We start from the raw sequence: 55,437 nt of genomic DNA on the forward strand, positions 1-55,437 counted from the left end.
CCACGCCAAGATCGCCGACAAGAAGGGCAACAAGTCGACGATCTCGATCTACAACGCGTACTACGGCAAGTGAGCCACTGACGGACGGCCGTTCGGGAGCACCGCTCCCGGACGGCCGTCCCGTTCGTCGGCGCGTCCCTCAGCCGTCCCCCAGCAGTCCCCCAGCAGTCCCTCAGCCGGCCGTCCCCGCCCAGGTGGCGTCCGCGCCCCAGCTCGCCAGCAGGCGCAGCGCCTCCGCCGAGGGGGAGCCGGGCTCGGCGTGGTAGACGACCATGGACTGCTCGGCGTCGTCGGCGAGCTTGAAGGACTGGTACTGCAGGGCCAGTTCGCCGACCAGTGGATGGCGCAGGTGCTTGACGCCGTGGCTCTTCTCCTTGACGTCGTGCGTGGCCCACAGGCGGCGGAAGTCCTCGCTCTTCACCGACAGCTCCCCGACCAGCGCCGACAGCCTCGGATCGTCCGGGTAGCAGCCGGCCTCCATGCGCAGGGCGCAGACCACGTCGATCGCCTTCTGCTCCCAGTCGATGTAGAGGTCGCGGTAGTCCGGCTCGAGGAAGACCATGCGCGCCCAGTTCCGCTCCGGTGCCGGCAGCGCGGACCAGTCGCCGAAGACCGCGGCCGCCATCCGGTTCCACGCCAGCAGCTCCGCGCGCCGCCCCACCACGTAGGCCGGCACCCCGTCCATCGCGTCCAGCAGCTGCCGCAGCCCGGCACGCACCTGTTGGGTCCGCGCCGTCTGCTTCTTCTTGTGCTTGGGCTTCGCCAGATGCGTCAGATGCGCGTGCTCGGCGTCGGTCAGCCGGAGCGCCCGGGCGATGGAGTCCAGGACCTCCGCCGAGACATTGCGCCCGTTGCCCTGTTCCAGGCGGGTGTAGTACGCCACCGACACCCCGGCCAGCTGCGCCAGCTCCTCGCGGCGCAGCCCGGGGACCCTGCGCCGGTGTCCGTAGTGCGGCAGCCCGACGTCCTCCGGCCGCAGCCGGGCGCGACGGGTGCGCAGGAACTCGCTGAGCTCGGCACGGCGGTCCAGCCCAGCGCCGGCGTCCGTACCGGCGCCCTGGGGAAGACCGGGCTGTTCGTCCATATGTCCAGTATCCCCGGTCCTACGCACAGCAGCCTGACCGCGTCAGTGGTAGGAACCGCGAACGTAGGCAGGGGCGTGACCTGGGTGAATGCCAGGCGGTGGGGCACGCTGGAAGGGTGCCCGGACACAAGGCAGCCGGGCGCGGACAACCGCTGAAGAAACCCGGAGAACCCGGCATGACCACTGTTGCTGCATACGCCGCACCCGCCGCCAAGGCTCCGCTGGAGCGGACCACCATCGAGCGTCGTCAGGTCGGCGAGTTCGATGTGCTGATCGACATCAAGTTCGCCGGTATCTGCCACTCCGACATCCACCAGGCCCGGGAGGGCTGGGGCGAGGCGATCTTCCCGATGGTCCCCGGCCACGAGATCGCCGGCGTCGTCTCCGAGGTCGGCCCCGGCGTCACCAGGTACGCCGTGGGCGACCGCGTGGGCGTCGGCTGCATGGTCGACTCCTGCCGCGAGTGCGACAACTGCAAGGCGGGCCTGGAGCAGTACTGCGACCGCGGCCCGACCTGGACGTACAACGCCGTCGGCAGGGACGGCGAGCCGACCTACGGCGGCTACTCCCAGAAGATCGTGGTCGACGAGAACTTCGTCGTCCGCATCCCCGACGGCCTCTCCCTGGACGTGGCGGCCCCGCTGCTGTGCGCCGGTATCACCACGTACTCGCCGCTCAAGCACTGGAACGCCGGCCCCGGCAAGAAGGTCGCCGTCGTGGGCCTCGGTGGCCTCGGCCACATGGGCGTCAAGATCGCGCACGCCCTGGGCGCGGAGGTCACCGTCCTGTCGCAGTCCCTGCGCAAGAAGGACGACGGCCTGAAGCTGGGCGCAGACCACTACCACGCCACCAGCGACCCGGCGACCTTCGAGAACCTCAAGGGCACCTTCGACGTCATCCTCAACACCGTCTCGGCCCCGCTCGACTTCGGCGCCTACCTCTCCCTGCTGCGCACCGGCGGCGCGATGGTCAACGTCGGCCTGCCCGAGGAACCGGTCCACGTCGCCCTCACCTCGCTGTTCGGCAACCTCCGCAACCTGACCACCTCCAACATCGGCGGCATCCCCGAGACCCAGGAGATGCTCGACTTCTGCGCCGAGCACGGCCTCGGCGCCGAGATCGAACTGATCGGCGCCGCCGAGATCAACGACGCGTACGAGAGGGTGGTGGCGAGCGACGTCCGCTACCGCTTCGTGATCGACGCGGCGACGATCTGAACCACGCCAGCGCCCCGCGACGGGCCACCGGACCGTTCCGTGTCCGGTGGCCCGTCGCGGGGCGCCCACCCTCCGCACTGTTTTCAGGGACTCTTCGCCCCTGGCCCACTTCACCGCTGGATGGCCACCGTTCTGCGCACGGAAAGGGACCGTGAAGTCCCTGTGGGAGTGAGCAGGCAATCACCGTTCGCACTCCTGTGACAGTTCTGACGCTCCATCCGATGTGTGACTTGTGGGGAAGGTGAGAACAGTGAGGCTGCTGTTGCACGTGATGCGAAGCATCCGTGCGGGCCTGTGACGACCTTCACCACGATGTGTCAGAAAGCGGGAGTTCCTTGCGCAAGGGCGCGTGAGGACCGCAGGCAGGCCATGTGCCCTTGGAGGTTTCGAGTGCGACCGTTCACCCTCAACTACGCCCTCCCCAAAGCGTTTCCGGCCGCGGTGACGCCGTACCACTTCGACGAGTCGCGTCAGCTGAACGTGCTTGACGACGGCCGCCCGGCCGTCAGCGACCCCGACCTGCTGCTGGCGGTCGGCACCACCACCTCCACCGCCGGTTCCCAGACGCACTTCGACGACTGACGCCCCGTAACCGAATGACCGTGCTGATCCTCACGTCCGAGGAGGACGTGACCGCCGACCTGGTGGTGGCCAAGTTGCACGAGATGGGGACACCCGTCATGCGGCTGGACCCCGCCGACGTGCCGGACAAGGTCGTGTTGTCCGCCCACTACGCCCACGGCGACTTCGACGGACACCTCTGCCTGAACGGCCATGTGCTCGGCATGGGAGGTCTGCGCTCCGTCTGGGTGCGCAGGCCCGGCGAACCTGCGGCGCATGCGGCACACCCCTCGCCGTGGCTGACCGCCGAGACCCGTCAGGCGCTGTTCGGAATGCTGTTCTCCGCCTCCACACGATGGATGAACCACCCACGCAACGCCGACCGGGCCCGCCTGAAACCATGGCAGTTGAAGATCGCTCACCTCAGCGGCTTCGCCGTACCGCCGACCGTCTTCACCACGGCCCCACGCCTGGCACGGCAGTTCGCCGAGGAGCACCGGGCCGTGGTGGTGAAGTCCGCTTCGGGACCGCCGCCCGGTGACCCCGCGCTGACCCTGCCCACCACCCTGATCGGGCCCGGCACGGACTTCTCCGCCGTCGCGGCCGGCCCGGCGCTGCTGCAGCGCTGCATACCCAAGCGCGCCGACATCCGTCTGACCTGCGTCGGCACCCGGCTGTTCGCCGCGCGGAAGACGGCCGAGCCCGGCCAGATCGACGGGCGCTACGGCGACACCGGGCACACCTGGGAGGCGGTCCCCGTGCCCGAACGCGTCGGCAGGTCGGTGCATGAGTACGTCACCCTCGCCGGGCTGGCGTACGCCGCCTTCGACTTCGCCGAGGACGAGGAGGGCATCTGGTGGTTCCTGGAGTGCAATCAGGGCGGCCAGTTCGGCTTCGTCGAACTGGAGACCGGACAGCCGGTCTCGGAGACGGTCGCGCTGTGGCTGTCACATCGCGGGGCGGCGCGCCGTGCACCCGAGACCCGCGGTGCTGCCCGTGGTGCGGGCCCTGCCGCAGAGCAGGCATGACCGCGGCTTGACGACCCATGTCAAGCCGCGCTCATGGACCTTTCCGGCCCGTCTGCTCCGGCCCGGTGCGAGGCTGGTGCTGCGACCGGAAGGGTTCACCGGCTCGCGGCGTCCGGTACCTCGCCGCGTTGTCGCATCACCCGGGTACGTCCGGTACGCGGGCGATGCTCCGCCCTGCGATGCACCGCACCGGACGCCGCGGGCTTTCCGGCAAACCTCTCCGGCCACGGCACTAGGTGTACTCGGTCATGGGGTTGGTGACAGTCGGCTGATCGGTGGCTGGCCGCCGAGCGCGGTGTGTCGGCGGCCAGTGTTGTAGAAGTGGAGCCAGGGCGCGAGTGCTCGCGCGCGTTGGGCATTGCTGGTGGCCGGGCACATGACCGGCCCGCCTTCCGGGCCGGACCGGTGACGCGTCGCCTGCCGCGAGCGGAACCGGTCGTGGCCCCCTTACCCTTGACCTGGGGCCCAGGCCACGACCTCGCCGGGGTGATGGAGATGCTCGACCTTTCCTCCGCGCTGTCCGATGTCCCGCCCCTGAGGGGCAGCGCGTCATGGCCCCATCACGAATACGTCAAGGGCTGGGGCGTCTTCGGACTGCCCTTCGACTCCGGTCACGTCCTCGCCCTGCGCGTCTTCCCGGAGAACTGCTTCAGCCCCTACCGCACGCTGTGGCACCGCGACCCGGGCGGCAGCTGGTCGATTCACGTCGACGGGCCACGGCTGGACACCGCATGCCCCAGGTACTACGGCGCTGCCTGCGACCACACCGGGCATGCCCGGATCGGGCTCACCTGGACGGGCCCCGCCACCTTGCGGGTGACGATGGACTCCCCCTCCCTGGACTGGACCCTCACCGCCCACGCGACACGGCTCCTCGGTCTCCTCAACGGCATCAGTGCGGCGCTGCCGCTCGCCACCTGGCGCCCTCGGCTCCTGGTGCACGCTCGCGAGCGCCTGGCCCGTGCGCTGGGAATGGGGGACCTCCAGCTGTCCGGCACGATGCCGAGCGGTCACACCGGAACGCTCATGCCGCAGCGGATGTACTTCGTCGACGACTCACACGCCACACTCGACGGCGCCGACCTCGGGCGCCCGGTCCGGCTGACGGAGAACCCGCGCATCGGTGACGTGCCCCTGCCGGCCCGCGGTGTTCTGGCCATCGGCCAGGCGGCATGGGAGATCCTCGACCCGGCGGAATACCGACGCACCCGTGCCGAGACCGCGCGCGATCTCGCCGTACCGGGAGAAGGCGGTCCGTGACCACCGCCAGGACCGCTCCGGCCGGCCCCGGATTCCCTCACCAGGTCGTTGCCGTTGCCGGGCTGCGACACGAAGCCGATCCCGACAAGTCCGCCGGGCCGCACGACCGCCCGGCAGCGACAGGTCACTGGTGTGGCCGCGCCAGTTCGGACAGGCTGCGGTGCATGGACTGGATGCCCCTGCTTTCCACACTGGCCGGTGCCGTCATCGGCATCGCCGCCACCTTGATCGCCGATCGCAACCGGTGGCGCCGCGAGGAGACCCGGCACGCGCTGGAAGTGCGACGCGAGGTGTACACGGAGTTCGTCTCCGCGCTCAAAGCGGCGGGTGAGGAGATACGGGCCGTCGCACTGGGGGATCACCTGTCCGACTCGGCGCGGGACGCGGCCGTGCGGGAAGCCTTCCGCAGCACCGGCCTGTACACGGCGAGCGAACGCCTCTGGCTCATGGGCCCGCAGCAGGTCGTGACCGCCGGGAATGAGGCGTTTCACAGCCTGCGCCGGCTGCGTGATGCCTACGCCCGGGGGGTGGCCGTCGGCTCCGCCGAGGACGCGCCCCTGATCGCGCAGCGCCGCACGGCCATGGCCCGGATGCGCGGCCTCATGCGTGAGGACCTGGGCATGGAGCCCCTCGGGATCGAATGACCGCCGAATGACGGTCCGGCCCGGCGGCGCGCATCCCCGGTCGCGCCTCAGCTCCCCGGCTGCCGGCCCCTCACCGCAGCTTCCTGATCACGGTAGTACGAGCGCCAGATCAACCGGTGCACCCGCGTCCAGCGCGGGATGGACCGTACGCCGGGGATGAAGGGGACCAGCACCAGACCCAGGCTGAGCAGAGCCATCAGGCCCCAGATCAGGGCGTCAGCGTTGCCGGACGACTTGAAGGGTTCGATCTGGTACCAGAACGTGTAGAGCCACAGCCACGCCTGGCCCGGGTAGTTCCCGGTCTCGTTCATCATTCCCCACTGGTCGCCGCCCAGGTGTTCGGCGCGGGCCATGGACTCCAGATGGGACCCGTCGGAGAGGAAGAGCAGAGGGCGGGTGTAGTCGGTCTGGTAGAACTTGCCGCCCGCCTGCAACTCCCCGTCCAGAGCACCCGATCTGGCCAGGTCGAGAAGGCGCGCAGTGAGGACCGGCACCGGGCCGTAATCGCCCTTGGCGACCTTGGCGGGGTCGCCGCCGGGGGACTTGGCCAGCGCGTCGGAGTAGGCCTTGGTCCACGCCTGCTGCCGGGAGACCGGAGCAGCGGCCCAGGTGGTGAGGGCCGCCCTGACGTCAGGCGGTTCCGGTGCATCGGCCAGAGGGCGGAGTACGAAGTCGTTGGCGGTGTCCACCGGGATGCGGACCCCGGCGGCGCTCTGCAGTCCCACCGGGCCGAGCTTCTGCGCCGCGTCGGGCGTGTGGTTGTACGGGGGTCCGTACCCGGCCGTTCCACTGGTGCCGCCCAGCTCGGCCACGGCTGTCGCGGTGAAATCCGCGCCGGCCGCCCGGGACCAGGAGGCCAAGGTCACCGGCTTGACGTCGGGCGAGGAGAAGACGGCGGCCAGAGCGGCGGTGAGAAGCGCGACCGCCACCAGGGCGATCGTGAACTCCTTGACCAGGTCGTACGGCCGGGTGGGGAAGGCGGCCGGGTCCGGTACCGAGGACCTGCGGGATCGCCGGCCCGTCACGGCGCGTCCCCCGGCACGTCCCCCGGCGCGGGCGACGCCGTGCCGCTGCCCGTGGGATCGGTCGCCCCGATGGGCGGCACGATTCCGCGACACCGGACCAGCAGGATGTGCCAGGCGGTCAGCAGCCCGAGGACGAACGGAAGCAGCACGATGTGCCACATCAGCATCTGCCCGAAGTCCAGCACGTTGAAGAACGCGCCGATACCGACCGAGTTGAGCCCGTCCTTGGCCTGGCCCGCGATCCACTGCGAGTCGAAGTTCTGCTGGACCAGGTAGCCGGTGAAGGCGGTGCCGATCGCGGTGAGGAAACAGACCGCGCCGGTGGCCCAGGTCAGTGCCCGCCGGCCGCGCCAGGCGGCCATGAAGAACTTGCCCCACAGGTGGATGACCATGAAGAACATGAGCAGCTCGACGCTCCACAGGTGCAGGCCGTTCACATACTTCCCCGTGGCCGAGACGTGCCACCAGGCGGGGCCCTTCAGCGCGAGCAGCCCACCGGTGACGAGCACCACGATCAGCGAGGCCACGGTGAGTACGCCGAAGACATAGATCCATGAGGCCATGTACGCCGGCTGGGTGTCCGGCAGCAGTTTGTCCGGGGGCAGGGACGCGACCGCCCGCCGACGCACCGCTCCGGTCCAGCCGCCCGCGGCGGACACGTCCGTGTACGGCCCTACGGCCGCGCCGCCCGCACCCGGATCACTCATCTGCGGCCTCCGGGGAACGGCAGCAGCAGGGCGGCGACGAAGACGATCACCATCAGGCCGATGACCACGAGGTTCGCGACGGACAACTGGATGACGCCCCAGTGCACATAGCGCCCGGTCCCGTTCAGATCGACGGGCGCGGCAAGCGCAGCCCCGCGCGGCAGCTGGAGTCCCGTGATTGTCATGATCTGTCTGCCCATCCCTCGCCGTACCGCTGATGACAAGCGAAGCGCCTTGCCGGGCTCTGGGCATCCGGGCTCGCCCGGACCATGGGCCGAAAGGCCTAACAGGAACATGCTTCAGTGCGGGACCCGGGGACTTCGGCCGCACTCCGGGCGGCTGAGGACCTCGCTGTCGTGCGACCCACGGGTGACGCCGGACGTTCCGTCCGGCCCGCTGGTCACGGACGGAGGCGGCCCAGCAGTTCGTCACCGGCTGGGTACTGCTGCTCCTGGGGGAAGCGCGCGGGCTGCGGCGTCAAGATCGCCGCGTTTGACGAGCCTGTGAATCTCGTGGGCGAGCGGAGTCACGTCACCGATGGACACGGTCCACTCGTCCGCATAACGCGATGCGGCCTCGTCGCAGAGCCCGAGTTGCAGGGAGCGGTACGGCAGGGGCTGCAGGTTCAGGTCGCGTTCCGGATCCCACTGGACACGGGCCGGCGCGCGCCTCGGTCCACGCTGCCAGGTGCTTCGATCGGGGCGCAGCCCACGTACGTGGCTCGACTGGCAGGCGTGGCGCAGCGCCCATTCGATCATTCCCGTGCAAGCCCTTGGCGATCGGCAAACCTGTTCGGTCGACTATTCGGTCGGCCGACGCACACCGGTGGGAACGGGATCGCTTCTGACTTCGGCTTCGGCGGGCCGGTCGGCCACCCGCAGTGGACATACAGTGCCGACGCGCGCGGCCAGGTCGGCCCGCAACGTGGTCAGTTCGGCGATACGGGTGTCGATGACCTGAATCTTCTCCTCGAAGAGCGTGGACAGCGCTTCCGCGGTGTCCGGCGCTTCGCGCAGTTTCTCGCCGGTCCGTGCGATCTCCGCCAGGGAGAATCCGAGTGCCTGCGCAGTGCGGATGTATTGCAGCCAGGCCACCGTCTCGGGCGGGAAGTCGCGATACCCGTTGTGCAGACGCCGACCTGCGACAAGCCCGACCTTCTCGTAGAAGCGGATCGTGTCTCTGGTCATGCCTGCCTGCGCGGCAAGCTCACCGATGCGCATGCCCCTCCGTCGGATGCCGGGCTTGACCTTGGAGCGTACTCCACTGTTTAGCGTGAGGCGTCGCTGCCACGAGACCAGCAGGAGCCTCACCGTGAGACGTCTTCGCACTCCCGCGCATCCCGCCTACCTTCGGGTCGTACGCGCGAGCGCTTGGTACGACCTGGCCGTCACAGCCGGATTCGCAACTCCATGGACCTACGCCCTGATACACGACGCGCTGTCGTCGTGCGGCAACGCACTCGGGCTCGGCGATCTGCCCGAACTCGACCCGTGGCAGATCCTGTTCGCCAATCTGATGGGCTCGGTGGTAGTCGTCTGGGCCGTTCTGCGCATCGTCAGGCCGCTGCCGGAGCACGGGCTGTTCGACGGCATCGCGCGTGCCCTGTTCGCGACGTGGCAGGCGTACGCACTGGTACACGGTGTGTCGCGGCTCCTGTGGGTGTTCCTTGGCGTCGAGGTGGCGTTCGGCGTCCTCCAGCTTGTGCCGTGGAGATGGGGCCGAAACGCAGACCCCGTAGGCAACGACGCAGGCCCGACCGATGGACGCCTGCTCGGCACAGCAAGCCGGTGACGTGCGAGCACGCCCACCCGTGCCGCTCACCGGTGGGCGTGTCCGCCTTCCCGTTCCCGCCGGCGTGCAGCCGCGGAAAGAGGGTGCCGACGCGGCTTGATGGCCCAGGTCGTCCGGTCTCGTTTCCTCGCAGCGGGAAAGCGACCCTGGTGAACCGCGGGCATGCCGATCTCGGGGGACTACGCCTGGTAGACGGTGATCGTGGGTGCCGTGTGGAGTGCGCGGACAGCGCGCTGTGGTTCTTCCATGGTGTAGAGGGTGGGGTCGAGTGGGTTCCTCGCCCGGAGGCGGGACCAGCCGCTCTGTGATCAGCCCCCGGCGGGAGCCACCCCGATCGGGCAGGACACACCGGTCGCGGCGCGAGAAACCGGGGGGCGACACCGTGTCACGTCGGCTCGTCGGTTCCTGCCGCGTCGGTTTCTGCTCAGGGCCCGTACTGGGCCTGGGGGCCGGTGAGCCGGTCGGCGACGAGTGCGAGCCAGGCGCTGGGTGAGTACGGTGCCGGTGGGTCGACCTCCATGCCCAGTTCGGCGACCGCGAGGGCGTAGTCGGGCTCGTCGAGGTCGAGGGCGAGGAGTTCGTGCAGTTCGCCGGCGAGGCGGGCGACGAGGTGGGGGTCGGTGGAGGTTCGGTAGTCCTCGACGGCCGTGTGGTGGTCGTTGAACTCGTCCGGCATGTCCTGGGAGAACCAGCCGCCGAGGAACTGGCCCAGCTCGGGGAAGCGGGCGTGCCACTCCCAGTGGGTGGCGGGGGTGCCCGGGGGTGGGACCTCGCCCTTCTCGATGCTGTGCTTGATGTGGTCGGCGAGGCAGTGCAGCCACTGCTGGATGTCGTTCTCGGGCAGGCCGACGTCGGGGATCGTGTAGAACTCGCCGAGGCGCAGGCGGAGCCTTCCCGGTGGGTGGTCGGCGTAGTCGCGGAGCTGTCGTTCGGCGATGGCGAGTGCCCAGGGGCGGCTGTGCCAGGTCTGTCGCAGGTAGGCGGCCAGGGCCTGGCTGGGCTTGTCGGGGGTGTCGTCGGCGGGCTGCCCGGTGTAGGCGCGGATCACCTGGTCGAGTTCGCCGTAGTGGCGGTCGTGTTCGAGGGGGCTCAGGGGCACGGTGGTCAGCCTCTACGGGTCGTCTCTACAGGTGGATCGGGAAGGTGGCGTGGACGGTGAAGCCGTGGGAGCGGGAGGCGTCCCGCTTGAGGATCACGCGGGCCGCCCGGACGTCGACGGGTTCCCGTCCGGCCAGCATCATCGCCTGCAGAAGGACGCGTCCGGCCGGCTCGGGCCGGGACGGCCAGGATGCCTCGATGGTCAGGCGGGGGCGCGTGGACCGGGCCAGCCAGCGGTGGATGGCCTGCTCGTTGGCGGTGACGACCTGCTGGGTGGCCCACTGGGCCGTCTCGCGGTCGGGATAGGTGGCGCTCCGGGTGAGTGTCAGGGCCGGGGGTTCGGGCCCGAAGGCGGTGCCCTCGTCGGTGTTACCGGTGGTGTTCATGGAATCCGTTCGGATCGCATCGAAGGGAAGGCGTCGAATGGAGGGACCGTGCCCTCACGTGGCGTCGAAGGACCAGAAGATGCCGAGCTCCGTGTCGGACACGGCGATCAGGCCCATGTCCCAATCGTGCTCGCTGAAGGGGGTGCAACCGGTGAGGGGCAGGTAGAAGTCGGGGTCGTCGCCCGCCTCGTACCCGGTGTTGGCGAAGAACTCGGTGGTCGGCTCGGGGAAGCGGGACAGGAGCACACCTGCCTTCGCCTCTAGTTCGGGGCGCCTGGACTCGAAGTCGGGCTCAGAGGTGACGTCCAGCCAGTTCGTCGACAGTGCGACGAGCAGGCGGCCTGCCGAGGCGCGCGGAATGCGTCGCAACCGGGACGGCCAGTCGGGTCCCTGAGGCGCGAAGGGGGCCAGCCAGTCCGCCCGCCACTCCTCGTCGCCTTCCTCGTAGAACTCCAGGGACCGCCAGGAGCGCGGATCCGAGACCTCCTTGCGCAGCAGCGCGAGCGCGTCCAGGGACCAGTCCTCGTGCCTGCGCGGCCCCACGACGACGATCGTGTACCGCCGCTCGTACATGGTCAGGGCGTCCGCCCAGGCTGTGGCGTCTGGCGCTGTCATCGGCTCTTCCGGGGAGGGCGGATCGGTCGGCGTCGGGGGTGTCACGGGTGTCACGGGGACTCCAGCCTATTTCTGCGTCGGCTACTTCGGCATCGAGGTGACCACCACGAAGGGCGGGTTCAGGCTGCCGTCGTACTTGAGGCGGGTCTGCACGCCGTACGCGTCGGTCACCGGGGTCGGGTGCCCGCCGACCACGACTGAGGTACGCCCGGTCACCGGCCTGGTGGCCACGCCCGGTGCCACGTTCGCGGCCGGGTTCACCGTACTGACCTCGAAGAGCTTGCTGGGTGGCTGCGGTGGCGGACCGGTCGCCAGCCACGCGTCGATGCCGCCGCTGTTCTGACGGATGCAGTACTGGGTGTACTTCTGGGCGGAGTCCAGGTCCGTGAAGCTGGAGGCCGCCGGGATCGTGGGCACGCCGGAGCCGTTGGCCTGATCGCGCAGGCGCTGGAGCAACTGGGCGTCGGTCTTTCCGACGTGCTTGTCGATGGTGTGGCCGCCGCCGAGGTCCTCGGCCATCACCAGGTCGATCGTGTATTTGTAGGGGAACGGGTTCTCCCCGTTCAGCAGCTTGTGCTCCTTCTTGAACTCGTTCAGCGAGCGGCCGCCGAAGGCCTCGGCCCTGGCCTCCTCCGCGATGAACGTGGGCGCGCTTCTGAGCGCCTCGTCCAGCTCCCATTCCAGCGCGAGAAGCGTGGTGGCGGCCTCGCTGAACTTCTGCTGGTAGATCTCGACGGCCCTGTCCGCGGCCGCCCGGTCCATGTGCTTGCGGAAGGTCATCACCAGCTTGCCGAACATGGCGCTGCCTGCGAGCTCGAGTATTTCCAGTGGGTCGAGCCCGGTCGTCAGGTCCTCCACCATCCCCTGGGCCGCCTGCTTGGCGAGGTTGGTGGTCGTCTCCCGGCAGGTGTGCGCGACCTGAGCCAGGTCGTCGCAGGTCCTCTGGAGGGTGTCGGCCGCATGGTGCAACACCTCCAGGATGGGCCGGCGTTGTGCGGGCGGCACGTTCCCCGAGGTCTTCCAGCTACGGGCGCCCTGCTGCGCGACCTGCCCCTGCGCGTTCCGGCTGCGGCCCCAGGCGGTGGTGCCCCAGATCGACTGGCAGAACGACTTCATCGCGCTCTGCCACTCGTTGTTGCCGTGCGGATCGGTGATGTAGCCGATGGCGGAGGTGAAACCGTCCCCTGCCTTCAGAGCGGTGCTCCCGGCCTCCCGCCATGCGGTGGCCATTCCCTTGAGGTCGTCCTCGTTGGCGCCCGGGGTGATCTCATGGGTCTTGCCGAGGTTCAGCCCGTACTCGATGGCCGGCCGGATGACGTCGGCCAGGAAGTCCGGGATCTCGCCGAGCGCCCCGGAGATCGCCCACGAGTCGGCGTCCTGGCCGGTCCCGGACCACTTGATGTCGTTGATCTTCCCGTAGTCGGGCTCTTTGTCGATGACGACGGGAGGAGTGCGGCGGGGCGGCGGTCCGTACATGCCGCGCGAGGACCAGTCCGCCGCCTGGTAGTTGTTGGCGGTCATGGTCAAGCCGACCGCGACGCCGCCGGCGCTCACCACGCTGGCCGCCCAGACCTTGAGAAACTTCTCGGCGATCTGCATGTAGGCCTTGGCGAAGGCGTCCGGGCCGTGCCCGGTACCCGCCGACTGGCTGTACTCGTTCAGCGCGCCGACCAGTTTGGTCGCGCCCTTGTCGTAGTCGAACTGTCCGTCGCGCACCACCGCCGACGAGTAGTACAGGTGTGGCGGCCGTACGTCGAACCCGCCACCGGCGTCGGGTGCCGCCGTCTTCAGCTGGTCCCGTTCCTTCTGGCGTTCGGCATCGCTGGGACGGTCTGTCATCAGGCGGCTCCCCAACCACGGAGGACCGCTTTGTGTGCTGCCGCGTAGTTGGCGTGGCCGGTGGTGACGTAGGCGTGGAGCCACTTCTGGGCTGTCTGCAGGTCCTGTGCGGAGCGGTCCCAGTCGTCGAGTTTCTGGACGAAGACCTCGCGGGCCTCGCCCTTCCAGGTCAGGACGACGGGCTGGACACGCTCGTAGAGGTGCTCCAGCCTGTCGTTGAGCTGCTTGAGGATGTCCTCCAGTTCGGTGGCGAGTTCGTGGAGGGTGGAGAAGGAGACGGTTATGTGACCGTCGTCGGCGGCGGGCCCGGTCGACATGATCCCCCTTGGTGTCGGCAACTGGGCGTGCAGAGCGAGTACTTGGTGTGGGGCTGCTCAGGTCAGAAGGAGTCGAGGCTGCTGCGCGGTGGTGACGGGGCACCGCTCGTCCCGGTCTCCGGGCCGGGTGTGGAGAGCTTGTCGACTTCGCTGTCGATGTCCACCTGGATGCGCTGCATCTGTTCGAGTACGTCCAGGTCGTGTTCGCTGAAGCCGTCGCGGCTCAGCCGTACGGCCGCCTCCAGCAGCTTCATCACTTCACGGATGCGTACGGCGTCCTCGGTGGCCGCCCGGTGGAACTCGCGGTACGCCGTGGCCGCCGGGCCGCGCCAGCCGGCTTCGATGCGGTCGACGATCGCGTCCATGCGCTTGACCTGCTTGTCGAGGTGGTCCTGCATGTCGCCGAGGTCACCGGCGAGCTTCGTCAGGCCCTTCGACGACACATGCAGATCGGGGCCGCCTGTCTTGCCTGCGCCGTTGTCAGGTGCTCCCACGCCATGTCCCCCATCCCGTCGGCATCTTGAGTCACAACAGACTTGAGGATCTTACGGAAACAACACCGGTACGGGTGCGGGAGCAACAGAGCAGACGACACACTGGGGGCGGAAGGCCGGCGGAAGGCCGGCGGAAGGCCGGCGGAAGGCCGGCTGAAGGCCGGCGGAAGGCCGGCTGAAGGGCCTCAGCCTTCTGTCCTCGCGACACCGATCGGGCAGGACACGGCCGTCCCGGCGAGCCGCTCAGAGTCCGACGGGCACGCGTCGCCCAGCGCCCCTACGAAGCCCTCACGTCGGCTTCCGGCGATCTGGGGCGGTGCAGATCACGATGAACTTGCCCGAGTCGGCGCTGCCCCACCGTGAACGAGGACGCGCCGGCAAGCGCCCGGCAGCTACAACGGCATGTATGACGGTCTTCTTCTGTGCGAAGTGCGGAGTCGAACTCACCCCGGACTTGGTGGAACTGCCCTTCGTGCCGGAGGTCTCGGGCCGTGACAGGGACCGGGACAAGGAGACACGTCTGGCCCCCCTCCGCCGTGCCGCGAGGGCACTATGCCATTGATCCCGAACCCTGGGGCGCACCGTTCACACCGCCGACCGACGAACCTCGGCCGCACCATCCGCGCCAACTGCTCATGCCGCCCGAGCTGACCGACTGGAGCCCGGCCGGCCCGAGGGACACGGTCGTCGTGCATTCCCAAGACGTACCGGCTCTGAGGCCGCTGGAACAGGACGGCCCGCACTGGGGCTGTTGCGGCCCGCTCGGCACCGGGGGCCGCAACATGGCCTGTGGATGCGGCGTCCTCGTCGCCACCCTCGCTGCCGACTGCATGGGCCCGCACGAGCTCCACCTCGATCCCGTACGGGTGTACGCGTTCGATACGAGGGGGTCACAGAGATGAGCGGCCGACCCGTGTTAGCGCCTGTCGCTGAACTGGCGTCGCTCAGGCACCACCCGGGTGGCGGTCCCTTGTGCTGCGATGCCACGAGGCGGTCGTCGCGAGGGCGCAGTCGGGCTCGCCGAGGCGCAGGCGGAGCCTTCCCGGTGGGTGGTCGGCGTAGTCGCGGAGCTGTCGTTCGGCGATGGCGAGTGCCCAGGGGCGGGTGTGCCAGGTCTGTCGCAGGTAGGCGGTGAGGGCCTGGCTGGGCTTGTCGGGGGTGTCGTCGGCGGGCTGCCCGGTGTAGGCGCGGATCACCTGGTCGAGTTCGCCGTAGTGGCGGTCGTGTTCGAGGGGGCCTCAGGGGCACGGTGGTCAGCTTCTACGGGTCGTCTCTACAGGTGGATCGGGAAGGTGGCGTGGACGGTGAAGCCGTAGGGGCAGCTATTGGCTAGTCGTCCTCGAAGCGCCAGAGCACCAGGACGTTCTCATCCGACACCCCGATGAGACAGATGTCGATGGTGGTCCCGGCAAGGGCATTGGCGTGAAAGGACGAGGCCAGGAAGTCGGCCTCGTCACCGTTTTCCGCGTGCCCGTGATTGGTGAAGAAACGTGCGTCATTGCCCACGGCGTTCAGGACGTCCCGCAGACAGGCGTCGCGTTCCGCATCCGGTGTGCGAAGGGATTCCAGAGGGCCGTACAAAAGAGATCCGGCCGAAATCAGCCCGGCCAGATCCAGGGCTTTGGGGGGTGAGACCTCCAGGATGCTGTCTCGCAGCTCCGTGCGGTCGACCTGCCGGAGCACGGGATGCCCCTGGATTGTGTCCATGACGGTGTCATGCCAGTCAGCGCCTTTGCGTGCCACGAGCGCGGCGAAAGACCGACCTTCGTCGAAACGCCCCGGTGCGCAGACGGGCAGGCCCGTCCTCCCCTCCAGCACAGATCCTCCCACGGTGTGCTCACGGCAGCGTCGGCATGGACGTATAGACCACATAGGCCGGGTGAAGGCCATTCTGTTGGATCGGTGAAGACCAGGATGGGTGTTCTGGCCCGCACCGTCGGCGGCTCAGCCCTCGGCGAAGCGAGCCGGCCGTGCGGCGAGCGGCTCGCCGGACGCCGCCGTGGGACAGCCGGCCCTCCCCGCCAGGCCGAACGTCACTGGTCGCCGGAGCGGTGCGGTGTTGTCATGGGTAGGGAGACGGGCGTGGACGAGCGGCCGGGGAAGCCGGGGCTCCGCCCCGTCGCGAAGTGGAGGAGGCCAATGCCATGCTGCGCCGCCGCACGGTCAGTGACGTGATGACCGAGGAGGTCATCACCCTCCGCCCCGACACACCGTTCCACGAGATCGCCGCCCTGCTGGACGCGAACGACATCGCCGCGGCCCCGGTTGTCGACGACGAGGGCGCCCCCATCGGCGTCGTGTCCGCGTCCGACGTGCTGAGGCACGAGACCGGCATGCCCGATGCGCAGGGGCAGGACGGGAATGACGAGCACGCATGGGGCAAGGCCCGGGCCCGGACCGCGGGCGCGCTCATGAGCAGCCCCGTCTTCACGGCCCGTGCGGACTGGACGATCCCCCGGGCCGCGCGGGAACTCCGCAGGCTGCACGTCAAGCAGCTGCCGGTGGTCGGCGACCATGGGCTCCTGACCGGCATCGTCAGCCGCAGCGACCTGCTGGACGCCTTCATCCGCTCCGACTTCGAGATCCGCAGCGAGGTCGAGCGGGACGTCCTGGGGCGCATCCTCGGTCTGGAAAAGGGCACCGTCGCGGTCGAGGTCCGGGACGGCGCCGTTACCCTGCGGGGGCACGTCCCTGAACCGCGTCTCGTCCCGGTGGCCGTGGGCCTGTGCCAGGGCGTCGACGGTGTCGTTGCCGTGGACGCCCACCTTGCGGCCGTCCGGGCGGACTAGTCGTTGGTGACTTCGCGCGCCGGAGCGATGCGGGTCGGTTGTACGCGCCTGCTTGATCGCTCGACGTCCGGGACTCACGGAATTGCCCAAGCAGGTTGAAGAGCCCGGTCACCGCGGCAGCGTCTTGGTCTGCGGCCAGTGACCGGAATCGTGATGCTTTGACCCACGGCAGCACGAGGCGGAGGGCGAGTGCTTCCCAGATGAGGTTGGTGCCATGGCCCGGCTTGCCGGCGGGCCACTCGCGGAAGCCCGCGAGCGCCGTTCGTCCGCTGCCCTCGTGGTAGCCGTTGAGGTAGGCCGCGTAAGACCAAAGGAGCCGTCCAGGCCGTAGGCGCCCGGGCGTCGATGGATGTCCGCCGGCAGATCCGGGAGATCAAGCCGTACCGCCTGATCTCCCGGAAGCGAGTCACTCACTCTTCGGTGAACTTCGCGACACCGATCGGGCAGGACACCCCGTCCCTACGAGGGTGTACCTATGTGACCCATGACGAACTCCACGGGCGCGAGGGGCGCGAGGCGAGCGGCGATCTACTGCCGGATCAGCCAGGACCGGGCGGTACTGGCCTCGGCGTCGCGCGTCAGGAAGAGGACTGCCGGGCACTGTGCACCCGCTTGGGTTGGGACGCCGTAGCCGTCTACCCGGACAACGACGTCAGTGCCTACTCCGGGGCACCACGGCCCAAGTGGCAAGAGCTGCCGGCGGACATCCACATCGAGATCAACGGCCGCGCCATCACCACCGCCCCCAAGATCCCGCCCGCGGTGAGTGACATCCTTAACCACCGCCCGCCGTACCGCGTAGAGAGAGGCGCGCCGTCAACCCCACCCCTCTCGGGTGCCGCTGCTGCGTGGGACCGGAAACCGGCACGGCGGGGCGAATCAGACCCCAATACACCAGCCGTACCGCTCCGTATACTCCGTACCGTCGTTGCAGCAGAATTTGAGTGTCTGGATGAAACCGTAGCAATTCGTTCCCGCGAACCAACACCCGGATTTTGGCGGCGGCGGGCCTTCACCTCTTAGAGTGGATGGATACAACATCACTCTCCGGTTCAGAGCCTCGGCCCGACCTGCACATCCGCCGCAAGGACGCACTCCGAACGCGGTCGTAAGGCGCTTCACTACTTCACCCAGGCCCGTCTCGTTCTTCATGAGTTGAGTCGGAACGGGCGCCCGTAGGGGACTAGTGATCGCAGATTCTGGCATCCGATTCCTCCCTTGCGCATGGACGACCGGTCGGCTCGGGCCTCAGGGTGAACGTCGAGGCAAGAGTCGTGCCGTCTCGGGTGTCTGTGACACGGAGGGTGCGGGTCACGGGAGTTAATTTCTTGGCAGGCCCAATGCCGTGGATCGTGGGTGTGGTTTCTCCAGTGCTCCAAAGATAGGAGAAGGGGCCTTCCGCAAATCCTGTGTTTGCCGATAGCATATATGGCTGACTCAGCTCATCAAGGAATTTCGGGCCATTGATTGAAAGGCTGGCTAGGCCCCCGACAGCCCTGAAGGCGTCTGGCACGCCCCATCCCATCTCAGGGTCGCGGTATCCTTGCGCGGAAGCGTACAAGCGGTCACGGACCTTGTCTCGACTCCACGTCGGATGCTCCGACCAGATGAGCGCCAGAATGCCAGCAATTGTTGCCGTCGCCCCTGAACTACTTCCCAGTCCCAGGTATTGGTCGGGTCCTGCCCCCGCCGTCTCAATGCCGCCCAGCCCCACAACGGCGGCTATATCAACAGACTCGCCGTAGCAGGATTCCCCATAGACGGGAGTGTGCTGCTCAGACGCGCCGGCAACCTGTATGACCTCGTCGAGATACCCAGGATATGCTGTGGCGCCGAAGGGGCACACAGTGGTTCCCGCTGCGCCTACAAACAGCACCGGTCGCAGGTCAGTGCGGTAGTACTCGTAGCGGATGGTGTCGCCGACCAAGTACAGATTTCCCAGAACAACGTGGTTCCCGAAGGCCATAGTGATTATTTGGGCGCCAAGGGTATGGGCCATACGTATTCCGTCGACGACGGAAAGGGCTTCATCGTGACCAACCACCACCGTCGTATGAGAAGCTACATTAATTAGGTTTGACTTCCAGGCGATGCCTTCCATATTGATGCCATCCCGGGGGGCGCCTATGAGTGCCGAGACTCGATTGCCGTGGTCGCAGGTTGTGTATGGGTTGAAGATTGTCGGCGTTGCAATATTAATTACCTGGCGTCCGGAACTCTGCCCCGCCGCGAACTGTGGCATTGTGAGTTGCGTATTGCCCTGGAGAATCCCCGTGTCCACCACGCCGATTGTTACATTTTGACCCGGACCGCCATGCGGGCCACTGGCGATTCGCCGCCATGCTTCTGGGATACGGTGATAAGGAAAGTTCCAGGGCAGAATGTCACCCGAAGAGTCTAGGGTTGAATTGGAGATAGGTGGTGGAGCAGTGCATCCGATCGAGGAGAGTTCAGCGCTGGCGTAGGCAGGTTCCACATAGTCGACCCAAGGCTGGCGACGCAGCCTCTCGAACGTGGCGGGCGAATAAAGAGTAATCTGAACGGCCGGCAGTTCATCCCGTTCTAGCACCGAGACACCGGGCATGTGCGCCAGTTCTGATTCCACGGCATCTCGCTCGGTTGGGGATATAAGGATCCTACCCTTCCAGACTCCTCGGCGGGAACCGGGTGACTTCAGGCCGACGATCACTTCGACCGGCCGCTGACTTTTGTTAGCGGGGCTCAAGAGTGCGCCAAATCTAACCTGCGGTTCGGAGCGGTGAGAGATATCAGCCAATTGCTTCCAAGTGCTCGCCGATGCTTTGCGTGGTGGGATGGAAGGATCGAGGGCGCCGTCCTTCGGGGAACCGTGCATCGAAAGTGGTGCTATCAATAATAATGAGGTGATACCGATTGCAAGTGTCGCGATGTACCTTTTCTTGTGGATCATCTGCGCTCCCCTCAATCAAAGTTAATGTCCTCTTCCAAGGTGTAATACCTTGGCGGCGATCTTGGAATATAGGCCAGGTGGAAGCCGTTTTGCTTGTTGCTAGCGAGGTTCCTGCAGGGGTGTATAGCGTGCGGCGGAAGTATCCTGCATTACGGCATACCCCGCAAGGCTGAAGGTCCCGCGCAGGCGAATGAGGGTTCTGCGACACGAGTGAAGAACCTTCGTTCATGCTGTCGCGTATCTTCCCCTCATGTGAGTGTCACATGGGGTGTGATGCACGGTTCGCATTTGCTCACGTGGTGGAATTTGCATCCGACGCGTCTTGGTGCGAGCGTTAGTGAAGTTCCCAGTGAGGACGACGAGGATAGCCAGTCACGAGACCTCGGCGGTCTCGACGCCGAGTAACTTTCAGAAGGCTGCAGATAGAGATCGTTCGAGCAGCCTTCGGCTTGCTCGTGGTTTAGCCTGGTGCGTTTCTGGTATGCGCGCTGGGTCCTTGGCGCACCGAGAGCGGTCGGCCACAGAGTCGAGACCGCTCCTCGTCCGGCTCTAGCGATATCTTTCCGCGTACCTGGTCTACTGCTAAATCGATAGCAGTCAACAGGACGAGAAGCGTCAGTAGTAGCGCGGGCCGCTCCCTCTCCGCGACGGCGCAACCCACAGCGGCCCAGCGACAGATTGCGATCAGGTGAGCAATTGCAGGACACTGCCGCAATCGTCATCAGGGGGTGGCATGCCCGATTACAGGATCACCGTCCACACTGGGGACGTAGACGGCGCCGGTACAGACGCAAACGTCTACATCACGATCTACGGCAGCAACGGCAGTAGCGACGAACTGCAACTCGACAGCGGAAGGGACGACTTCGAGCGCAACGGCGCAGACATGTTCACACACACTCTGAAAGACCTAGGAGATCTTTACCGGGTTCGCATCCGGCACGATAACTCCGGATCTAGGCCAGGATGGTTCCTGGATCGAATCAGCATCCGTGACGAAGACTCCGACAAGGAATGGTCATTCCCTTGTTCCAGGTGGCTCGCCACTGACGAGGACGACGAGCGAATCGACCGCTATCTCGATCTCTCCTGACGTCGAGTCGTAGCGGCTACTGCGCCGAACCGGCGTTCAAGGTGGGCGGAGCGTTTCTTGGCCTGGAGCTGCTTTGGCGCGAGTGATCACGGCCCCGTAAGCTCCGGCGCGTCGGGCAGTCTGTGAACCTGCCCGGTGAAGCACGACGCTGGGGCCGTGATTTTCGAGGCTCGCGCCAAAGTGGCTGGCTACAATCGCGGAGTCGGCCGCCCCGGCCGGAGGCTGGGCCGCGCGCGGTGAGCGGAGCGAGCCGCCTTGAAAAACTCCGTAGAGAAGGTTGTAACTCGGACATAGTCGAAGCAGGCCCAGACGAACTGGCTCACTGTTGCGAGGGCCACAGCATTGAGCCCCTTTCCTTGTTCAAGGAAAGGGGCTCAGATGGTCATGCCCTGCCGCTATTCAGCATCCGGCGCCGGTGCGACGCCCGTGGGGCAGGATGCCCCCCCCAGTTCGTCTCGGACGGGGTCCTGCTTGACCCCTGTCCCGGAGAGTCTGTGCTGCCATGTGACCCGTGGGCCGGAGCCGGCGAGGTGGAGCAGCCGCAGCCCGTCATCCGCACAGGTGGGCAAGAAGATCGTCTCCGATGGGATAGGGGCGTTCCCGGGGCAGCAGCCCGGCGGCGGAGTCCAGGTCCCCACCACTGACGAGGACCTGGATCTCCTGGGCGAGTGGGGTCACGTCGCGGATGGCGACCGTCCACTCGTCCGCGTAGCGTCCTGCGGCCTCACCGGAGAGGCCGAGTTGCAGCGACCGGTACGGCAGGGGTTGCAGGTGCAGGTCCCGCTCCGGGTCCCACTGCACGCGGGTGGGCGCGCGCTTCAACTGACGCTGCCAGGTGGCGCGGTCGGGGTGGACCTCGCGGGCGTAGCTCGACAGGCAGGAGTGGCGCAGCGCCCACTCGAAGCCGTCGCGGGTGATCTCGACAGCGAGAACGGTCTCCTGCCCTGCCTTTGCACCCCAGCCGCAGCGGTACATCATCCACAGGAACGACGGCTTGATCCACGTCATCCTGTCCCGCTTCCACACGGCGGGGAATCGGCCGTCGCGGACAGCGGGCAGGCCGATATCCGGGGAGTACGCCTGGTAGACGGTGATCGTGGATTCCGAGTGGGCCGCACGGATCCTGCGTTGCGGTTCTTCCATGGCGTACAGCGTGGGGTCGACCGGTTCAGGCGGCCACTGATTTTCGACTGCCGTTCGCCGCGAGAGCTCCGGTCGCAGCACCTTACGGATGGCCGGTGCCACGGCTCTTCGGCACCTACGGCCTACCCGTTCGTGGCTTCCGGAGCGATACCTGCCGGGGGAAGAGGTCCCCGAGTCCGCCTGGTACGGGTGCGCTCCTCGCGGTGGCCGGTGGTCGTCGACCGCAGGGCGGGTCGGGCGGGCTCGGAATCGCCTGGATGCCTCGCGCGTTGGGGACAGTGGGCAGGGATGCCGCGGAGCTGACAGAAATTGGAGGGGCCGTAATGACTGCGCAGACGCAGAGGGCAGTGCTGGCAGGCGGATGCTTCTGGGGGATGGAGGAGCTGATCCGCCGACTCCCGGGCGTGACGGCGACCCGGGTCGGATACACGGGGGGTGACGTGCCCAACGCGACGTACCGCAACCATGGCACGCACGCGGAGGCCATTGAGATCCTTTTCGACCCCGCGAAGACCGACTTCCGTGCGCTCCTGGAGTTCTTCTTCCAGATCCACGACCCGAGCACCAAGAACCGCCAGGGCAATGACATCGGCCTCAGTTACCGCTCGGCGATCTACTACGTGGACGACGAGCAGAAGCGGATCGCCGAGGACACGATCGCGGATGTGGACGCCTCCGGACTGTGGCCCGGCAAGGTCGTCACCGAAGTGGAGCCGGTCGGCCCCTTCTGGGAGGCCGAGCCCGAGCACCAGGACTACCTGCAGCGTTATCCGGACGGTTACACCTGCCACTTCCCGCGCCGGGGATGGCGGCTGCCCACCCGTGCGGATGGCTGACCACGAGGTGGCCGGGAGAAGGTGGAGGCCGCTCGGCCGCGGGTCGTGTCGTGGCACTCTACGTGGGGTTCTCGGTGTAGCCGCCCTGGTAGCCGACCAGCGTGGTTCACACGCCCGCCGGCAGCTGCCAGAACTTGCGCTCCGCGCCCCAGAAGCAGCCGAGGCCGAAGTCGGCGGTCTCCAGGTCCCCGGGGTAGGGGCCGAGCAGCGGATTGCCGAGGACCGTGTGGCGTCCGGGGACCGAGAAGGCCGGCTCCGGGCGGCCGCGCAGAGCCTGCTCGGGGGTCGGCAGCTGGGGCGTACGGCTGTGCAGGAACATGCGGTCTCCAATCGGGGCTCCGCATTCCTCAACGTGTGGGACTGCCGGTGAATTCCGGACCGCGCCCCGGTGGGGCCGCCGGGCTCCGTCAGCCGGGCAGGGTCGCCGGGCTGCCGCCGTTCGCCTCGTAGCCGGCCACCGCCAGGGCGCGGTAGACGGCGAACTCCGCCGCCGGATCCTGGGACAGGGTCCAGGGCAGGGCGCCCACATGGCCGTCGACGTGTATGAGCTGGTTCATGGCCTCCGCCCAGCGCTCGGAGCGGACCAGGAAGAAGACCAGCAGGTGGCGGACGTGCGCCAGCATGGGATCGCCGGGGCGGGCCGAGTGCACCGCGAAGAGCGCGCCGTGGATCGCCCTGGTCACGACCTCGCTCTGGTAGAAGCCGCTGACCAGGTTCACCTCGGGGAGGTGCTCGAAGACCGCGAACAGGGGCATGGCCGCCAGCAGCGAGCCCTGGGGCGCTCGGGCCGCCGCGGCCTGTGCGAACTCCATCGCCAGCTTCCGCGAGCCGTGCCACTTCTCGCACCAGTAGTGCAGCGCCGCCAGATGCGCGCCCATATGGGCCGGCGCGCGGTCGAGGATCTTCAGCCAGAGCTTCTCGAACTCCGGCTGCGAGTAGGCGAGTCCGCGCGCCACCGACAGCTCGACGATGTACGGGACCGGGTCTCCCGGGGCCAGCAGCGCGGCCTGGCCGCACGCCTCCCCGGCCTCCTCCATGATGATCCGGAACTCGTCCGTCCCCGGAGTCGAGGTCCGCCACGCCTGTTGCACCAGGAACTCGGCGTGCACCGCCGCGCCACCCGGGTCCTTGGGTGCCTCGGCGCGCCACACCCTCAGCCACTGGCCGCCCGGCGTCTGGCTGACCCCGCCCGGCCGCTGCTGCAGCTCCAGCGCCGCGGCGCCGGCGAAGGCCTGCACGCGCTGCCAGCGCAGCTCGCCCTCCGTCTCCGTGCCGGCCAGCAGCTGGGAGGCCGCCCGGTAGTCCTGTGTGCGCTGCACCAGGTCCAGGACGTCCAGGAGGTCCTGGTCGGGGCCCGGCATGCGGATGTCGAGGTCCTCCTGCGGCACGAATCCGTAGTTCGCCGGGTCCGCCGCGTCGGGGTGGCCCGGCGGCACCTGCTCGATGACGCCACGCCTGCGCCTGAGGAACGGAAGCAGCACGAAGCCCAGCATGACCAGCGCCATCAGGACCCAGAGAATCTCCATGCCTCAAGCGAACCAGACGGCGCCGACAATTGGCCAACCTGTGCCACGGGCCTGTGGAAAACCCGGCCATTGCCGCGCGCACACCCCTGCGCACATCGCTGCGCACACCCGTGCGCACGCCCATGCCAACCCATGGTTCTTCCGTGCGCACAGCCATGCACATCCACGCGTACTTCCGTGCGTACTTCCGTGCGCGGCGTCGTCCGTGCCCCCGTCCGTCCCCCGCCCGCGAGCCCGTGCGCGACTCCGGCCGCCGCAGTGGACGAGGCCCGTCGTCCCGCACCAGTCCCGTGGGCGCACTACCCTCGGGCCCATGAGTGACAGGCACATCAGTCAGCACTTCGAGACCCTCGCGATCCACGCGGGCAACACCGCCGATCCCCTCACCGGCGCGGTCGTCCCGCCGATCTACCAGGTCTCGACCTACAAGCAGGACGGCGTGGGCGGCCTGCGCGGCGGCTACGAGTACAGCCGCAGCGCCAACCCGACCAGGACCGCCCTGGAAGAGAACCTCGCCGCCCTGGAGGGCGGGCGCCGGGGCCTCGCGTTCGCGTCCGGACTGGCGGCCGAGGACTGCCTGTTGCGTACGCTGCTGAGTCCCGGCGACCACGTCGTCATCCCCAACGACGCCTACGGCGGCACGTTCCGCCTCTTCGCCAAGGTCGTCTCCCGGTGGGGCGTGGAGTGGTCGGTCGCGGACACCAGCGATCCGGCCGCCGTACGGGCCGCTCTCACCCCGAAGACCAAGGTGGTGTGGGTGGAGACCCCCTCCAACCCGCTGCTCGGCGTCACCGACATCGCCGCCGTCGCTCAGGTCGCCCGGGACGCGGGCGCGAAGCTCGTCGTCGACAACACCTTCGCCACGCCGTACCTCCAGCAGCCGCTCGGGCTCGGCGCGGACGTGGTCGTGCACTCGCTGACCAAGTACATGGGCGGCCACTCGGACGTCGTCGGCGGCGCGCTGATCGTCAACGACGCCGGGCTGGGCGACGAGCTGGCGTACCACCAGAACGCCATGGGCGCGGTCGCGGGGCCCTTCGACTCCTGGCTGGTGCTGCGCGGCACCAAGACGCTGGCGGTGCGCATGGACCGGCACAGCGAGAACGCCACGAAGGTCGCCGACATGCTGACCCGGCACGCGCGCGTGACGAGCGTTCTCTACCCGGGCCTGCCCGAGCACCCCGGTCACGAGGTCGCCGCCAAGCAGATGAGGGCCTTCGGCGGCATGGTGTCGTTCCGGGTCGAGGGCGGCGAGGAGGCGGCGGTCGAGGTCTGCAACCGCGCCAAGGTGTTCACGCTCGGCGAGTCCCTCGGCGGCGTCGAGTCCCTGATCGAGCACCCGGGCCGGATGACGCACGCCTCCGCTGCCGGTTCGGCCCTGGAGGTCCCCGGCGACCTGGTCCGGCTGTCCGTGGGCATCGAGAACGTCGACGACCTGCTCGAGGACCTGCAGCAGGCCCTCGGCTAGCGGACGGACGAGGACGGACGACCGGAGAGCGGTTCAGGCCGCGGTCCCGCACGGGGCCGCGGCCTCACCAGCCGGTGACGGGCGGAGTCGTCTGCGACGGCGGCTGCACCCAGGGCTGCACCGTCAGGGCCCACACCGTGAAGGCCACGGCCGCCGCGAACAGCAGCAGCCACAGCGCACGGCGGGCGGCGGTGCGGCGGCGCAGCATGCGTCCCCCGCGGCGCACGACCTCGGCGTACAGCTCCGCCGGCACCTGCGGCGGCCGCTGCTCCAGAATCCGCCGCACGGCCGCCTCGCGCCCGGTCCGGTTCACCGTGCCCGCCTCCCGGCACGCGCCGCAGCCGTCCGCCCCACGCCCCGATCCGCGTTCACCTTCACGACGGCGCCGCCCTTCGGGCCACTCACCGCCGGGGCGGTGCCCTGGGGCGGGCGGGTGAGGACGGTGACCGCTCGGTCGCAGATCACGCGGACGCGTTCCGCGGGCAGGCCGAGCAGCGCGGCCGTCTGTTCCTCGGCGACCCCCTCGTACAACCTGAGGACGAGGATCAGGCGTTCCTGGGGGGTGAGGCCGGCCAGCGTGCCGCGCGGTCCGGGCCGCGGGCGTGTCCGGCCCGGCCCGCCGTGCTGGTGCCATGCACCGTGCTGGTGCCACGCCTCGCGGGCGTAGCGGGTGGCCAGGTGCTGGCGGGCGCGGTCGTACGGGTCCTCGCCGCGCAGCCGGTGCCAGCACACGTACGTGTGCGCGAGGGCGAGGGTCAGAAGGCGCTGCGCGCGCGGGTTGTCGTCCGGGGCCTCCGCGGTGAGCAGGGTGGCGGCATGCAGCAGCCGCCCGGCCGCGCCCGCGACGAACGCCTCGAACTCCCGGGCCCGGCGAGCGTCTTGGGACGCCTGCCGTTCTCGCACCGCGCCTCCCCCTGGGGGCGATCGTGAGCAACCGGTACCCCGTCCGTGTACGGCCCGCAGAACCGCGTACGACGAGGGACCCGGTCTCATATGAGGGCAGGCACGGCCCACCGGTCAAGAGCCGTGCGCCCGGCGCGCCGTCCGCCGGCGCCACCCGCGCCGGCGGACGCTCAGGGCATCACGATGCCGAAGACGACTCCGGCGTCGGCAGGCCCTGTGAGGCCTGGCGGGCGGAGAGCGCTAGGTTGAAACGGGTCAGGAGCGAGCAGAAGGTCTCGCGCTCCTCCGGCGCCCAGTCCTGGGTCAGCTCGGCCATGAGCTGCCGCCGGGAAGAGCGCACCTCCTCAAGCCGCGACAGCCCACGCGGGGACAGCTGCAGCACCACGGCGCGGCCGTCCTCGGGGTGCGAGGTGCGCTTGACGAGCCCGGTGTCGACGAGCGGGGCCACCTGCCGGGTGACGGTGGAGGAGTCGATACCCATGCTCGCGGCGAGCGCCTTGACGCCCATCGGGCCCTCCTTGTCGAGGCGGTTGAGCAGCAGGTACGCGGCGCGGTCCATGGAGTTGCGCACCTGCCCGACGCCGCCGAGCCGGGTCTGTTCGGCACGGCGGGCGAACACCGCCACCTCGTGCTGGAGGGTGTCGAGAAGACCGGTGTCACCGACTGTCGTCATGTCCATCGACATTTCAGGTGTTGTGGGCATGGCCGGGGGCTCACTTCTGAAGGGCTGCTGGGTTGGGGGACAGGGTACGCGGCCGGGGGGCAGGTCGTACCGGCGCTGCACAAACCGGTCTCGGAGGTTGGTCACACCGGCCTCTCGCGCCCGTGAACTGCGAGACTTGTGTCATGAGCTACAGCACGGCCGGCTCCCTGCGCTCCGTCACCCTCGACGACGTGCGCGGTGCCCAGAAGATGCTCTCGGGAGTCGCGCGGGTGACCGCGATGGAGGGCAGCAGGCACCTGTCCCAGCTGGTGGGCGCGCCGGTGCACCTGAAGTGCGAGAACCTCCAGCGGACGGGATCGTTCAAGCTGCGCGGCGCCTATGTGCGGATCGCCGGACTGCTGCCCGAGGAGCGTGCCGCCGGCGTGGTGGCGGCGAGCGCGGGAAACCACGCGCAGGGCGTGGCGCTGGCGTCGTCGCTGCTCGGGGTGCACTCCACGGTGTTCATGCCGAAGGGCGCCCCGCTGCCGAAGATCAGCGCCACCCGGGACTACGGCGCGGACGTGCGCCTGTACGGCCAGGTGGTCGACGAGACGCTGGCCGCCGCCCAGGAGTACGCGGCCGGGACCGGCGCGGTGTTCATCCACCCCTTCGACCACCCCGACATCATCGCGGGGCAGGGCACGGTGGGCCTGGAGATCCTGGAGCAGTGCCCGGAGGTGCGCACGATCGTCGTCGGCATCGGCGGCGGCGGGCTCGCGGCCGGTATCGCGGTCGCGGTGAAGGCGCTGCGGCCGGACGTGCGGATCGTCGGTGTGCAGGCGGAGGGCTCGGCGGCGTACCCGCCGTCGCTGGCGGCCGGGCACCCGGTGGCGATCGAGAACCCGGCGACGATGGCCGACGGCATCAAGGTGGGGCGGCCGGGCGACGTGCCGTTCGCGATCATCAAGGACCTGGTGGACGAGGTGCGCACGGTCAGCGAGGACCAGCTGTCCGCCGCGCTGCTGCTGTGCCTGGAGCGGGCCAAGCTGGTCGTCGAGCCGGCCGGGGCGAGCCCGGTCGCCGCGCTGATGGGCGCACCGGACGAGGTGGAGGGCCCGGTCGTGGCGGTGCTTTCCGGCGGCAACGTCGACCCGGTGCTGCTGCAGCGCGTCCTGCGGCACGGCATGGCCGCGCAGGGCCGCTACCTGGCCGTTCGGCTGCGGCTGACGGACCGGCCGGGCGCGCTCGCCACACTGCTCGGGGTGTTGTCGGCGGTCGATGCCAACGTCCTCGATGTGAGCCACGTACGGACCGACCCGCGGCTCGGGCTCACCGAGGCGGAGGTGGAGCTGCACCTGGAGACGAAGGGGCCCGCACACTGCGTCGAGGTCGGCCAGGCCCTGCGCGAGGCCGGTTACACGGTCATGGACTGAGCCCTGTCGGTGCGCACCCCGGAGGCGGCCACCTCGGGCGGGCTGATCCGGCTGTTCCCGGTGGCCTTCGTCTCCCACGCGTTCGTGGACTCGGGCAACACGACGCCGTGGCTGCGCCACATCGCGGAGTGGAACCCGCGGCATGCAGCTGCCCAGCCGGCCGGCTGACCAGGGCCAATGACGAAGCCCCCGGCGTCCGATGGGCGCCGGGGGCTCTTGTCGAAGGGGCGTGGGTACGGGGCCTCAGCCCACGTACGGCTCCGCCTTGAGGATCTTCACCGAGGCCGTCTTCCCGTTCGGCAGTTCGTAGTCCGCGTCCTCGCCGACCTTGTGCCCGATCACGCCCGAGCCCAGTGGGGACTGCGGCGAGTAGGTCTCGATGTCGGTGCTCGCGTACTCGCGCGAGGCCAGCAGGAAGGTCAGCGTGTCGTCCTCGTCACCGTCGAAGGCGATCGTCACGACCATGCCCGGCGCCACCGTGCCGTCCGCGGAGGCCGGCGCCTCGCCGACCTGGGCGCTCTCGAGGAGCTGGGTCAGCTGGCGCACACGGAGCTCCTGCTTGCCCTGCTCCTCCTTGGCCGCGTGGTACCCGCCGTTCTCGCGCAGGTCGCCCTCCTCGCGCGCGGCCGCGATCTTGGCGGCGATCTCGGTGCGCGCAGGACCAGTAAGGTACTCAAGCTCGTCCTTGAGCTTGTTGTACGCCTCCTGGGTCAGCCAGGTGACGTTCTCGCTGGTCTGGGTCACAGGTGCTCCTCGTCGGTACTGGGAATACAAAGCATCGCCCTACCCAGAAGAATGTTCCCTCTTGGATGGGCGAAACCACGAGCCTAACAATTCAGGGGCGGAAGGGGGAGGACATAAGCCATCAGAATCATGTCAACGCAGGTCAGCGCCTACGTATTCCGGATGACACCAGGCCGTCAGCCGGCGTGGCAGCCCAGCAGCTCCGCCGTGGTGCCCCGGGACGTCGTACGCAGCGTGAGCACCTTGTCGATCCGCGTGGCGTGCTGGTCGAAGCGGAAGTCCGCCCGGCCCACCTCGTCGCCGTTCGCGGCCTGCGAGCGCAGCGTGCAGTAGCCGTGGGCGCCGGCGTCCTTGCGGACCTCCAGATGGACCTGCACCGCGTCGTCCGAGGCCTGGAACGTGATGACCTGCGCGCTGATCTCGTTCTGGCCGACGTAGTGGTAGGCGAAGTAGCCGACGAGGGCGAGCAGGGCCGCACCCAGGACGGCACCCGCGATCTTGAGCTTGTGGTCGGCACGCCCGTCCGGGGAGCGGCCGTAGCGGCCCTCGGGCAGCCGGGTGCTCGCCGTACTCATGATCGTCCTCTCGGCAGGGGCGGGACAGGCGTCCCGCGAGGGGCTCCGGGAGCCGTGCTCCGGAATTATTCGCCCCCCGATTCGGTCACTATAGAAGCCCCCGCCCGCCGCACGAGCGCCGCCCCGGAACGACGTCCCCGCGGGACGGCACCTGTTGAATGCCCGCTGACACCGGGCACCGACTTGACCTTGAGGATTGAGCCTTGACTGACCAGATGCGACTGATGGCCGTGCACGCGCACCCCGACGACGAGTCGAGCAAGGGCGCGGCCACCATGGCCAAGTACGTGTCCGAGGGGGTGGACGTGCTGGTGGTGACCTGCACGGGCGGAGAGCGCGGCTCCATCCTCAACCCCAAGCTGCAGGGCGACAAGTACATCGAGGAGCACATCCACGAGGTACGCAAGAGGGAGATGGACGAGGCCCGGGAGATCCTCGGCGTCAAGCAGGAGTGGCTCGGCTTCGTCGACTCCGGCCTGCCCGAGGGCGACCCGCTGCCGCCGCTGCCCGACGGCTGCTTCGCCCTGGAGGACGTCGACAAGGCGGCCGGCGAGCTGGTGCGCAGGATCCGCTCCTTCCGTCCCCAGGTGATCACCACCTACGACGAGAACGGCGGCTACCCGCACCCCGACCACATCATGACCCACAAGATCTCGATGGTGGCCTTCGAGGGCGCGGCGGACACCGAGAAGTACCCGGAGGAGGAGTACGGCGCGGCGTACCAGCCGCTGAAGCTGTACTACAACCAGGGCTTCAACCGCCCCCGCACCGAGGCGCTGCACAAGGCCCTGCTGGACCGCGGCCTGGAGTCCCCCTACGGCGAGTGGCTCAAGCGCTGGGACGACTCCGGCCACCGGGACCGCACCCTCACCACGCACATCCCCTGCGCCGACTTCTTCGAGATCCGCGACAAGGCCCTGATCGCCCATGCCACGCAGATCGACCCCGACGGTGGGTGGTTCCGCGTGCCGATGGAGGTCCAGAGGGAGGTCTGGCCCACGGAGGAGTACGAGCTCGCGAAGTCCCTCGTGGACACCTCGCTCCCCGAGGACGACCTCTTTGCGGGCGTCCCGCAGCACTGAGGGACAATGCCTGACATGAGCGCAAGCGCGAGCCTGGCAATGACGCACCTGGTCCCTCTCGCCGAGATCGACCAGAACAAGGTCACCCCCGGCGTCCTCGGCTTCATCGTCTTCGCGGCGATGGCCCTGGCGGTGTGGGGCCTGATGAAGTCCATGAGCCGCCACATGGGCAAGGTCGACTTCACGGAGGCCCCGGACGCCGAGGCGGCCCCCTCGGACCAGGGCACCCCGGGTCCCGGCAAGGCCCAGCCCTCCAAGGGCTGACCGGCCCCGCCCACGGGTGGCCGTACGTCGCGCGGGCCGTCGGACCGGCCGGCGCAGGGGCCGTCGGACCGGCCGGGTCCAGGCCGTCTGATCGGCCGCCGTACAGGCCGCCGCCGCCGGACCGACCGCCGTACAGCACGGCTCCGTGACCCACCGCACGAGTGGTCGCGGAGCCGTACTGTGCCGCAGGTACGTCCGGCGCCCCCTGACGGAGATGTACTGACGTTCGGATGTTCGGACGCTCAGGCACCCGGGCACCGAGGCGCTCGGGCACCCGGGCGTCCGGATGTTCAGGCGTCCGGATGTTCAGCCGCGCACCGGCGCGACCTCCACCCCCATCACCTCCCGGGCATGCCGGTCCGGCACCATGCCCAGGCGCCAGCCCTGCCAGCCCGCGTCCAGGTTCACGCCGCGTTCCAGCAGGAGCTGGTAGGCGTCGATGTACTCGTCGAGCTTTCCGTCGCGCAGCGGATGGCTCGCCCGGGAGAGGGCGGACAGCTCTTCCTGGGCCACCGCAGTGCCGACCTCCACGCCGCCGGGAGCCGCGTAGGGCAGCAGGGTGCAGCGCAGGAAGCGGGCCCAGTCCTCGCCCCGGCGGTCACCGTAGGAGGCGAAGAGCGCCAGCGCCTCGTCGCACAGGGCCAGGGCCTGCTGGGTGCGGGCGTTGCCCGCGTCCACCACGGCCAGCTCCAGGCACGTCCACGCCTCCCCATGGGCCACCCCGATGCGCTGGAAGTCCGCGCGGGCGTCGACCAGGAGCTGGCGGGCGAAACCGGAGTTCCTGAGCGAGCCCGTCTGGGCCGCCCGCTGGTCCCGGGTCACCCGGGCCGAGTGGTGACGGGCGCAGGCCAGACCGTAGACGTCCCGCATCCGGGAGAACATCGTGCGGGCGCGCTCCAGCTCGCGGACCGCCTGGTCCAGGTTGCCGGTCTCCTCCAGGGCCTGGCCCAGGTAGTAGAGCGTCCAGGCCTCGCCGCGCGCGTCCTCGTTGTCACGGTGCCTCACGGCCGCCTGACGCAGCTTCTCCACCGCCTCCGACGCGTCACCGGCCACCAGCCGCGCCCGGGCCAGCTGCGTCAGGGCCCATGCCTCGCCGCGGGCGTCCTGGGTGCGGCCGTAACGGTCGAGAGCCTGCCGCAGATCCGCCTCGGCGCCCTCCACGTCGCCCCTGCGCAGCGCGAGCTGGCCCAGCTGGAAGTGGGCCCACGCCTCGCCGTGCAGCGATCCGCCCTCCCGGTGCAGCACCAGGGAGCGCGTCAGCAGATCCAGTGCCTCCCCCAGATGCGCCCGGTCCCGCTCCACCGCCGCCAGCGCGTGCATCGTCCAGGCGCGGTCCGTCGCCAGCTCGGGCACCGACTGCAGCTCCAGGGCCTCCCGGAGCCTGGCCGCCGCCTCCGTCAGGTTGCCCTGGTGGTGCAGCGTGATGCCGAGCGAGTTCAGCGCGCGTGCCGCACCCGCGTCGTGGTGGGCCTCCCGGTACAGGTCGACCACGGACGTCAGCGTGGTGCGCGCCTTGTCCAGCTCGCCCAGCTGCCGGGCCGCGATACCCGTACGCCACTGCACCGAGCGGACCAGCAGACCCTGGTCCACGGCCTGCGTCAGCTCGCTGATCTCACCCAGCCGGTACAGGTCGCCGCGCAGCAGGCAGTAGTCGCACAGGGCGCCCAGCAGATTCAGCACGGCCGCCTGGTTCACGCCCTCCGCATGCCTGAGGGCCGCCGTGATGAAGCTCGACTCGTCGTCCAGCCAGCGCAGTGCCTCGTCCAGGGAGGTGAAGCCGTGCGGACTGAACCGGTCCGAGCGGGTCGAGTTGTTGCCGTCGACCAGCCGCAGCACCGAGTCGGCGAGCTCGGCGTAGTTCACGACCAGCCGTTCCTGTGCCGCCGTCCGCTCGGCCGGGTCCTCCTCGTCCAGCAGCCGGGCGTGGGCGAAGGCACGCACCAGGTCGTGCAGCCGGTAGCGGTTGCCCCTGACGTGGTCGAGCAGACCCGCCTCGGCGAGCGCCACCAGCTGCCGGGTCGCCTCCGCCTCGTCCGTGGCCAGCAGGGCGGCCGCCGCCGCGGTGCCCATCGAGGCACGCCCGGCCAGCGCGAGCCGCCGCAGCAGCCGCCGCGCCTGCTCCGGCTGGTCGGTGTAGCGCAGCCACAGCACCCGCTCCACCGGCTCCACCGGGCCGTACGCCCCCAGATCCGTGGCCAGAGCGCGCGGCGAACGCGGTCCGAGCGAGGAGCCCGCGACGCGCAGCGCCAGCGGCAGCCCACCGCACAACTCACGGATCCGGTCGGCCGACTCGGCGTCGTACGGCCCCGAACCGTCCCGCGCGGCCGCACCCAGCAACTCCTCCGCGCCCGCCGCGTCCAGCGCCTCCACCGGCAGCTGGTACACCCAGGCCGGAAGCTCGGCCGGCAGCTCCAGCGGCTTGCGCGCGGTCACCAGGACCAGGCTGTCGGAGCGCTCGGGGACCAGGGCGCGGACCTGTTCGGGGTCCGAGGCGTCGTCCAGCACGATCGTCACCGCCAGACCCGTCAGATGCTGGTGGTACAGCTCGCTCAGCCGCTTGAGCTGCTGGTCGGGGGAGGAGCGCTCACGGAACAGCAGCTGCTCGCGGGGGGCGCCGAGCCGGTTCAGCAGGTGCAGCAGGGCATCACGGGTGGGCAGTGGCGGCTCCTCCGGGCTGTCACCGCGCAGATCGACCACGACCGCACCCCGGAACTGGTCCTTCAGATCATGGGCCGCGCGCACCGCGAGGGTGCTGCGGCCCGAGCCCGGCGCCCCGTGCAGCACGACGACCGTCGGCCGGGTCTCGGTGCTCGCGCGGGCCGCCTGCACCCACTGCCGGATCCGCGCCATCTCCTGCCGCCGGCCGGCGAACACGCCCACTGGTTCCGGCAGTTGACCGAACGACTGCTCCAGGACGCTGCGTCTGCGGGCCGCCGCGCTCTTGTCCGTGCCCCGCAGCCGGGGCGCCGCCTTCTTCGGGGCGGTGGAGGCGCTGAGCACACGCTGCTGGTCCAGGAACGGGCGGATGCCGCGCACCTCCAGCGCCGTCAGCCACTGCAGGCGCAGCTGCTCGGGACCGCCGGGCTGGCCGACCGCGCCCGCCCGGTGGTGGGCCGCGGGCAGATGGGTGGCGGTCACCTTCACCACGGTGGCCGCCGCGCCGACCACACCGGCGGCGACGCCCGCGCCGACGGCGGTCCCCGCGCCGGTGCCCAGCGCCGCGTCCGCCACCGCGGCGGCGACCCCCGCAACCGCCGCCACCAGCAGGGGGGTTCCGGCGCCCTCCCGCGCGTACCGCTGCGCGAAGCTGAGCTGACCGGCCTCCGCCTCCTCCAGGGCCCGCGCGTAGACCTCGTACTCCTCGGCCGCCGACTGGGCGAGGGTGTCCAGCGCGCCACGCGCCCGGGAGAGCAGCACCCCGCCGTCCACCCGGCCGCCCGAACGGCGCACCTCCTCCTCCACGGCCCGAACCAGCAACCGCTCGGCCTCCGCCCGATGACTGTCCCGCATGTCCCGTCCCCCTCCGGCGTCAACTCCTTCGCATACGAGTGTCCTTGGCCCCGGTCCCGAACGCGAGAGGGCGACGATCACCGGCTGCGGATCAACGGGTCACCGCGTCCGGCACCGGCGTCGCGGGGACGCGAACGGCCGGAGCGGCCGGGCGGCGGTCACGTTCCGTGCCCGGCCGGAGCGGGTGAGGCAGGATGGGGACATGCCGAACCGACTGGCCCATGAGACGTCCCCGTACCTGCTCCAGCACGCCGACAACCCCGTCGACTGGTGGCCCTGGTCGGGCGAGGCCTTCGAGGAGGCCCGCGAACGGGGCGTTCCGGTGCTGCTGAGCGTCGGGTACAGCAGCTGCCACTGGTGCCATGTCATGGCGCACGAGTCCTTCGAGGACCGGGCCACGGCCGACTACCTCAACGAGCACTTCGTCAGCGTCAAGGTGGACCGCGAGGAGCGCCCCGACGTCGACGCCGTCTACATGGAGGCGCTGCAGGCGGCCACCGGGCAGGGCGGCTGGCCGATGACCGTGTTCCTGACCCCTCAGGCCGAGCCCTTCTACTTCGGGACGTACTTCCCGCCCGCGCCCCGGCACGGGATGCCCTCCTTCCGGCAGGTGCTGGAGGGGGTGCGGCAGGCCTGGGCGACGCGGCGGGAGGAGGTCGCCGATGTGGCCGGCAAGATCGTGCGGGATCTCGCGCAGCGGGAGATCGGCCACGGGGGCACCCAGCCGCCCGGTGAGGAGGAGCTGGCACAGGCGCTGCTCGGGCTGACCCGTGAGTACGATCCGCAGCGCGGCGGATTCGGCGGGGCGCCGAAGTTCCCGCCGTCCATGGTGCTCGAGTTCCTGCTGCGCCACCACGCCCGCACCGGCTCCGAGGGCGCGTTGCAGATGGCGCGGGACACCTGCGAGCGGATGGCCCGTGGCGGCATCTACGACCAGCTCGGCGGCGGCTTCGCACGGTACTCCGTCGATCGTGACTGGGTGGTTCCGCACTTCGAGAAGATGCTGTACGACAACGCCCTGCTGTGCCGGGTCTACGCCCATCTCTGGCGTGCCACCGGGTCCGGGCTCGCCCGGCGGGTCGCGCTGGAGACGGCCGACTTCATGGTGCGTGAACTGCGCACGGGGGATGGCGGGTTCGCCTCGGCGCTCGACGCCGACAGCGAAGAGGAGGTGCCGCGCGAAGCGCGTCTTCAGAAGGGTGGAGGTGGGAGACGGGAGGGCGGGACCGGACGGCACGTCGAGGGCGCGTACTACGTCTGGACCCCCGCCCAGCTGCGTGAGGTCCTCGGTGACCAGGACGCCGAACTCGCCGCGGAGTACTTCGGGGTGACCGAGGAGGGCACCTTCGAGGAGGGGGCCTCGGTCCTCCAACTGCCGCAGCGCGACGGAGTGTTCGACGCGGAGCGGGTGGAGTCGGTCAGGCGGCGGCTGTTCGCCGGCCGTGCCGGGCGGCCCGCCCCGGGCCGGGACGACAAGGTGGTCGCCGCCTGGAACGGGCTGGCGATCGCCGCACTCGCCGAGGCCGGCGCCTACTTCGAGCGTCCGGACCTGGTCGAGGCGGCGGTCGGCGCCGCCGACCTCCTCGTGCGGGTGCACATGGACGAGCACGCCGGGCTCTCCCGCACCAGCCGGGACGGCCGGGCCGGGGCCAACGCCGGGGTGCTGGAGGACTACGCCGACGTCGCCGAGGGCTTCCTGGCTCTGGCCTCCGTGACCGGGGAGGGCGTCTGGCTGGAGTTCGCCGGGCTGCTGCTCGGGCATGTGCTGACCCGGTTCGCCGACACGGAGTCGGGCGCGCTCCACGACACCGCGGTCGACGCCGAGCGGCTGATCCGCCGGCCCCAGGACCCCACGGACAACGCCACCCCGTCCGGCTGGACGGCGGCCGCGGGCGCCCTGCTGGGCTATGCGGCCCACACCGGCTCCGAGGTCCACCGCACCGCCGCCGAGCGGGCGTTGGGGGTGGTGCGGGCGCTCGGCCCGCGCGTTCCGCGCTTCATCGGCTGGGGGCTGGCGGTCGCCGAGGCGGTGCTGGACGGTCCGCGCGAGGTCGCGGTCGTGGGCCCGTCCGTGACGGACGAGGCCGCGCGGGCCCTGCACCGTACGGCGCTGCTGGGGACGGCCCCGGGCGCCGTCGTCGCGTACGGCACCGCGCAGAGCGACGAGTTCCCGCTGCTCGCCGACCGTCCTCTCGTCCAGGGCGCACCGGCCGCCTATGTCTGCCGCAACTTCACCTGCGACGCTCCGACGACCGACCCGGAGCGGCTGCGCGCCGCGCTCGGCGGGTGACCCGCGCCGGGGCTGCTCCTTCAGGACCTCGAGAGCCGTAGCCGGGGAGCAGCAGGGCCGGCCGGGCCGTGGCGCTCCACTGCGGCGCCACGGCACGGCTGCGGCCTCCGGGCGGTGGCCCCGGGGCCACCGCCCGGAGGCGACGCCGGCTGCGAGCCGTGAGGAAACAGCAGAGGAGGAACAGCCGGGCACCGCCTGCTCGCATTCGTCGTACTCGACGCAGCGGGCCGCGGCGGGGGTGGACAGCGCGACGATGGCGAGGCGCTCGACAAGGCCTGGCAGGAGCGCGCAGCCGAACACCGTGGGGAGGAGCAGAGCCGGCCCCCGGGCGGTCCAGCGGGTGGGGCGACGTTCGCGCGCCTGCCGCAACCCGAGGTGAAGTTCCGTCATGCCCTCGGTCAACCGGCCCCGACGGCTGCGGTGATCTGGCTGCCGTGCTCAACTCCTCTGGGTGCGCATGCTCAGCGCGCGCTCCACGATCGCCTCGAGCTGGTCGTGGTGGGCGCCCTTCCAGTAGGCGCGCCCGCAGTCGCGGCACTGGGCGAAGACGTCGTAGGTGCGGTGCGTGCCGTGTTCGAGCCGGTCGGCCACCTCGGCCTTGGTGGCATCCCGGAGCAGGCCGTTGCAGGCGGTGCAGCGGGTCCAGGGGCGCAGTTCGGGGTGGAAGCGGTCGAGGACGTCGTGGAGCTGGTCCTCGGGGCGGGTGCTGTAGACGTAGGCGCCCGCCCACAGTTCGCGGCGGCGCAGCAGCCCGCGGTCGCGGCTGAGCATGACCCGCTTCTCGGCCGCGGAGCGGGCCGCGAGTGCCGGGTCGCCGATGTCCGTCGACTCGTAGGCGGTGTCGACGCCGAGCAGGCGCAGGCGGCGGGCGAGGGTGCCCAGGTGCACGTCGAGGAGGAAGCGCAGGGGAGCGCCGGGGACCCGCTGGGGGCGCTCGACGGACCGCACCTCCACCGTCTCCTGCGCCCGCGGGATGTGCGACACCGGCACCTCGCGGCCGTCCACGACCAGCGCGCCCACCTCGGTCAGCGGCACGCCGAGGGACTCCACGACGTGGCCGAGGGTCGAGACGCCGTCGGTGGCGACGGGGGTGGCGCCACGGCGCCGGGCGTGCGGGACGAACAGGCGCAGGCCGGGGGCGAACTCGACGCGGATCTCGGGACCGTTCACCCGGTCAGGATGTCACGCGGGGCGCCTTCGGCCTCAGGTGTTTTTCGGGGGCAGGCCGTGCTCGAGTGCGGTGAGCGCGCGGTCGACGAGGTCCGCGAGGTCCTCCCGGTGGTCGTTCTCCGCCCAGTACAGCGAGGTCTCCATCAGGGCGCCGATGAGGGACATGGCCCAGACCCGTACCTCCAGGCCGTCCGGGTCGCGGCCGGTGCGCTCGCCGATGACGGAGCAGAGCATCCGGCCGGTGACCGACATGCTCTCCATCATCCGGGAGCGAACCGCGGGGACCTCGACCATCAGCCGGGTGCGCAGCCGGGTCACCTCGGGGTCGTCCTCGGCCCCCAGGCCGATGGCCTTGCGCATCACCCGGCGGACGGACTGCGGCCACGGCTCGTTCGCCGGCCGGGCGCGCAGCTCCTCCAGCAGGATCGGGTCGTGCTCGTCCGTGAGGACGATGTCCTCCTTGGTCGGGAAGTACCGGAAGACGGTCGACGGCGACACCTCGGCCCGCTCGGCGATCTGCTCGATCGTCGTGGCGTCGTACCCCTGCTCCTGGACCAGCGAGTACGTCGCCGCGCGGATCGCCTCACGGGTCTTGATCTTCTTGCGCTCGCGCAGGCCCAGCTGGGGGCGGTCGGCGGGGGTCGTGGTGCGTGCGGCCGTCATGACCGTCATTGTCCGGCATCCGGTCGGGGGCTGACCATGACCGGGGCCTGCTCCTCCGCCGTGCCGCGCGCGCCCGCCGGGGCGGGGGCGCCCGGCAGGAACGCGGCCGCGAGCAGCGCGGCCGCCGGCGGCGCGATGCCGCACACCAGCAGCACCAGGCCCACGCCGTGCACATACGCGCCGTTCGCGGAGGCCGCCAGGTGCGTCGGCCGGCCCGCGCCGCGACGAGGTGCGCGGCGACCACCGACTCCCCGGCGGTGTGCGCCGGCGCGCCGGGCTGCCCGGCGGTGTGCGCCGCCGCGCCGGGCTGCCCGGCGACGTCGAGCCGGTCGTGGAAGGCGCCGGCCGGCAGGCTGCCGGGAAGAGAAATGGGAGTGACTCTTGAAAACTTTTCACTGTCAATCACGAGGGGCTTTCGGGCGCACTGAAACGGCCACGGCTCGTGCGAGCCGTGGCCTGGAGGGGGGAGGAGGGGGGAGGAGGGGGGTGGGCGGGGCTATGCGTGCTGGTACGCCACCAGCGAGATGCCGACGTAGTGCACGACGAAGGCGGCCAGTGTGAGGGAGTGGAAGACCTCGTGGAAGCCGAACCAGCGCGGTGACGGGTTCGGCCGCTTGATGCCGTAGACCACCCCGCCCGCGCTGTAGAGGAGGCCGCCGACGATCACCAGGACCAGCACCGCGATACCGCCCGCGTGCATGAAGTCCGGCAGGAAGAAGACGGCCGCCCAGCCCATCGCTATGTAGCAGGGGGTGTAGAGCCAGCGTGGGGCGCCGACCCAGAAGACGCGGAAGACGATCCCCGCCGCGGCCGCGGCCCAGATGCCCCACAGCAGCCACTGGCCCTTGGCGCCGGGCAGGAGCAGCATGGTCAGTGGTGTGTACGTGCCCGCGATGATCAGGAAGATGTTCGCGTGGTCGAGGCGGCGCAGCAGACCGCCCATGCGCGGGCCCCAGTCCCCCCGGTGGTACAGCGCGCTGACGCCGAACAGCAGGCATGCGGTGAGGACGTAGATCCCGCAGGCGATGCGCCCACGGGTTGAGTCGGCGAGCGCGGTGAGGACCAGGCCCGCGACGAGCACGGCCGGAAACATGCCGAGGTGCAGCCAGCCGCGCAGTTTCGGCTTGACCGGATGCGGCAAGGAGCGCGCGACCGGACCGCGGCCGGCGGCCGGCGTGTCCAGAGGCGCGTCGGAGGCGGACGCAGTCATGGCCGCATGGTACCTACGGCACCGTAAGTCGGGTGTGAGTGCGGCACGCTGATCATCACTGATCGGGCGGAACGCAAAAAGACCTTCAGTTGAACCCAACGTGGACGCAAAGAATCACGGAAACCGTGGCGTTCCTCACGTTGCTCACCTGTGATGCCCTCTGGACAGATGGGCACTAAACTCGGATGATCAAATGAGTGCGGTCGGCACCGGATGAGCGGCTACGAAGCATCCGGGTCGCAGCCCCCACGGGGCGACAAGACAAAAATCCCTCATTTAGGAGCAATCGTGGCGCGCGACATCGCGGCTCCCCCCGTCATCCCCACCAACCACCAGGAACTGATCTCGTGGGTCAACGAGATCGCCGAACTGACGCAGCCGGACAACGTGGTCTGGTGTGACGGATCCGAGGCCGAGTACGAGCGACTGTGCGAGGAGCTCGTTCACAAGGGCACCTTCAAGAAGCTCGACCCGATCAAGCGCCCCAACTCCTACTACGCGGCCTCCGACCCGTCCGACGTCGCCCGTGTCGAGGACCGCACCTTCATCTGCTCCGAGAAGGAGGAGGACGCCGGTCCGACCAACCACTGGAAGGCCCCCGCCGAGATGCGGGAGATCTTCCAGGGGGCGGACGGCAAGGGAGGCATCTTCCGCGGCTCGATGAAGGGCCGGACGATGTACGTCGTCCCCTTCTGCATGGGCCCGCTCGGCTCCCCGCTCTCCGCGATCGGCGTGGAGATCACCGACTCCGCCTACGTCGCCGTGTCCATGCGGACCATGACCCGTATGGGCCGGCCTGTGCTGGACGAGCTCGGCGACAGCGGCTTCTTCGTCAGGGCCGTCCACACCCTCGGCGCCCCGCTGGCGGAGGGCCAGGCGGACGTTCCGTGGCCGTGCAACTCCACCAAGTACATCTCGCACTTCCCCGAGACGCGCGAGATCTGGTCCTACGGCTCCGGCTACGGCGGCAACGCGCTGCTCGGCAAGAAGTGCTACGCCCTGCGCATCGCCTCCGTCATGGCCCGGGACGAGGGCTGGCTGGCCGAGCACATGCTGATCCTCAAGCTCACCCCGCCCACCGGTGAGTCCAAGTACGTCGCCGCCGCCTTCCCGAGCGCCTGCGGCAAGACCAACCTCGCCATGCTGGAGCCGACGGTCTCCGGCTGGACGGTGGAGACCATCGGCGACGACATCGCGTGGATGCGGTTCGGCGAGGACGGCCGCCTGTACGCGATCAACCCCGAGGCCGGCTTCTTCGGCGTCGCGCCGGGCACCGGCGAGCACACCAACGCCAACGCGATGAAGACGCTGTGGGGCAACTCCGTATTCACCAACGTGGCGTTGACGGACGACAACGACGTGTGGTGGGAGGGCATGACGGAGGAGACCCCGGCCCACCTCACCGACTGGAAGGGCAACTCCTGGACGCCCGAGTCCGGTACGCCCGCCGCGCACCCCAACGCGCGCTTCACCACGCCGGCCTCGCAGTGCCCGATCATCGCGCCGGAGTGGGAGGACCCCAAGGGCGTGCCGATCTCGGCGATCCTCTTCGGCGGCCGCCGGGCCAGCGCGGTGCCGCTGGTGACCGAGTCCTTCGACTGGAACCACGGCGTCTTCCTCGGCGCCAACGTCGCCTCCGAGAAGACCGCCGCGGCCGAGGGCAAGGTCGGCGAACTGCGCCGCGACCCGTTCGCCATGCTGCCGTTCTGCGGCTACAACATGGGCGACTACATGGGCCACTGGATCGACGTGGCCAAGGGCCGGGACCAGTCCAAGCTGCCGAAGATCTACTACGTCAACTGGTTCCGCAAGAACGACGAGGGCAAGTTCGTCTGGCCCGGCTTCGGCGAGAACAGCCGCGTGCTGAAGTGGATCGTCGACCGGCTGGACGGCAGGGCGGAGGGCGTCGAGACGCCGATCGGCATCCTGCCGGCCAAGGACAGCCTCGACACCAAGGGCCTCCAGCTGTCGCAGTCCGACCTCGACTTCCTGCTCACCGTCGACAAGGACGTGTGGCGCGAGGAGGCGGCCCTGGTTCCCGAGCACCTCAACACCTTCGGCGACCACACGCCCAAGGAGCTGTGGGACCAGTACCGCGCGCTGGTCGAGCGCCTGGGCTGACACCCGCGGAAGCTCCGCGGTCGGCCTCGACTTGCCCTGACCTGCGATGTCGCTCAGGCCGGCCGCGGGAACACCACCCTCACCCTCCGGTCCCGGGCCCGCTCCGTACAACGGCGTACGGGGTGGGCCCGGGCCGGTTTCCGGCGCCCGGGTTTTGCACACGCCACACGCCGCGTTGAAAAGCCGCGTCTGCGGGCAATTCACCTATGGTGATGCCGTGCGCGGAATTCTCCTGGCCGGGGGCACCGGCTCGAGGCTGTGGCCGTTGACCCGTTCGGTGTCGAAGCAATTACTGCCGGTCTTCGACAAGCCGATGGTCTACTACCCGCTTTCCACACTGCTGATGGCCGGTATCCGGGAGATTCTGATCATCACCACCCCGGAAGACCAGTACCAGTTCCGCCGGTTGCTCGGCGACGGCGGTCAACTGGGCCTGCGGCTGGAATACGTGGCACAGGAGCGCCCGGAGGGCATCGCCCAGGCTTTCGTGCTGGGAGCCGACTTCATCGGCGACGAGCCCGTCGCGCTCATTCTGGGCGACAACATCTTCCACGGGACCGGGCTGGGCACACGGCTGGCCCGCTACGACGATCCGAAGGGCGGCAGGGTGTTCGCCCACCAGGTCGCCAACCCCTCCGCGTACGGCGTCGTCGAGTTCGACGAGGAGGGCCGGGTGCTGTCCATCGAGGAGAAGCCGGCCCGGCCGAAGTCCCGGTACGCCGTGCCCGGACTGTACTTCTACGACAACGACGTCGTGGAGATCGCGCGCGGCCTGCGCCCCAGCGCCAGGGGCGAGTTGGAGATCACCGACCTCAACCGGGTCTATCTTGCGGCCGGGGCACTGCACGTCACCCGGCTCGACCGGGGCACCGCGTGGCTGGACACCGGGACCTTCACCTCCATGGTTCAGGCGTCGGAATTCGTCCGGGTGATCGAGGAGCGCCAGGGCTTCAAGGTCGGCTGTATCGAGGAGGCGGCCTGGCGGGCCGGTCTGATCGACGACGACCGGCTCCGGGAATTGGCCCAGCCGCTGCTGAGGAGCGGATACGGCCATTATCTGCTGGGCCTGTTGGAGGATTCCCGGCACCTTGTCGCGCCGCAAAGGAGCGGCGGGGACGCGGGGGCATCGCGTCGCGAAGAACTGCTGCGCGCCGGGCCGGGGACCTTTGTGTGACGGCGGCCTCCTCCTGACTAAAGTCGCGCGGCCGATGTCCCGAAGACACGGACATGATGTTCGGCAATGACAGTTGCGCGGTGGAAGGAGGCGGTCACGTGCGAGCACTGGGCATTGAAGGGTTCTGGGTGGACACACCCACGGTGTTCACGGACAACAGGGGCCGATTCCATGAGTGGTTCAAGGGCGAGAGGTTCCACGATTCTCTTGGCCAGGGGTTCCGTCTCGCGCAGGCCAACTGCTCCCGCTCTGCTCGAGGCACGCTGCGCGGTATCCACTACGCAACGGTTCCACCGGGGCAGGCCAAATACGTGACGTGTGTCAGCGGCGCCGTCCTCGACGTGGTGGTCGACATCCGCACCGGTTCCCCGACTTTCGGGAAATGGGAGGCGGTTCGACTGGACGACACGACACACCGCAGCGTCTACCTCTCGGAAGGACTGGGCCACGCCTTCATGGCGCTGGAGGACAACTCCACGGTCGTCTACCTGTGTTCGGAGGGTTACGCGCCTCAGCGGGAGTTCGGGATCAATCCGCTCGACCCGTCGCTGGCCATCGAGTGGCCCGAGGATCTCCTACCGTGCCTTTCCGACAAGGACGCGGCGGCGCCCACGCTGGAGGAGGCCGAACGGCAGGGTCTGCTGCCTTCCTTCGAGGCCTGCAGTGCGTACCGCAGAAGTCTCGCGGCCGCCGAGTTCCGCTGAGCCGGAATTCTCGGATCTCTCTGCACTGCTTCGGCTCATTTCCGCCACTCGGGTGATCTTGGACTATGCCAGGGGCTGATTCTTAACCATTTCATCCCTGGAAGTGAACAATGGCTCTGCCAGTGGCCGCGGTCGGGCGAGGGCACTCAGCACGTGCGCTTGCAGTGTGGTCACTCCCCAAAGTTTCGCGAGGAAGGTTCTCAGTGAGCCGTAGAACAATGCGAATTTCGCGCGTGAAATCCGCCACCATGGTTTCGGCGGGCGCGCTTGCTGTCGTGCTCAATATCGCCCCGAGCACGGCGGCCATCGCCGACGCAATCCACCGGTCCGGCGGGAACAGCAGTGTGGGGCTGCCTGGCCCGAACGGCGCCGTGAGCGCCGTCCCGCAGAACAAGGCGGTCAAGAGCGACCCGCACGACGACGACGACCGTGGGCCGCAGGGCCCGCGCGGCCGGACCGGCCCGCAGGGCCCGCAGGGTGTCCCGGGAGTCCAGGGCCCGCAGGGCGTAAAGGGTGACAAGGGCGTAAAGGGCGACAAGGGCGACAAGGGCGACACCGGTGTCCAGGGTCCGCAGGGTCCTGGTGGTGTGGGGAGCGGTGGTCCGGGTCCCCAGGGCGTCCAGGGTGCACGGGGTTTCCAGGGTTTCCAGGGTTTCCAGGGCCTCCAGGGCGCCACTGGTCCTTCGGGCCCGCAGGGCAGCATCGGGGTCACGGGCCCGCAGGGCAACACCGGAGCCACCGGTGCCGTTGGTGCGACCGGTCCCATGGGCCCGCAGGGTGCCACGGGTTCGACCGGCCTGACCGGTGCCACGGGTCCGCAGGGCTCGCAGGGCGACGTGGGTGTGCAGGGTCCGCAGGGCTTCCAGGGCGATGTCGGTGTCCAGGGCTCGCAGGGCTTCCAGGGCGATGTCGGTGCGCAGGGCTCGCAGGGCTTCCAGGGCGATGTCGGTGTCCAGGGCTCGCAGGGCTTCCAGGGCGATGTCGGTGTCCAGGGCTCGCAGGGCTTCCAGGGCGATGTCGGTGCGCAGGGCTCGCAGGGCTTCCAGGGCGACGTGGGTGCGCAGGGCTCGCAGGGCTTCCAGGGCGACGTGGGTGCGCAGGGCTCGCAGGGCTTCCAGGGCGATGTCGGTGCGCAGGGTCCGCAGGGCTTCCAGGGCGACGTGGGTGCGCAGGGCTCGCAGGGCTTCCAGGGCTTCCAGGGCAACGTGGGTGTGCAGGGTCCGCAGGGCTTCCAGGGCGACGTGGGTGCGCAGGGCTTGCAGGGCTTCCAGGGCTTCCAGGGCAACGTGGGTGTCCAGGGTCCGCAGGGCTTCCAGGGCAACACCGGGGCCACGGGTGCCACTGGTGCCACCGGTCCTTCGGGCCCGCAGGGCGCCACGGGTGCGAGCGGCCTGACCGGTGCCACGGGTCCGCAGGGCTCGCAGGGTGCCACCGGCAGCACGGGTGCCACCGGCCCGACGGGGCCTCAGGGCGCCACCGGCGCGCAGGGTACTCAGGGCGTGCAGGGTAGTCAGGGCGCCCTGGGTACCACCACCGTCGTGACCGGGCCCCAGGGAACGACGTCGCTCGCCACCTGCACCACGGGCCAGGCCCTCGGCGGCGGGTACCAGGCGGCCGGAGGCTCCGCCGCGAGCGAGAACGAGCCGATCTTCACCGGCACCGGCCCCGCCACGGGGTGGCAGGCCACCTCCAGCGACGGCACACCGCTCCGGGCCTTCGTGATCTGCAGCCCGTGATCCGTGGGGTGAGCGCAGGTGCGGCACCGGCCGCCCTTCCCACCCCGCAAGGAGCGACGGTGCCCCGGGGCTTCGGCCCCGGGGCACCGCCTGTGTTCTGCCCGCGCTTCCGGCGTCGCGGCCGGCACAGCCGACGTCGAATTCGACGACACCAGCCGGAATCCGTCCGGCCTGCCGAGAACACGCAGCGGCCTTGAGTAGCGTGAGGAGCACGTTCCGGCGACCGGGCACATTCCCGGTTCCGCAGGCCGGGCGGTAATAAAATCGGAGAGTCATGCGTATCCTTGTGACCGGCGGCGCCGGATTCATCGGTTCGGAATACGTCCGCCAACGGCTGGGATCCGACCCGGCGGTGCGGATCACCGTTCTCGACAAACTCACGTATTCGGGAGTCGAGGCCAATCTGGCGCCGGTGGCGGAGCACTCGGATTTCATTTTCGTCCGGGGCGACATCTGTGACCCGGACGTGGTGGACCAGGTGATGGCGGGCCAGGACGCGGTGGTCCATTTCGCCGCCGAGTCGCATGTGGACCGGTCGATCGACGGCGCCGGCCCGTTCGTCCGAACGAATGTGATGGGCACCCAGGTGCTGCTGGACGCGGCCCGCCGACACCGCGTCGGCCGCTTCGTCCATGTGTCCACGGACGAGGTATACGGCTCGATCAGCGAGGGCTCGTGGACCGAGGAGTGGCCGCTCGCGCCGAACTCCCCGTACTCCGCCTCGAAGGCCGCCTCCGACCTGATGGCGCTCGCCTACCACCGCACCCACGGCCTGGACGTCGTGGTCACCCGGTGCTCCAACAACTACGGGCCGTACCAGTTCCCCGAGAAGGTCGTTCCGCTCTTCATCACCAACCTGCTCGACGGAAGGACGGTCCCCCTGTACGGGGACGGCCGCAACATCCGCGACTGGCTGCACGTCTCCGACCACTGCCGGGGCATCGACCTGGTCCTGCGCGGAGGCACGGGCGGGGAGGTCTACCACATCGGCGGCGGGACGGAGGTGAGCAACCACAAGCTCACCGGCCTGCTGCTGGACGCGGTCGGCGCGGACTGGGACCGGGTCGAGCACGTGGCCGACCGCAAGGGCCACGACCTGCGCTACTCGCTGGACGACAGCAAGATCCGCGAGCAGCTCGGATACGTCCCGCAGACGGACTTCGCCGAGGGCCTGGCCGCCACGGTCTCCTGGTACCGCGCACACCGCTCCTGGTGGGAGCCGCTCAAGGAGAGGGCCGAGCTGCGATGAGCACCGGGTGGCTGGTGACCGGTGCCCGCGGGCTCCTGGGGCGGGAGGTGCTGGCCGACCTCGCCGCCGACCCGGACGCCGTGGTGACGGGACTGGGCCGTGACCAGCTGGACATCACCGACCCGACCGCCGTGCGCGCGGCCGTCACGGGCAGGCGCGTGGTCGTCAACTGCGCCGCCTGGACGGACGTCGACGGCGCCGAGCGGTCCGAGGCCGCGGCCACGGCCGTGAACGGCACCGGCGTCCGCCATCTGGCCCGGGCCTGCGCGGACAGCGGCGCGGTCCTGCTGCACGTCTCCACCGACTACGTGTTCCCGGGCGACAGCCGTGGGCCCTGTCCCGAGGACGCGCCGACGGGGCCCGTCAACGCCTACGGGCGCAGCAAACTGGCCGGGGAGCGGGCCGTCGCCGAACTGCTGCCGCACACCGGCTACATCGTGCGCACCGCCTGGCTCTACGGCGCGCACGGCCGCAACTTCGTGGTCACCATGCTGGAACTCGCGGCCCGGCGCGAGACCCTGGACGTGGTGGCCGACCAGCACGGCCAGCCGACCTGGTCGCGCGCGCTGGCCCGGCAGCTGGCCGCCCTGGGCCGGGCGGCCCTGGCCGGGCGGGCGCCGGCGGGCATCTACCACGGCACGGCGGCCGGCCACACCACGTGGTACGGCCTGGCACGGGAGACCTTCCGCCTCGCCGGCCTGGACCCGGAGCGGATCCGCCCGGTCGGCTCGGAGCAGTTCCCGCGCCCGGCCGCGCGCCCGGCGTTCGGCGTCCTCGGCCACGGCAACTGGGCCCGGTGCGGCCTCGTACCCCTCCCACGGTGGGACGACCAGCTGGCCGCGGCCCTCGCCGCGCCCTCCTTCGCCGCCCTGGCCGCCGAAGCCCGCGCGAGGGGCGCCCGACTGCCGGCCTGACCGGCGAGAGCCTGTCCCCGGACACCGGGGCGCCCCCGCGCAACCCGACGGTCCGCGGGGGCGCCCTTTTCGTGTGCCCGTCCTGGTACACCTAGACCAGCAGCGGTCCTCCGCTCCGTTCGGCGCCCTCCTTCATCGCGATGAGGTTGGCGACGACGTAGGAGATGTTGTTCCGGGAGTGCCACTCGGTAGGGAAGTAGGTCACCAGCCGCGACGACTGGAACCTGGCCTGGATCTCGGGCACGAAGGCTCGGTACTGGTTGTCCGTGTAGTACCAGAAGGAGTTCTCGTTGTAGAAGGCGACGTGGGTCGGGTCCTGGTACGCGCCGCGGCCGTCGGAACTGGGCGTCATGGTCAAAAGCATGCCGCCGGGGGCCAGCAGCCGGTACAGCTCGTTGATCAGCGGGATCTTCGCGGGCACGTGCTCGAGGAAGTCGACCGCCCGCATCAGGCCGACCGAGTCGTCGGGCAGGTCCAGCTTCTCGGGCAGGGTCGCGACGATGTCGACGCCGTCTCCGGGGTACTGGTCCACGCCCAGATAGCCGGGCGGCTTGCGGTGGGCCGCGCCGAGGTCCAGTGCGAGCAGTCCGCGCCGGTGCGTCCAGGCCAGGGCGTTGGCCTCGATGTACTTGTCGTAGAGGGCGACCGTCTCGCGCTGGATGTGCGCGTTGATCTCCGGGTCGCGCTGGGTGTTCGCGGGGTGCATCCGCTGCAGGTACAGGCAGCGGGGGATGTGGTGGAAGTCGCCGATGTGGAACAGACGGCACATCAGGTCCTGGTCGTCCAGCACCGTGCGTGTGGCGTCGTACCCGCCGGCCTGCTCGTAGCTCTCCTTGCGGAAAGCCCGCACGTGGTTCGGCGCGTACCAGATGTAGGAGACGTTGTGCGGCGTCGGTTCCATGGAGACGGCCTGGAGCAGTTTGCGGCCGTCGACGCGCACGTCCTCGTACCGCCAGCCGTGCGCCTCGTTGAAGCGGGTGTCGTCCCGCTTGCCGGCCTCGGTGATCTGGGCGGTGTTGCTGTAGACGAGAACGGCCTCGGGGTGCGCGTCGAACGCCTTGGCCAGCTCCGCCAGGCACGGCTTCGCCAGGAGGTCGTCGTGGTCGAGTTCGACGAGGATCTCACCGCGTGCCAGTTCGCAGGCCCTGCGCTTGGCCGCCCCGACGCCGCGGATGTTGTCCGCGATCTCCACACGGACCCGCTCGTCGGGCCGCTCCGGCCGCCACCGGGCGCCGTTGTTGAGCAGCACGACCCACTCCCAGTCCGGATAGGTCTGCGCCTGCATGGCCTTGAGACACTCATCGAGGAAACGGGGCTGATGGCTGGGGGTGAAGACGGAGAACCTTGGTGTTGCGGTCGAGGTCATCGGGGAGCACCTGCCTGGCTCGATGTCGGTGTGGGGCTTACGTCGTCCCGGAAGGGTTCCGGCACCTGGGAGTGCAGCGAGGGATCGGCCGCCACGGCCCGGCGGAACTCGTCCCCGGCCTGGTCGTCACGGTCCTTGCGCGCGAGGATCAGGCCGAGTTGGAGATGGGCCGTGGCGGCGTTGGGCCGGGCGGCGATGGCACGCGCCAGCAGTCCCATGGCCCGGTCGGGGTCGCTCGACTTCAGCAGGAGTGCCTCGTTGTACAGGGCCGAGGCGTACTTCGGATCGATCTTCAACGCCTTGTCGTAGGCCTTGCGGGCGTCGGTCGTCCTGCCCTCCTGCTGCGCGATGACCCCCAGGTTGTACCAGGCGACCTTGTTGTGCGGCTCAATTTCCAGCACACGGCGGTACGTTCGGGCCGCCCCGGCAAAGTCGTGGTACTGCGACTGCAGGTTCGCGGCCTGCAAAAGGGTGGCCGCCTCTTGGGGCTTGCGGGCCGCCGACGCGTTCTTCGGTTCCGGGAACGCGGCCGGGTGGGAATTCATCGCCCAGACGGTCACCCCGGTGGCAAGCGCTGCCGTTCCGGCGAGTCCTGCCCACAATCTCCTACGTTTCACTCCACCGACGTTACGAGTCCACTCCGTTGTGGCGGCCATTCAGCGGGCGCTTGGAGTCGTGGACCACTCGAATGTACGCAGGAGAAGTGCCTTTCGGTACGGGTTTTGTTCTCCAATTCCATGTTTTCATCGGTTAATTGGGTGGCTCATTCGTCAATTGACCGGTCGGCAGCCAACGGCCGTGACCGGGACCGCTCCCCGCGGTGGCGGCCCCGACGAAGCGCACAGCCGTGGCACCGGCCGGTGTGGCCGATGGTGCTGCCGGTGGCCGTGCCGTTCGTGGTTCTGGCGGTGGCCGTGCCGTTCGTGGTTCTGGCGGTGGCCGTGCCGTTCGTGGTTCCGGCGGTGGTCCTCGGCCTCGGGCCTTCAGCCGGCCGCGCTGCTCTCGGGCAGGGCCCGTTCCAGCAGCAGTGTGTCGACCCAGCGGCCGTGCTTGTGTCCGACGGCGGTCAGGCGGCCGGCGTCGGTGAAACCGAGACGGCGGTGCAGTGCGGCCGACGCGTCGCTGCCGGTGTCCGCGATCACCGCGATCATCCGCCGGACCCCGGCCCGTACGCACTCCTCGATCAGTTCGGTGAGCAGCGCACCGCCGAGCCCGCGCCCCGTGGCGTCCGGCGCGAGGTACACGGTGTCCTCCACGGTGTGCCGGTAGGCCGGCTTGGGCCGCCAGGGCCCGGCGTACGCGAATCCCACGACCCGCCCCGCCTCCTCGGCGACGAGGAAGGGCAGTCCGCACGCGGCGAGTTCGCCGAGTTTGAGCTCCCATTCCGCGAGCGGCCGCGGTGCCTCGTCGAAGGTGGCGACGCTGTGCAGGACGTAGTGGCGGTAGATGCCGGCGACGGCGGCGAGGTCCGCGGGACCGGCGGGCCGGACCGTGGCGGGGGCGGTGGCGTCGGTCATGGGTCCCTTCCTGCCAAGCCGGCGCAGGTGTATGGCGCCCGGTCCGCGCGTCGCTGCGGGTGCACGCGGACCGGGGCCGTTCAAGGAGCCCTCGCATCGAGGGCTAGGGGGTGGCGCCACTCAGGCTCTGCGGCTCCTCCTGGGCGGTGGCCGCGTGGGCGTCCATCCGCTCGGCCGCGAGGATGGCCGCCGCCGTGTCCGCGCGGGACGCGGCGACGACGAGCGCGCGTCCGGCGAGCGCGTGCGCCCGCCGGTGCAGGTCCGGGGACCGGGGGCCGCCGTCGACGGTCCCGCCGGCCGTGGACGCGCGGACCGGCGGGCGACCGCCTCGCAGCCGGCTCACCTGTCCGGCCAGTCGCTCGGCCGCCGTGTCCAGCTCGGCGGAGGGGCTCAGCGCGCGCAGCTCGTCCGTGACGGCGAGCAGGGCCGCGAGATGGCCCGCGAGCTGGATGTCCAGCTCCTCCTCGCGGGAGCGGTGCGGGAAGTCGGAGGTGGTGCCGGCCATCGTGGTGTGGACCGACTTGCTGCGGATCGGTTCGTACATGGGATGGCCTCCTGTGCGCTGACAGAAGGCATCCTAGCTTAGAATTCGTCTAAAGTTGAGCCGGTTCGCGGAACCGGACCGTAACCGCACCGAGGGTGAGCGTCAGGGCTGGCCGTAGCCGTCCAGGAAGTTGCCGATCCGGGTCACCGCGTCCCGCAGATCGCCGACGGTGGGAAGGGTCACGACCCGGAAGTGGTCCTGCTCGGGCCAGTTGAAGCCAGTGCCCTGGACGACCATGATCTTCTCGCGGCGCAGCAGGTCCAGGACCATCCGCCGGTCGTCCTTGATCTTGAAGACCTTGGGGTCGAGCCGGGGGAAGAGATACAGCGCCCCCTTCGGCCGCACGCACGTCACGCCCGGGATCTGTGTGAGCAGCTCGTAGGCGACGTCCGCCTGCTCCTTCAGCCGCCCGCCGGGCAGCACCAGGTCGTTGATCGACTGCCGTCCGCTGAGCGCCGCGACCACGCCGTGCTGGCCCGGCATGTTGGCGCACAGCCGCATGTTGGCCAGGATCGTCAGGCCCTCGATGTAGGAGTCGGCGTGCGCGCGCGGGCCGGAGATCGACATCCAGCCGACCCGGTAGCCGGCCACCCGGTACGCCTTGGACATGCCGTTGAAGGTGAGGGTCAGCAGGTCGGGGGCGACCTTCGCGGTCGGGGTGTGGGTGGCGCCGTCGTAGAGGATCTTGTCGTAGATCTCGTCCGAGCAGACCAGCAGGTTGTGCCGGCGGGCGATGTCGGTCAGCCCCTTGAGGACGGCCTCGTCGTACACCGCGCCCGTCGGGTTGTTCGGGTTGATGATGACGATCGCCTTGGTGCGGTCGGTGACCTTGCGCTCCACGTCCGCGAGGTCGGGCATCCAGTCGGACTGCTCGTCGCAGCGGTAGTGGACGGCGGTGCCGCCGGACAGGGAGACGGCGGCGGTCCACAGCGGGTAGTCCGGCGCCGGTACGAGGACCTCGTCGCCGTCGTCCAGCAGTCCCTGCATCGCCATCACGATCAGCTCGGAGACGCCGTTGCCGATGAAGACGTGTTCGACGTCCGTCTCGATGCCGAGGGTCTGGTTGTGCATGACGACCGCGCGCCGTGCGGCAAGCAGGCCCTTGGCGTCGCCGTAGCCGTGGGCCGTGGAGACGTTGCGGAGGATGTCCTCCAGGATTTCCGGCGGGCACTCGAAGCCGAACGCGGCCGGGTTGCCCGTGTTCAGCTTCAGGATGCGGTGACCGGCCGCCTCGAGCCGCATCGCCTCCTCGAGTACCGGACCCCGGATCTCGTAACAGACGTTGGCGAGCTTGGTCGACTGGATCACCTGCATATCAGGGAGCTTACGGCCGGGTAATGCCCGTTGGCTCGTGTTTTCCGCCACGTGAGACGCGTCGGAATGGTCCTTTGTGGCCGTCTGCTGTCTCATCCGCCCCTGTGGTCCCTATGATTTCCGGCCATGCCCATGTCTCCCGACGTCCACGGTCTGCCCGGCCCGGCCGGCGAGCCCCAGGGGCCGCCGAACGTGTACCAGCCGCCGGCCCCGACGCCTGTGGCGTACGACGAGTACGCCGACCCGGCGCTCGCCCACGGGTGGCAGAACGCGTACGACGAGACCCGCGAGCTGCCCATGGTCCAGGCCGGCCCCCCTCCGGCGCAGCGGGCGGCCCCGGTGGCCCCGGCTGCGTACGAGGACGGACGGGGCCCGGGGCAGGGCGCCGGGCCCCGGATACGCCGGGCCAGGGAGCGGCGCGGTGCGCGGCGTTCCCGGCGTGCGGTGGTCGCCGCCGGGGCGGTGGGCGTCGTGTCCCTCGCCGTGGTCGCCGCTCTCGGCTCGTCGCCGGACGGCTCGCAGGGCGGGCAGGACCGTACGCGGCCCACGGCCGGCGCGGACACCCCGGCGGACGGCAGCCCGGACGCCTCCGCGTCCTCGCAGCCGGCCGCCGCCCCGGACGCCGCCCGCGCCTCGGAGACCGGCGGGCCGTCCGCCACCGCCACGCCGGGCACCGGCCCCGCGGCCCCGCGAAGCGCCTCGGCGGCCCAGGAGCGCCGTGCGGCGCCCTCGGGGCCGTCGTCGGGCACCGCCCCGGCCGCCACCACGGCACCGATCCCCACCACGGCGACGCCGGCTCCGGAGGGTCCCGGCAAGGGGCATGGCAGGGGCGGCCCCTGGCGCCCCAGATAGCGCCGACGGCTTCTTGTGGCCACCCCCTCACGCCATCAGAATGCACATGACAAGACAGGCGACCGGAAGATCTCCGGTCGCTCGTGTCTGCAGAGGGGACCCCCACATGAACAAGCCTCTCCTTGCCGCGCTCGCGACCCTGGTGATCACCGGGGCGGGCATGGCACCCGCGGCCGCCGCCACCGCGACCCAGGTCGCGGGGACGAAGGCGGCCGGCGGGACCGGCGGCGCGGCCCCCGCGCTCAGGGCCGTGGACTTCGCCGGCACCGTCGCGCTGAGCAACTGCTCCGGCTCGGTGATCCGCTTCCCCAACTCCGCGGACGGCGACCCGGCGCTGGTGCTCACCAACGGCCACTGCCTGGAAACCGGCTTCCCGTCGCCGGGCGAGGTCATCGTCGACCAGGCCTCCAGCCGCTCCTTCGGCCTGCTCAACTCCTCCGGCAGCCGGGTCGGCACGCTCCGCGCGAGCAAGGTCGCCTACTCGACCATGACCGACACGGACGTCACGATCTACCAGCTCACCCGCACCTACGCGCAGATCAGAAGCTCCTACGGCATCAGCGCGCTGACCGTGAGCGACACCCACCCGGTCGCCGGCACCGCCATCAAGGTGGTCTCCGGCTACTGGAAGCGGATCTACAGCTGCAGCATCGACGGGTTCGTCTACCGACTGAAGGAGGGCGACTGGACCTGGAAGGACTCCGTCCGCTACACCTCCGCCTGCAACACCATCGGCGGCACGTCCGGCTCGCCCGTCGTCGACAACGCCACCGGCAAGGTGGTCGCCGTCAACAACACCGGCAACGAGGACGGCGAGCGCTGCACCGTGAACAACCCCTGCGAGGTGGACGCCGACGGCACCGTCACCGTCCGCCAGGGCATCAACTACGCCGAGGAGACCTACCAGATCCCCGCCTGCTTCGGCGCGGGCAACAAGCTGAACCTGAGCGCGAGCGGCTGCGTCCTGCCCAGGCCGTAGCCGGGCAGCAGTGCCGTGCGGCGGGCGGTCACACCGGAGTCCGGCGGACCGCCCGTCCCGCCAGCACATCCGTGCGCCGCCCGTCCTCGATCACGAACCGCCCGTCGATCAGCACGTACTCGATCCCCGTCGGCAGCGCGCGCGGCCGTTCGAAGGTCGAGCCCGGCGCGATGGTGGCCGGGTCGAAGAGGACCAGGTCGGCCCGGTAACCCTCGCGGACCACGCCCCGGTCCGGCAGCCGCAGCCGGGCCGCCGGGCGCCCGGTGAGGTGTGCGACGCACTCCTCCAGCGACAGCACGCCCAACTCCCGCACGTACCGCCCCAGATACCGCGGGAAGGTGCCGTAGGCCCGTGGATGCGGCTTGGCGCCCTGGAGGATGCCGTCGGAGCCGCCGGTGTGGACGCGGTGGCGCATGATCGCCCGTACGTTCTCCTCGTGGCCCACGTGCTGGAGGATCGTGGTGCCGAGCCGGTCCTCGACCAGGAGGCGGCGGGCGGTGGCCCAGGGCGCCTCGCCGCGCCGGGCGGCCGACTCGCCGACCGTGCGGCCGACGTACCCGGCGAGCGCGGGGTCGGTGACCCCGGAGATCTCGATCGTCCCCCACTCCACGGGCACGCCGTGGCAGCCGT

The 55,437-nt window shown here is 69.9% G+C and carries 53 protein-coding genes and 7 pseudogenes (2 of these 60 only partly in view); 24 read left to right on the forward strand and 36 right to left on the reverse strand.

The annotated features are described in order from the left end of the window. A protein-coding gene (locus ACH4UM_RS02235; protein ID WP_398172589.1) for a S8 family peptidase crosses the window boundary here: on the forward strand, window positions 1-73 show its 3' end. Its footprint begins 3,236 nt before the window's first position; only the last 73 of its 3,309 coding nucleotides appear in the window; its start codon lies off the left edge, out of view; the stop codon is at window positions 71-73. Window positions 74-172: 99 nt separating this feature from the next. Here ACH4UM_RS02235 and ACH4UM_RS02240 read toward each other — a convergent pair whose 3' ends face one another. After that, complete coding sequence (locus ACH4UM_RS02240) at window positions 173-1,084, reverse strand: helix-turn-helix domain-containing protein (RefSeq protein WP_398172591.1); 912 nt, start codon at window positions 1,082-1,084, stop codon at window positions 173-175. A 176-nt stretch (window positions 1,085-1,260) separates the two neighbouring features. On the opposite strand from ACH4UM_RS02240, the gene ACH4UM_RS02245 reads away from it, so the two are divergent. The 3 genes from ACH4UM_RS02245 (at window position 1,261) to ACH4UM_RS02255 (ending at window position 3,890) form a co-directional block, all read left to right on the forward strand. Then, complete coding sequence (locus ACH4UM_RS02245; RefSeq protein ID WP_398172593.1) at window positions 1,261-2,301, forward strand: NAD(P)-dependent alcohol dehydrogenase; 1,041 nt, start codon at window positions 1,261-1,263, stop codon at window positions 2,299-2,301. A gap of 390 nt (window positions 2,302-2,691) precedes the next feature. Then, window positions 2,692-2,883, forward strand: a complete 192-nt coding sequence (gene tgmA / locus ACH4UM_RS02250; RefSeq protein WP_398172595.1) for a putative ATP-grasp-modified RiPP — start codon at window positions 2,692-2,694, stop codon at window positions 2,881-2,883. A 14-nt stretch (window positions 2,884-2,897) separates the two neighbouring features. Further along, complete coding sequence (locus tag ACH4UM_RS02255; RefSeq protein WP_398172597.1) at window positions 2,898-3,890, forward strand: MvdC/MvdD family ATP grasp protein; 993 nt, start codon at window positions 2,898-2,900, stop codon at window positions 3,888-3,890. Window positions 3,891-4,136: 246 nt separating this feature from the next. On the opposite strand, the pseudogene ACH4UM_RS02260 reads toward ACH4UM_RS02255, so the two are convergent. Beyond that, window positions 4,137-4,256, reverse strand: a pseudogene (locus tag ACH4UM_RS02260) (integrase core domain-containing protein); the annotation flags it as partial. Window positions 4,257-4,328: 72 nt separating this feature from the next. Here ACH4UM_RS02260 and ACH4UM_RS02265 point away from each other — a divergent pair. Then, complete coding sequence (locus ACH4UM_RS02265; protein WP_398172599.1) at window positions 4,329-5,150, forward strand: hypothetical protein; 822 nt, start codon at window positions 4,329-4,331, stop codon at window positions 5,148-5,150. A 164-nt stretch (window positions 5,151-5,314) separates the two neighbouring features. Beyond that, window positions 5,315-5,794 carry a hypothetical protein gene (locus tag ACH4UM_RS02270; protein ID WP_398172601.1) on the forward strand — a complete coding sequence of 160 codons (480 nt, stop codon included), beginning with the start codon at window positions 5,315-5,317 and terminating at the stop codon, window positions 5,792-5,794. A gap of 47 nt (window positions 5,795-5,841) precedes the next feature. On the opposite strand, the gene ACH4UM_RS02275 is transcribed toward ACH4UM_RS02270, so the two are convergent. The 5 genes and pseudogenes from ACH4UM_RS02275 to ACH4UM_RS02295 form a co-directional block, all read right to left on the reverse strand. Further along, complete coding sequence (locus ACH4UM_RS02275) at window positions 5,842-6,819, reverse strand: hypothetical protein (protein WP_398172603.1); 978 nt, start codon at window positions 6,817-6,819, stop codon at window positions 5,842-5,844. After that, entirely contained in the window at window positions 6,816-7,526 is a 711-nt protein-coding gene (locus ACH4UM_RS02280; protein WP_398172605.1) for a cytochrome b N-terminal domain-containing protein, read from the reverse strand. Before ACH4UM_RS02280 ends, ACH4UM_RS02275 begins: the two co-directional genes overlap by 4 nt. Beyond that, a complete protein-coding gene (locus ACH4UM_RS02285; RefSeq protein ID WP_398172607.1) occupies window positions 7,523-7,711 on the reverse strand; it encodes a hypothetical protein in 189 nt (62 codons plus the stop codon). Before ACH4UM_RS02285 ends, ACH4UM_RS02280 begins: the two co-directional genes overlap by 4 nt. 215 nt (window positions 7,712-7,926) lie before the next feature. Further along, window positions 7,927-8,278, reverse strand: a pseudogene (locus ACH4UM_RS02290) (DUF4291 family protein); the annotation flags it as partial. Window positions 8,279-8,326: 48 nt separating this feature from the next. After that, window positions 8,327-8,746 (reverse strand): MerR family transcriptional regulator, encoded by a 420-nt coding sequence (locus ACH4UM_RS02295; protein ID WP_398172609.1) that lies wholly within the window; start codon window positions 8,744-8,746, stop codon window positions 8,327-8,329. 91 nt (window positions 8,747-8,837) lie between these two features. Here ACH4UM_RS02295 and ACH4UM_RS02300 point away from each other — a divergent pair, with 91 nt between their 5' ends. Continuing rightward, window positions 8,838-9,317 (forward strand): hypothetical protein, encoded by a 480-nt coding sequence (locus tag ACH4UM_RS02300; RefSeq protein WP_398172611.1) that lies wholly within the window; start codon window positions 8,838-8,840, stop codon window positions 9,315-9,317. A 92-nt stretch (window positions 9,318-9,409) separates the two neighbouring features. Here the strand turns inward: ACH4UM_RS02300 and ACH4UM_RS02305 are convergent. The 9 genes and pseudogenes from ACH4UM_RS02305 to ACH4UM_RS02345 all read right to left on the reverse strand — a co-directional run. After that, window positions 9,410-9,565, reverse strand: a pseudogene (locus ACH4UM_RS02305) (DUF4291 family protein); the annotation flags it as partial. A 176-nt stretch (window positions 9,566-9,741) separates the two neighbouring features. Then, complete coding sequence (locus tag ACH4UM_RS02310) at window positions 9,742-10,416, reverse strand: contact-dependent growth inhibition system immunity protein (protein WP_398172613.1); 675 nt, start codon at window positions 10,414-10,416, stop codon at window positions 9,742-9,744. Between the two features lie 25 nt (window positions 10,417-10,441). Then, the gene (locus ACH4UM_RS02315; protein ID WP_398172615.1) at window positions 10,442-10,801 is read right to left on the reverse strand and encodes an RNase A-like domain-containing protein; all 360 of its coding nucleotides are present in this window, start codon (window positions 10,799-10,801) and stop codon (window positions 10,442-10,444) included. 54 nt (window positions 10,802-10,855) lie between these two features. Beyond that, the gene (locus tag ACH4UM_RS02320) at window positions 10,856-11,416 is read right to left on the reverse strand and encodes a hypothetical protein (RefSeq protein WP_398172617.1); all 561 of its coding nucleotides are present in this window, start codon (window positions 11,414-11,416) and stop codon (window positions 10,856-10,858) included. Between the two features lie 81 nt (window positions 11,417-11,497). Further along, window positions 11,498-13,255 carry an RNase A-like domain-containing protein gene (locus ACH4UM_RS02325; RefSeq protein WP_398172619.1) on the reverse strand — a complete coding sequence of 586 codons (1,758 nt, stop codon included), beginning with the start codon at window positions 13,253-13,255 and terminating at the stop codon, window positions 11,498-11,500. Then, window positions 13,255-13,572 carry a WXG100 family type VII secretion target gene (locus ACH4UM_RS02330; RefSeq protein WP_398172621.1) on the reverse strand — a complete coding sequence of 106 codons (318 nt, stop codon included), beginning with the start codon at window positions 13,570-13,572 and terminating at the stop codon, window positions 13,255-13,257. Before ACH4UM_RS02330 ends, ACH4UM_RS02325 begins: the two co-directional genes overlap by 1 nt. A 62-nt stretch (window positions 13,573-13,634) precedes the next feature. Further along, window positions 13,635-14,066, reverse strand: a complete 432-nt coding sequence (locus tag ACH4UM_RS02335) for a WXG100 family type VII secretion target (RefSeq protein WP_398172623.1) — start codon at window positions 14,064-14,066, stop codon at window positions 13,635-13,637. A 1,001-nt stretch (window positions 14,067-15,067) separates the two neighbouring features. Further along, window positions 15,068-15,262: pseudogene (locus ACH4UM_RS02340) on the reverse strand (hypothetical protein); the annotation flags it as partial. Between the two features lie 133 nt (window positions 15,263-15,395). Further along, window positions 15,396-15,884 carry a hypothetical protein gene (locus ACH4UM_RS02345; protein ID WP_398172625.1) on the reverse strand — a complete coding sequence of 163 codons (489 nt, stop codon included), beginning with the start codon at window positions 15,882-15,884 and terminating at the stop codon, window positions 15,396-15,398. Window positions 15,885-16,210: 326 nt separating this feature from the next. On the opposite strand from ACH4UM_RS02345, the gene ACH4UM_RS02350 reads away from it, so the two are divergent. Further along, complete coding sequence (locus tag ACH4UM_RS02350) at window positions 16,211-16,855, forward strand: CBS domain-containing protein (RefSeq protein ID WP_398172627.1); 645 nt, start codon at window positions 16,211-16,213, stop codon at window positions 16,853-16,855. Window positions 16,856-18,038: 1,183 nt separating this feature from the next. Here the strand turns inward: ACH4UM_RS02350 and ACH4UM_RS02355 are convergent. After that, window positions 18,039-19,784, reverse strand: a complete 1,746-nt coding sequence (locus ACH4UM_RS02355) for a S8 family peptidase (RefSeq protein ID WP_398172629.1) — start codon at window positions 19,782-19,784, stop codon at window positions 18,039-18,041. Between the two features lie 733 nt (window positions 19,785-20,517). Here ACH4UM_RS02355 and ACH4UM_RS02360 point away from each other — a divergent pair. Continuing rightward, the gene (locus tag ACH4UM_RS02360) at window positions 20,518-20,877 is read left to right on the forward strand and encodes a PLAT/LH2 domain-containing protein (protein WP_398172631.1); all 360 of its coding nucleotides are present in this window, start codon (window positions 20,518-20,520) and stop codon (window positions 20,875-20,877) included. A 549-nt stretch (window positions 20,878-21,426) separates the two neighbouring features. Here ACH4UM_RS02360 and ACH4UM_RS02365 read toward each other — a convergent pair. Then, complete coding sequence (locus ACH4UM_RS02365; RefSeq protein WP_398172633.1) at window positions 21,427-22,020, reverse strand: DUF4291 domain-containing protein; 594 nt, start codon at window positions 22,018-22,020, stop codon at window positions 21,427-21,429. Window positions 22,021-22,343: 323 nt separating this feature from the next. Between ACH4UM_RS02365 and msrA the strand changes: the two genes are divergently transcribed. Next, window positions 22,344-22,856 (forward strand): peptide-methionine (S)-S-oxide reductase MsrA, encoded by a 513-nt coding sequence (gene msrA / locus ACH4UM_RS02370; protein ID WP_398172635.1) that lies wholly within the window; start codon window positions 22,344-22,346, stop codon window positions 22,854-22,856. Between the two features lie 109 nt (window positions 22,857-22,965). On the opposite strand, the pseudogene ACH4UM_RS02375 reads toward msrA, so the two are convergent. Together ACH4UM_RS02375 and ACH4UM_RS02380 are read right to left on the reverse strand one after the other, a co-directional pair. Further along, window positions 22,966-23,175 (reverse strand): annotated as a pseudogene (locus tag ACH4UM_RS02375) (peptide-methionine (S)-S-oxide reductase); the annotation flags it as partial. A gap of 88 nt (window positions 23,176-23,263) precedes the next feature. Then, the gene (locus ACH4UM_RS02380; protein WP_398172637.1) at window positions 23,264-24,382 is read right to left on the reverse strand and encodes a hypothetical protein; all 1,119 of its coding nucleotides are present in this window, start codon (window positions 24,380-24,382) and stop codon (window positions 23,264-23,266) included. Window positions 24,383-24,695: 313 nt separating this feature from the next. On the opposite strand from ACH4UM_RS02380, the gene ACH4UM_RS02385 reads away from it, so the two are divergent. Next, window positions 24,696-25,850 carry a cystathionine gamma-synthase gene (locus ACH4UM_RS02385; RefSeq protein ID WP_398172639.1) on the forward strand — a complete coding sequence of 385 codons (1,155 nt, stop codon included), beginning with the start codon at window positions 24,696-24,698 and terminating at the stop codon, window positions 25,848-25,850. Window positions 25,851-25,914: 64 nt separating this feature from the next. Here ACH4UM_RS02385 and ACH4UM_RS02390 read toward each other — a convergent pair whose 3' ends face one another. The 3 genes from ACH4UM_RS02390 to ACH4UM_RS02400 form a co-directional block, all read right to left on the reverse strand. Continuing rightward, window positions 25,915-26,163 (reverse strand): hypothetical protein, encoded by a 249-nt coding sequence (locus tag ACH4UM_RS02390; RefSeq protein WP_398172641.1) that lies wholly within the window; start codon window positions 26,161-26,163, stop codon window positions 25,915-25,917. After that, entirely contained in the window at window positions 26,160-26,753 is a 594-nt protein-coding gene (locus ACH4UM_RS02395; RefSeq protein WP_398172643.1) for a sigma factor-like helix-turn-helix DNA-binding protein, read from the reverse strand. Before ACH4UM_RS02395 ends, ACH4UM_RS02390 begins: the two co-directional genes overlap by 4 nt. 178 nt (window positions 26,754-26,931) lie before the next feature. Further along, the gene (locus ACH4UM_RS02400; RefSeq protein WP_398173578.1) at window positions 26,932-27,438 is read right to left on the reverse strand and encodes a MarR family winged helix-turn-helix transcriptional regulator; all 507 of its coding nucleotides are present in this window, start codon (window positions 27,436-27,438) and stop codon (window positions 26,932-26,934) included. 161 nt (window positions 27,439-27,599) lie between these two features. On the opposite strand from ACH4UM_RS02400, the gene ilvA reads away from it, so the two are divergent. Further along, window positions 27,600-28,829: a threonine ammonia-lyase gene (ilvA, locus tag ACH4UM_RS02405; protein WP_398172645.1), complete on the forward strand. Its 1,230-nt coding sequence runs from the start codon at window positions 27,600-27,602 to the stop codon at window positions 28,827-28,829. Between the two features lie 3 nt (window positions 28,830-28,832). Next, a pseudogene (locus tag ACH4UM_RS02410) lies at window positions 28,833-28,985 on the forward strand (ABC transporter permease); the annotation flags it as partial. 87 nt (window positions 28,986-29,072) lie between these two features. Here the strand turns inward: ACH4UM_RS02410 and greA are convergent. Further along, complete coding sequence (gene greA, locus ACH4UM_RS02415; protein ID WP_398172647.1) at window positions 29,073-29,573, reverse strand: transcription elongation factor GreA; 501 nt, start codon at window positions 29,571-29,573, stop codon at window positions 29,073-29,075. A gap of 176 nt (window positions 29,574-29,749) precedes the next feature. Continuing rightward, window positions 29,750-30,148: a DUF4307 domain-containing protein gene (locus tag ACH4UM_RS02420; RefSeq protein WP_398172649.1), complete on the reverse strand. Its 399-nt coding sequence runs from the start codon at window positions 30,146-30,148 to the stop codon at window positions 29,750-29,752. A gap of 224 nt (window positions 30,149-30,372) precedes the next feature. Between ACH4UM_RS02420 and mca the strand changes: the two genes are divergently transcribed. Further along, window positions 30,373-31,230: a mycothiol conjugate amidase Mca gene (mca, locus tag ACH4UM_RS02425; protein WP_398173580.1), complete on the forward strand. Its 858-nt coding sequence runs from the start codon at window positions 30,373-30,375 to the stop codon at window positions 31,228-31,230. A 6-nt stretch (window positions 31,231-31,236) separates the two neighbouring features. Next, window positions 31,237-31,494 (forward strand): hypothetical protein, encoded by a 258-nt coding sequence (locus ACH4UM_RS02430; RefSeq protein ID WP_398172651.1) that lies wholly within the window; start codon window positions 31,237-31,239, stop codon window positions 31,492-31,494. Window positions 31,495-31,800: 306 nt separating this feature from the next. Here the strand turns inward: ACH4UM_RS02430 and ACH4UM_RS02435 are convergent, their stop codons facing one another. Beyond that, the gene (locus ACH4UM_RS02435) at window positions 31,801-35,004 is read right to left on the reverse strand and encodes a tetratricopeptide repeat protein (protein ID WP_398172653.1); all 3,204 of its coding nucleotides are present in this window, start codon (window positions 35,002-35,004) and stop codon (window positions 31,801-31,803) included. Window positions 35,005-35,206: 202 nt separating this feature from the next. Here ACH4UM_RS02435 and ACH4UM_RS02440 point away from each other — a divergent pair, with 202 nt between their 5' ends. Continuing rightward, the gene (locus ACH4UM_RS02440; RefSeq protein WP_398172655.1) at window positions 35,207-37,294 is read left to right on the forward strand and encodes a thioredoxin domain-containing protein; all 2,088 of its coding nucleotides are present in this window, start codon (window positions 35,207-35,209) and stop codon (window positions 37,292-37,294) included. A gap of 438 nt (window positions 37,295-37,732) precedes the next feature. On the opposite strand, the gene ACH4UM_RS02445 is transcribed toward ACH4UM_RS02440, so the two are convergent. The 4 genes and pseudogenes from ACH4UM_RS02445 to ACH4UM_RS02460 form a co-directional block, all read right to left on the reverse strand. After that, complete coding sequence (locus ACH4UM_RS02445; protein ID WP_398172657.1) at window positions 37,733-38,464, reverse strand: Mut7-C RNAse domain-containing protein; 732 nt, start codon at window positions 38,462-38,464, stop codon at window positions 37,733-37,735. Between the two features lie 33 nt (window positions 38,465-38,497). Further along, window positions 38,498-39,136 carry a TetR/AcrR family transcriptional regulator gene (locus ACH4UM_RS02450; RefSeq protein WP_398172659.1) on the reverse strand — a complete coding sequence of 213 codons (639 nt, stop codon included), beginning with the start codon at window positions 39,134-39,136 and terminating at the stop codon, window positions 38,498-38,500. Beyond that, window positions 39,133-39,497: pseudogene (locus ACH4UM_RS02455) on the reverse strand (MFS transporter); the annotation flags it as partial. The gene ACH4UM_RS02450 and the pseudogene ACH4UM_RS02455, both read right to left, overlap by 4 nt. A gap of 126 nt (window positions 39,498-39,623) precedes the next feature. Continuing rightward, complete coding sequence (locus tag ACH4UM_RS02460; RefSeq protein ID WP_398172661.1) at window positions 39,624-40,337, reverse strand: hemolysin III family protein; 714 nt, start codon at window positions 40,335-40,337, stop codon at window positions 39,624-39,626. A 288-nt stretch (window positions 40,338-40,625) separates the two neighbouring features. Here ACH4UM_RS02460 and ACH4UM_RS02465 point away from each other — a divergent pair, with 288 nt between their 5' ends. From ACH4UM_RS02465 to rfbD, 6 genes are all read left to right on the forward strand, one after another. After that, a complete protein-coding gene (locus tag ACH4UM_RS02465; RefSeq protein WP_398172663.1) occupies window positions 40,626-42,458 on the forward strand; it encodes a phosphoenolpyruvate carboxykinase (GTP) in 1,833 nt (610 codons plus the stop codon). 217 nt (window positions 42,459-42,675) lie between these two features. After that, window positions 42,676-43,632: a glucose-1-phosphate thymidylyltransferase RfbA gene (gene rfbA, locus ACH4UM_RS02470; RefSeq protein ID WP_398172665.1), complete on the forward strand. Its 957-nt coding sequence runs from the start codon at window positions 42,676-42,678 to the stop codon at window positions 43,630-43,632. 98 nt (window positions 43,633-43,730) lie between these two features. Then, on the forward strand, window positions 43,731-44,336 hold the full coding sequence (rfbC, locus tag ACH4UM_RS02475) for a dTDP-4-dehydrorhamnose 3,5-epimerase (protein WP_398172667.1): 606 nt from the start codon (window positions 43,731-43,733) through the stop codon (window positions 44,334-44,336). A 233-nt stretch (window positions 44,337-44,569) separates the two neighbouring features. After that, window positions 44,570-46,072 (forward strand): collagen-like protein, encoded by a 1,503-nt coding sequence (locus ACH4UM_RS02480; RefSeq protein WP_398172669.1) that lies wholly within the window; start codon window positions 44,570-44,572, stop codon window positions 46,070-46,072. A 274-nt stretch (window positions 46,073-46,346) separates the two neighbouring features. Further along, on the forward strand, window positions 46,347-47,321 hold the full coding sequence (gene rfbB / locus ACH4UM_RS02485; protein WP_398172671.1) for a dTDP-glucose 4,6-dehydratase: 975 nt from the start codon (window positions 46,347-46,349) through the stop codon (window positions 47,319-47,321). After that, window positions 47,318-48,235, forward strand: coding sequence for a dTDP-4-dehydrorhamnose reductase (gene rfbD / locus ACH4UM_RS02490; protein WP_398172676.1), 918 nt, complete (start codon window positions 47,318-47,320; stop codon window positions 48,233-48,235). Before rfbB ends, rfbD begins: the two co-directional genes overlap by 4 nt. Before the next feature lie 91 nt (window positions 48,236-48,326). Here the strand turns inward: rfbD and ACH4UM_RS02495 are convergent, their stop codons facing one another. The 5 genes from ACH4UM_RS02495 to ACH4UM_RS02515 form a co-directional block, all read right to left on the reverse strand. Then, window positions 48,327-49,601 carry a glycosyltransferase gene (locus tag ACH4UM_RS02495; RefSeq protein ID WP_398172678.1) on the reverse strand — a complete coding sequence of 425 codons (1,275 nt, stop codon included), beginning with the start codon at window positions 49,599-49,601 and terminating at the stop codon, window positions 48,327-48,329. Further along, window positions 49,598-50,146, reverse strand: a complete 549-nt coding sequence (locus ACH4UM_RS02500; protein WP_398172680.1) for a tetratricopeptide repeat protein — start codon at window positions 50,144-50,146, stop codon at window positions 49,598-49,600. Before ACH4UM_RS02500 ends, ACH4UM_RS02495 begins: the two co-directional genes overlap by 4 nt. 438 nt (window positions 50,147-50,584) lie before the next feature. Continuing rightward, window positions 50,585-51,118, reverse strand: a complete 534-nt coding sequence (locus ACH4UM_RS02505) for a GNAT family N-acetyltransferase (RefSeq protein WP_398172682.1) — start codon at window positions 51,116-51,118, stop codon at window positions 50,585-50,587. 103 nt (window positions 51,119-51,221) lie between these two features. Next, on the reverse strand, window positions 51,222-51,662 hold the full coding sequence (locus ACH4UM_RS02510; protein WP_398172684.1) for a hypothetical protein: 441 nt from the start codon (window positions 51,660-51,662) through the stop codon (window positions 51,222-51,224). 102 nt (window positions 51,663-51,764) lie between these two features. After that, window positions 51,765-52,976: a pyridoxal phosphate-dependent aminotransferase gene (locus ACH4UM_RS02515; RefSeq protein ID WP_398172686.1), complete on the reverse strand. Its 1,212-nt coding sequence runs from the start codon at window positions 52,974-52,976 to the stop codon at window positions 51,765-51,767. A 126-nt stretch (window positions 52,977-53,102) separates the two neighbouring features. On the opposite strand from ACH4UM_RS02515, the gene ACH4UM_RS02520 reads away from it, so the two are divergent. Next, window positions 53,103-53,828, forward strand: a complete 726-nt coding sequence (locus tag ACH4UM_RS02520) for a hypothetical protein (RefSeq protein ID WP_398172688.1) — start codon at window positions 53,103-53,105, stop codon at window positions 53,826-53,828. 106 nt (window positions 53,829-53,934) lie between these two features. Continuing rightward, a complete protein-coding gene (locus ACH4UM_RS02525) occupies window positions 53,935-54,807 on the forward strand; it encodes a serine protease (RefSeq protein ID WP_398172690.1) in 873 nt (290 codons plus the stop codon). 28 nt (window positions 54,808-54,835) lie between these two features. Here the strand turns inward: ACH4UM_RS02525 and ACH4UM_RS02530 are convergent, their stop codons facing one another. Next, window positions 54,836-55,437 carry the end of an amidohydrolase family protein gene (locus ACH4UM_RS02530; protein ID WP_398172692.1) on the reverse strand. Its footprint extends 1,048 nt past the window's final position, so the window shows 602 of its 1,650 coding nt (coding positions 1,049-1,650); its start codon lies beyond the right edge, outside the window; its stop codon occupies window positions 54,836-54,838.

The sequence above is a fragment of the Streptomyces sp. NPDC020801 genome, assembly GCF_044334385.1.
Taxonomy (GTDB): Bacteria; Actinomycetota; Actinomycetes; order Streptomycetales; family Streptomycetaceae; genus Streptomyces.

Coding starts and splice junctions, on each gene's coding strand:
- ACH4UM_RS02315 (WP_398172615.1), bottom strand. CDS start 10,801: ATGAACACCACCGGTAACACCGACGAGGGCACCGCCTTCGGGCCCGAA.
- ACH4UM_RS02295 (WP_398172609.1), bottom strand. CDS start 8,746: ATGCGCATCGGTGAGCTTGCCGCGCAGGCAGGCATGACCAGAGACACG.
- ACH4UM_RS02510 (WP_398172684.1), bottom strand. CDS start 51,662: ATGTACGAACCGATCCGCAGCAAGTCGGTCCACACCACGATGGCCGGC.
- ACH4UM_RS02350 (WP_398172627.1), top strand. CDS start 16,211: ATGCTGCGCCGCCGCACGGTCAGTGACGTGATGACCGAGGAGGTCATC.
- ACH4UM_RS02515 (WP_398172686.1), bottom strand. CDS start 52,976: ATGCAGGTGATCCAGTCGACCAAGCTCGCCAACGTCTGTTACGAGATC.
- ACH4UM_RS02245 (WP_398172593.1), top strand. CDS start 1,261: ATGACCACTGTTGCTGCATACGCCGCACCCGCCGCCAAGGCTCCGCTG.
- rfbB (WP_398172671.1), top strand. CDS start 46,347: ATGCGTATCCTTGTGACCGGCGGCGCCGGATTCATCGGTTCGGAATAC.
- ACH4UM_RS02360 (WP_398172631.1), top strand. CDS start 20,518: ATGCCCGATTACAGGATCACCGTCCACACTGGGGACGTAGACGGCGCC.
- ACH4UM_RS02330 (WP_398172621.1), bottom strand. CDS start 13,572: ATGTCGACCGGGCCCGCCGCCGACGACGGTCACATAACCGTCTCCTTC.
- ACH4UM_RS02285 (WP_398172607.1), bottom strand. CDS start 7,711: ATGACAATCACGGGACTCCAGCTGCCGCGCGGGGCTGCGCTTGCCGCG.
- ACH4UM_RS02525 (WP_398172690.1), top strand. CDS start 53,935: ATGAACAAGCCTCTCCTTGCCGCGCTCGCGACCCTGGTGATCACCGGG.
- ACH4UM_RS02270 (WP_398172601.1), top strand. CDS start 5,315: ATGGACTGGATGCCCCTGCTTTCCACACTGGCCGGTGCCGTCATCGGC.
- ACH4UM_RS02440 (WP_398172655.1), top strand. CDS start 35,207: ATGCCGAACCGACTGGCCCATGAGACGTCCCCGTACCTGCTCCAGCAC.
- ACH4UM_RS02520 (WP_398172688.1), top strand. CDS start 53,103: ATGCCCATGTCTCCCGACGTCCACGGTCTGCCCGGCCCGGCCGGCGAG.
- rfbD (WP_398172676.1), top strand. CDS start 47,318: ATGAGCACCGGGTGGCTGGTGACCGGTGCCCGCGGGCTCCTGGGGCGG.
- ACH4UM_RS02495 (WP_398172678.1), bottom strand. CDS start 49,601: ATGACCTCGACCGCAACACCAAGGTTCTCCGTCTTCACCCCCAGCCAT.
- ACH4UM_RS02500 (WP_398172680.1), bottom strand. CDS start 50,146: ATGAATTCCCACCCGGCCGCGTTCCCGGAACCGAAGAACGCGTCGGCG.
- ACH4UM_RS02320 (WP_398172617.1), bottom strand. CDS start 11,416: ATGACAGCGCCAGACGCCACAGCCTGGGCGGACGCCCTGACCATGTAC.
- msrA (WP_398172635.1), top strand. CDS start 22,344: ATGACTGCGCAGACGCAGAGGGCAGTGCTGGCAGGCGGATGCTTCTGG.
- ACH4UM_RS02450 (WP_398172659.1), bottom strand. CDS start 39,136: ATGACGGTCATGACGGCCGCACGCACCACGACCCCCGCCGACCGCCCC.
- ACH4UM_RS02385 (WP_398172639.1), top strand. CDS start 24,696: ATGAGTGACAGGCACATCAGTCAGCACTTCGAGACCCTCGCGATCCAC.
- ACH4UM_RS02365 (WP_398172633.1), bottom strand. CDS start 22,020: ATGGAAGAACCGCAACGCAGGATCCGTGCGGCCCACTCGGAATCCACG.
- ACH4UM_RS02380 (WP_398172637.1), bottom strand. CDS start 24,382: ATGGAGATTCTCTGGGTCCTGATGGCGCTGGTCATGCTGGGCTTCGTG.
- ACH4UM_RS02435 (WP_398172653.1), bottom strand. CDS start 35,004: ATGCGGGACAGTCATCGGGCGGAGGCCGAGCGGTTGCTGGTTCGGGCC.
- ACH4UM_RS02460 (WP_398172661.1), bottom strand. CDS start 40,337: ATGACTGCGTCCGCCTCCGACGCGCCTCTGGACACGCCGGCCGCCGGC.
- ilvA (WP_398172645.1), top strand. CDS start 27,600: ATGAGCTACAGCACGGCCGGCTCCCTGCGCTCCGTCACCCTCGACGAC.
- ACH4UM_RS02325 (WP_398172619.1), bottom strand. CDS start 13,255: ATGACAGACCGTCCCAGCGATGCCGAACGCCAGAAGGAACGGGACCAG.
- ACH4UM_RS02420 (WP_398172649.1), bottom strand. CDS start 30,148: ATGAGTACGGCGAGCACCCGGCTGCCCGAGGGCCGCTACGGCCGCTCC.
- mca (WP_398173580.1), top strand. CDS start 30,373: ATGGCCGTGCACGCGCACCCCGACGACGAGTCGAGCAAGGGCGCGGCC.
- ACH4UM_RS02240 (WP_398172591.1), bottom strand. CDS start 1,084: ATGGACGAACAGCCCGGTCTTCCCCAGGGCGCCGGTACGGACGCCGGC.
- ACH4UM_RS02255 (WP_398172597.1), top strand. CDS start 2,898: ATGACCGTGCTGATCCTCACGTCCGAGGAGGACGTGACCGCCGACCTG.
- ACH4UM_RS02355 (WP_398172629.1), bottom strand. CDS start 19,784: ATGATCCACAAGAAAAGGTACATCGCGACACTTGCAATCGGTATCACC.
- ACH4UM_RS02400 (WP_398173578.1), bottom strand. CDS start 27,438: ATGTCGATGGACATGACGACAGTCGGTGACACCGGTCTTCTCGACACC.
- ACH4UM_RS02505 (WP_398172682.1), bottom strand. CDS start 51,118: ATGACCGACGCCACCGCCCCCGCCACGGTCCGGCCCGCCGGTCCCGCG.
- ACH4UM_RS02430 (WP_398172651.1), top strand. CDS start 31,237: ATGCCTGACATGAGCGCAAGCGCGAGCCTGGCAATGACGCACCTGGTC.
- ACH4UM_RS02280 (WP_398172605.1), bottom strand. CDS start 7,526: ATGAGTGATCCGGGTGCGGGCGGCGCGGCCGTAGGGCCGTACACGGAC.